Origin of the sequence: Brevibacterium sp. GP-SGM9 (genome assembly GCF_047300845.1) — a bacterium.
Taxonomy (GTDB): Bacteria; Actinomycetota; Actinomycetes; order Actinomycetales; family Brevibacteriaceae; genus Brevibacterium.
Genome location: NZ_CP178563.1, coordinates 1711353 through 1768523, shown reverse-complemented (window position 1 = coordinate 1768523; position 57171 = coordinate 1711353). Strand labels below are relative to the sequence as shown.

General features: G+C 65.3%; 51 protein-coding genes and 1 pseudogene (2 of these 52 running past the window's edge). 26 read left to right on the top strand and 26 right to left on the bottom strand.

Features of this window, described 5'->3' with window-relative positions:
- A protein-coding gene (locus ACH82I_RS08090) for a TetR/AcrR family transcriptional regulator (protein ID WP_230748193.1) crosses the window boundary here: on the bottom strand, nt 1–358 show its 5' portion. The gene continues 287 nt to the left of window position 1, outside the view; only the first 358 of its 645 coding nucleotides appear in the window; its start codon is at nt 356–358; its stop codon lies beyond the left edge, outside the window.
- A 120-nt stretch (nt 359–478) separates the two neighbouring features.
- On the opposite strand from ACH82I_RS08090, the gene ACH82I_RS08085 reads away from it, so the two are divergent.
- Nucleotides 479–1351 carry a CoA transferase gene (locus ACH82I_RS08085; RefSeq protein ID WP_230748191.1) on the top strand — a complete coding sequence of 291 codons (873 nt, stop codon included), beginning with the start codon at nt 479–481 and terminating at the stop codon, nt 1349–1351.
- A complete protein-coding gene (locus tag ACH82I_RS08080) occupies nt 1348–2502 on the top strand; it encodes an acyl-CoA dehydrogenase family protein (RefSeq protein ID WP_230748190.1) in 1155 nt (384 codons plus the stop codon). The genes ACH82I_RS08085 and ACH82I_RS08080 overlap by 4 nt, the downstream gene beginning before the upstream one ends.
- Before the next feature lie 23 nt (nt 2503–2525).
- Here ACH82I_RS08080 and ACH82I_RS08075 read toward each other — a convergent pair whose 3' ends face one another.
- Nucleotides 2526–4349: a sigma-70 family RNA polymerase sigma factor gene (locus ACH82I_RS08075; RefSeq protein ID WP_413336574.1), complete on the bottom strand. Its 1824-nt coding sequence runs from the start codon at nt 4347–4349 to the stop codon at nt 2526–2528.
- Between the two features lie 446 nt (nt 4350–4795).
- Between ACH82I_RS08075 and ACH82I_RS08070 the strand changes: the two genes are divergently transcribed.
- Entirely contained in the window at nt 4796–7939 is a 3144-nt protein-coding gene (locus tag ACH82I_RS08070) for a SpaA isopeptide-forming pilin-related protein (protein WP_230748185.1), read from the top strand.
- 86 nt (nt 7940–8025) lie between these two features.
- On the opposite strand, the gene ACH82I_RS08065 is transcribed toward ACH82I_RS08070, so the two are convergent.
- The 3 genes from ACH82I_RS08065 to ACH82I_RS08055 form a co-directional block, all read right to left on the bottom strand.
- Nucleotides 8026–8697: an NAD(P)H-dependent oxidoreductase gene (locus tag ACH82I_RS08065; protein ID WP_230748183.1), complete on the bottom strand. Its 672-nt coding sequence runs from the start codon at nt 8695–8697 to the stop codon at nt 8026–8028.
- 84 nt (nt 8698–8781) lie between these two features.
- Entirely contained in the window at nt 8782–9303 is a 522-nt protein-coding gene (locus ACH82I_RS08060) for a TetR/AcrR family transcriptional regulator (protein WP_230748182.1), read from the bottom strand.
- A gap of 68 nt (nt 9304–9371) precedes the next feature.
- A complete protein-coding gene (locus tag ACH82I_RS08055; RefSeq protein WP_230748180.1) occupies nt 9372–10109 on the bottom strand; it encodes an SDR family oxidoreductase in 738 nt (245 codons plus the stop codon).
- Between the two features lie 88 nt (nt 10110–10197).
- Here ACH82I_RS08055 and ACH82I_RS08050 point away from each other — a divergent pair, with 88 nt between their 5' ends.
- On the top strand, nt 10198–10788 hold the full coding sequence (locus ACH82I_RS08050) for a TetR/AcrR family transcriptional regulator (protein WP_230748179.1): 591 nt from the start codon (nt 10198–10200) through the stop codon (nt 10786–10788).
- 384 nt (nt 10789–11172) lie between these two features.
- Entirely contained in the window at nt 11173–12378 is a 1206-nt protein-coding gene (locus ACH82I_RS08045) for an NADP-dependent malic enzyme (RefSeq protein WP_230748177.1), read from the top strand.
- A gap of 167 nt (nt 12379–12545) precedes the next feature.
- Here the strand turns inward: ACH82I_RS08045 and ACH82I_RS08040 are convergent, their stop codons facing one another.
- From ACH82I_RS08040 to ACH82I_RS08025, 4 genes are all read right to left on the bottom strand, one after another.
- Complete coding sequence (locus ACH82I_RS08040; RefSeq protein ID WP_230748175.1) at nt 12546–13652, bottom strand: SPFH domain-containing protein; 1107 nt, start codon at nt 13650–13652, stop codon at nt 12546–12548.
- A gap of 267 nt (nt 13653–13919) precedes the next feature.
- Nucleotides 13920–14342, bottom strand: coding sequence for an organic hydroperoxide resistance protein (locus tag ACH82I_RS08035; protein ID WP_413336573.1), 423 nt, complete (start codon nt 14340–14342; stop codon nt 13920–13922).
- Nucleotides 14343–14423: 81 nt separating this feature from the next.
- On the bottom strand, nt 14424–14894 hold the full coding sequence (locus ACH82I_RS08030; RefSeq protein ID WP_284934808.1) for a MarR family winged helix-turn-helix transcriptional regulator: 471 nt from the start codon (nt 14892–14894) through the stop codon (nt 14424–14426).
- Between the two features lie 220 nt (nt 14895–15114).
- Entirely contained in the window at nt 15115–16305 is a 1191-nt protein-coding gene (locus ACH82I_RS08025) for an ATP-binding protein (RefSeq protein WP_230748169.1), read from the bottom strand.
- 179 nt (nt 16306–16484) lie between these two features.
- Here ACH82I_RS08025 and ACH82I_RS08020 point away from each other — a divergent pair, with 179 nt between their 5' ends.
- The 3 genes from ACH82I_RS08020 to ACH82I_RS08010 are packed head-to-tail and all read left to right on the top strand — an operon-like array spanning nt 16485 to nt 19013.
- Entirely contained in the window at nt 16485–17564 is a 1080-nt protein-coding gene (locus ACH82I_RS08020) for a glycosyltransferase family 2 protein (RefSeq protein WP_230748167.1), read from the top strand.
- Nucleotides 17561–18508: a hypothetical protein gene (locus ACH82I_RS08015; RefSeq protein ID WP_230748165.1), complete on the top strand. Its 948-nt coding sequence runs from the start codon at nt 17561–17563 to the stop codon at nt 18506–18508. Before ACH82I_RS08020 ends, ACH82I_RS08015 begins: the two co-directional genes overlap by 4 nt.
- Nucleotides 18509–18551: 43 nt before the next feature.
- Nucleotides 18552–19013: a DUF3151 domain-containing protein gene (locus ACH82I_RS08010; RefSeq protein WP_230748163.1), complete on the top strand. Its 462-nt coding sequence runs from the start codon at nt 18552–18554 to the stop codon at nt 19011–19013.
- 87 nt (nt 19014–19100) lie between these two features.
- On the opposite strand, the gene ACH82I_RS08005 is transcribed toward ACH82I_RS08010, so the two are convergent.
- Nucleotides 19101–19412 (bottom strand): ArsR/SmtB family transcription factor, encoded by a 312-nt coding sequence (locus ACH82I_RS08005; RefSeq protein WP_413336572.1) that lies wholly within the window; start codon nt 19410–19412, stop codon nt 19101–19103.
- 182 nt (nt 19413–19594) lie between these two features.
- Here ACH82I_RS08005 and ACH82I_RS08000 point away from each other — a divergent pair, with 182 nt between their 5' ends.
- Nucleotides 19595–20671: an NADH:flavin oxidoreductase/NADH oxidase gene (locus ACH82I_RS08000; RefSeq protein WP_230748157.1), complete on the top strand. Its 1077-nt coding sequence runs from the start codon at nt 19595–19597 to the stop codon at nt 20669–20671.
- Between the two features lie 60 nt (nt 20672–20731).
- Here ACH82I_RS08000 and ACH82I_RS07995 read toward each other — a convergent pair whose 3' ends face one another.
- The 5 genes from ACH82I_RS07995 to ACH82I_RS07975 all read right to left on the bottom strand — a co-directional run bounded on the left by ACH82I_RS07995 (nt 20732) and on the right by ACH82I_RS07975 (nt 24955).
- Nucleotides 20732–21481, bottom strand: a complete 750-nt coding sequence (locus tag ACH82I_RS07995; RefSeq protein WP_230748156.1) for a glycosyltransferase — start codon at nt 21479–21481, stop codon at nt 20732–20734.
- Complete coding sequence (locus ACH82I_RS07990) at nt 21478–22893, bottom strand: PIG-L family deacetylase (protein WP_230748155.1); 1416 nt, start codon at nt 22891–22893, stop codon at nt 21478–21480. Before ACH82I_RS07990 ends, ACH82I_RS07995 begins: the two co-directional genes overlap by 4 nt.
- Complete coding sequence (locus ACH82I_RS07985) at nt 22890–23942, bottom strand: acyl-CoA dehydrogenase family protein (RefSeq protein ID WP_230748153.1); 1053 nt, start codon at nt 23940–23942, stop codon at nt 22890–22892. Before ACH82I_RS07985 ends, ACH82I_RS07990 begins: the two co-directional genes overlap by 4 nt.
- A 78-nt stretch (nt 23943–24020) precedes the next feature.
- On the bottom strand, nt 24021–24692 hold the full coding sequence (locus ACH82I_RS07980; RefSeq protein WP_230748151.1) for a TetR/AcrR family transcriptional regulator: 672 nt from the start codon (nt 24690–24692) through the stop codon (nt 24021–24023).
- A gap of 128 nt (nt 24693–24820) precedes the next feature.
- Nucleotides 24821–24955, bottom strand: coding sequence for a hypothetical protein (locus ACH82I_RS07975; RefSeq protein ID WP_269067505.1), 135 nt, complete (start codon nt 24953–24955; stop codon nt 24821–24823).
- A gap of 159 nt (nt 24956–25114) precedes the next feature.
- Between ACH82I_RS07975 and ACH82I_RS07970 the strand changes: the two genes are divergently transcribed.
- Both ACH82I_RS07970 and ACH82I_RS07965 read left to right on the top strand, forming a co-directional pair.
- On the top strand, nt 25115–26653 hold the full coding sequence (locus ACH82I_RS07970; RefSeq protein WP_230748150.1) for an alpha,alpha-trehalose-phosphate synthase (UDP-forming): 1539 nt from the start codon (nt 25115–25117) through the stop codon (nt 26651–26653).
- Nucleotides 26650–28173 carry an SDR family oxidoreductase gene (locus tag ACH82I_RS07965; RefSeq protein ID WP_230748148.1) on the top strand — a complete coding sequence of 508 codons (1524 nt, stop codon included), beginning with the start codon at nt 26650–26652 and terminating at the stop codon, nt 28171–28173. The genes ACH82I_RS07970 and ACH82I_RS07965 overlap by 4 nt, the downstream gene beginning before the upstream one ends.
- A gap of 75 nt (nt 28174–28248) precedes the next feature.
- Here ACH82I_RS07965 and crcB read toward each other — a convergent pair whose 3' ends face one another.
- Together crcB and ACH82I_RS07955 are read right to left on the bottom strand one after the other, a co-directional pair.
- Nucleotides 28249–28626: a fluoride efflux transporter CrcB gene (crcB, locus tag ACH82I_RS07960; protein ID WP_230748146.1), complete on the bottom strand. Its 378-nt coding sequence runs from the start codon at nt 28624–28626 to the stop codon at nt 28249–28251.
- The gene (locus tag ACH82I_RS07955) at nt 28623–29102 is read right to left on the bottom strand and encodes a fluoride efflux transporter FluC (protein ID WP_413336571.1); all 480 of its coding nucleotides are present in this window, start codon (nt 29100–29102) and stop codon (nt 28623–28625) included. The genes crcB and ACH82I_RS07955 overlap by 4 nt, the downstream gene beginning before the upstream one ends.
- A gap of 216 nt (nt 29103–29318) precedes the next feature.
- Here ACH82I_RS07955 and ACH82I_RS07950 point away from each other — a divergent pair, with 216 nt between their 5' ends.
- The 5 genes from ACH82I_RS07950 (at nt 29319) to ACH82I_RS07930 (ending at nt 36663) form a co-directional block, all read left to right on the top strand.
- On the top strand, nt 29319–30923 hold the full coding sequence (locus ACH82I_RS07950; RefSeq protein ID WP_230748141.1) for a sensor histidine kinase: 1605 nt from the start codon (nt 29319–29321) through the stop codon (nt 30921–30923).
- A complete protein-coding gene (locus ACH82I_RS07945) occupies nt 30920–31705 on the top strand; it encodes a response regulator transcription factor (RefSeq protein WP_230748139.1) in 786 nt (261 codons plus the stop codon). The genes ACH82I_RS07950 and ACH82I_RS07945 overlap by 4 nt, the downstream gene beginning before the upstream one ends.
- A gap of 129 nt (nt 31706–31834) precedes the next feature.
- Nucleotides 31835–32650, top strand: coding sequence for an ABC transporter ATP-binding protein (locus ACH82I_RS07940; RefSeq protein WP_230748138.1), 816 nt, complete (start codon nt 31835–31837; stop codon nt 32648–32650).
- Nucleotides 32647–35211, top strand: coding sequence for an ABC transporter permease (locus ACH82I_RS07935; protein ID WP_230748136.1), 2565 nt, complete (start codon nt 32647–32649; stop codon nt 35209–35211). The genes ACH82I_RS07940 and ACH82I_RS07935 overlap by 4 nt, the downstream gene beginning before the upstream one ends.
- A gap of 165 nt (nt 35212–35376) precedes the next feature.
- Complete coding sequence (locus tag ACH82I_RS07930) at nt 35377–36663, top strand: adenylosuccinate synthase (protein ID WP_230748134.1); 1287 nt, start codon at nt 35377–35379, stop codon at nt 36661–36663.
- 70 nt (nt 36664–36733) lie between these two features.
- On the opposite strand, the gene ACH82I_RS07925 is transcribed toward ACH82I_RS07930, so the two are convergent.
- The gene (locus tag ACH82I_RS07925; protein WP_413336570.1) at nt 36734–37984 is read right to left on the bottom strand and encodes an MFS transporter; all 1251 of its coding nucleotides are present in this window, start codon (nt 37982–37984) and stop codon (nt 36734–36736) included.
- A gap of 48 nt (nt 37985–38032) precedes the next feature.
- Here ACH82I_RS07925 and ACH82I_RS07920 point away from each other — a divergent pair, with 48 nt between their 5' ends.
- On the top strand, nt 38033–38344 hold the full coding sequence (locus ACH82I_RS07920) for an ArsR/SmtB family transcription factor (protein ID WP_230748130.1): 312 nt from the start codon (nt 38033–38035) through the stop codon (nt 38342–38344).
- Between the two features lie 7 nt (nt 38345–38351).
- Here the strand turns inward: ACH82I_RS07920 and ACH82I_RS07915 are convergent, their stop codons facing one another.
- Nucleotides 38352–38720 (bottom strand): SRPBCC domain-containing protein, encoded by a 369-nt coding sequence (locus tag ACH82I_RS07915; RefSeq protein ID WP_230748277.1) that lies wholly within the window; start codon nt 38718–38720, stop codon nt 38352–38354.
- A gap of 242 nt (nt 38721–38962) precedes the next feature.
- Nucleotides 38963–39184, bottom strand: a pseudogene (locus tag ACH82I_RS07910) (ArsR/SmtB family transcription factor); the annotation flags it as partial.
- A 67-nt stretch (nt 39185–39251) separates the two neighbouring features.
- On the opposite strand from ACH82I_RS07910, the gene ACH82I_RS07905 reads away from it, so the two are divergent.
- The 3 genes from ACH82I_RS07905 to ACH82I_RS07895 all read left to right on the top strand — a co-directional run bounded on the left by ACH82I_RS07905 (nt 39252) and on the right by ACH82I_RS07895 (nt 41789).
- Complete coding sequence (locus ACH82I_RS07905) at nt 39252–40136, top strand: helix-turn-helix domain-containing protein (protein WP_230748128.1); 885 nt, start codon at nt 39252–39254, stop codon at nt 40134–40136.
- 86 nt (nt 40137–40222) lie between these two features.
- Entirely contained in the window at nt 40223–40651 is a 429-nt protein-coding gene (locus ACH82I_RS07900) for a VOC family protein (RefSeq protein WP_230748126.1), read from the top strand.
- 91 nt (nt 40652–40742) lie between these two features.
- The gene (locus ACH82I_RS07895) at nt 40743–41789 is read left to right on the top strand and encodes an NAD(P)-dependent alcohol dehydrogenase (protein WP_413336569.1); all 1047 of its coding nucleotides are present in this window, start codon (nt 40743–40745) and stop codon (nt 41787–41789) included.
- Here ACH82I_RS07895 and ACH82I_RS07890 read toward each other — a convergent pair whose 3' ends face one another.
- Complete coding sequence (locus ACH82I_RS07890) at nt 41790–42959, bottom strand: GAF domain-containing protein (RefSeq protein WP_413336568.1); 1170 nt, start codon at nt 42957–42959, stop codon at nt 41790–41792.
- Between the two features lie 113 nt (nt 42960–43072).
- Here ACH82I_RS07890 and ACH82I_RS07885 point away from each other — a divergent pair, with 113 nt between their 5' ends.
- The gene (locus ACH82I_RS07885; protein ID WP_413336567.1) at nt 43073–44893 is read left to right on the top strand and encodes an NAD(P)/FAD-dependent oxidoreductase; all 1821 of its coding nucleotides are present in this window, start codon (nt 43073–43075) and stop codon (nt 44891–44893) included.
- Nucleotides 44894–45079: 186 nt separating this feature from the next.
- Here ACH82I_RS07885 and ACH82I_RS07880 read toward each other — a convergent pair whose 3' ends face one another.
- Nucleotides 45080–46027 carry a hypothetical protein gene (locus ACH82I_RS07880; RefSeq protein ID WP_413336566.1) on the bottom strand — a complete coding sequence of 316 codons (948 nt, stop codon included), beginning with the start codon at nt 46025–46027 and terminating at the stop codon, nt 45080–45082.
- Between the two features lie 249 nt (nt 46028–46276).
- A complete protein-coding gene (locus tag ACH82I_RS07875) occupies nt 46277–46798 on the bottom strand; it encodes a TetR/AcrR family transcriptional regulator (protein ID WP_413336565.1) in 522 nt (173 codons plus the stop codon).
- A gap of 68 nt (nt 46799–46866) precedes the next feature.
- Between ACH82I_RS07875 and ACH82I_RS07870 the strand changes: the two genes are divergently transcribed.
- Nucleotides 46867–48450, top strand: coding sequence for an MFS transporter (locus tag ACH82I_RS07870; protein ID WP_413336564.1), 1584 nt, complete (start codon nt 46867–46869; stop codon nt 48448–48450).
- Between the two features lie 105 nt (nt 48451–48555).
- Here the strand turns inward: ACH82I_RS07870 and ACH82I_RS07865 are convergent, their stop codons facing one another.
- From ACH82I_RS07865 to ACH82I_RS07855, 3 genes are read right to left on the bottom strand one after another with little or no spacing between them, the layout of a single operon-like run.
- Nucleotides 48556–50094 carry a tripartite tricarboxylate transporter permease gene (locus tag ACH82I_RS07865; protein ID WP_413336563.1) on the bottom strand — a complete coding sequence of 513 codons (1539 nt, stop codon included), beginning with the start codon at nt 50092–50094 and terminating at the stop codon, nt 48556–48558.
- 1 nt (nt 50095) lies between these two features.
- Entirely contained in the window at nt 50096–50773 is a 678-nt protein-coding gene (locus ACH82I_RS07860; protein WP_413336562.1) for a tripartite tricarboxylate transporter TctB family protein, read from the bottom strand.
- Nucleotides 50770–51813, bottom strand: coding sequence for a Bug family tripartite tricarboxylate transporter substrate binding protein (locus ACH82I_RS07855; RefSeq protein ID WP_413336561.1), 1044 nt, complete (start codon nt 51811–51813; stop codon nt 50770–50772). Before ACH82I_RS07855 ends, ACH82I_RS07860 begins: the two co-directional genes overlap by 4 nt.
- A gap of 378 nt (nt 51814–52191) precedes the next feature.
- Here ACH82I_RS07855 and ACH82I_RS07850 point away from each other — a divergent pair, with 378 nt between their 5' ends.
- The 4 genes from ACH82I_RS07850 to ACH82I_RS07835 all read left to right on the top strand — a co-directional run.
- Nucleotides 52192–54561 (top strand): S9 family peptidase, encoded by a 2370-nt coding sequence (locus ACH82I_RS07850; RefSeq protein WP_413336560.1) that lies wholly within the window; start codon nt 52192–52194, stop codon nt 54559–54561.
- 246 nt (nt 54562–54807) lie between these two features.
- Complete coding sequence (locus tag ACH82I_RS07845; RefSeq protein ID WP_413336559.1) at nt 54808–55791, top strand: ABC transporter substrate-binding protein; 984 nt, start codon at nt 54808–54810, stop codon at nt 55789–55791.
- 45 nt (nt 55792–55836) lie between these two features.
- Nucleotides 55837–56811 (top strand): ABC transporter permease, encoded by a 975-nt coding sequence (locus tag ACH82I_RS07840; protein ID WP_413336558.1) that lies wholly within the window; start codon nt 55837–55839, stop codon nt 56809–56811.
- A 5-nt stretch (nt 56812–56816) separates the two neighbouring features.
- On the top strand, nt 56817–57171 hold the start of the coding sequence (locus ACH82I_RS07835) for an ABC transporter ATP-binding protein (protein WP_413336557.1). It continues 437 nt past the right edge of the window; 355 of the gene's 792 nt are visible here — the first part of the coding sequence; its start codon is at nt 56817–56819; its stop codon lies off the right edge, out of view.

The following is a 57171-nucleotide window of genomic DNA, read 5'->3' as shown; positions in this document are numbered from 1 at the left end:
GACGCAGATAGTCGATGACGAGCGGATTGTCCCCAAGCATCCGTGCCACCGCCGCATCTCGGGCACCGGCATCGGCGACCGATTCCTCGGATTCTCGATCGGCCAGGCCGAGGGCCGCTGCGAAGAGCCCGACGATCCACTGCTCGACCGCGTCCCGAGCCCCCTCCTTCGAGCCGAAGTGATGCGAGATGAGGCCGATGGCCACTCCCGCCTCGGCGGTGATGGCCCGCAGAGGCGTGCCCGCGAATCCACGAGTGGCGAACTGGTGGAGGGCGGCGTTGCGGATCCGCGCACGACTCGTGAGGTCCGCGGTCTCACCGGCCGCCTCGAGATCCTCGGCGCTGCTGCTCTCGGTCATCGCCCCCACTCCATCCAACTGTGCCATGACAGATTCTTCCATGACCACCATTGAACAATCTTTCAATATCTTATACGGTCGTTCAAAAGCGGCGAAGCAAGCGAAGGAAGCTGAGTCGGAGTGGACGAATTCTCACCCTTGGACGATGTCACGGTCATCTCCCTGGCCATCAACCTGCCCGGACCGCTGGCCGCGGCCCGACTCGCGGAACTCGGGGCGCGAGTGATTAAGATCGAACCCCCGACAGGCGATCCCCTCGCCCACGCTGTCCCCGACTACTACCGGGAGCTGACCGGCGGACAGGAGATCATCACCCTCGACCTCAAGGACGGCCAAGCCCGCGCGAGACTCGAGGTGCTCGCCGCTGACGCCGACATCCTCCTCACCGCCATGCGCCCGAAGGCCGCGGCCGGGTTGGGAATCCCCGAGCTCGTCGCCGACCACGGACTCGTCCACGTCGAGATCCTCGGCTTCGCCGGTGACCGCGCCGAAGTCCCCGGGCACGATCTCACCTACCAGGCCGCCCACGGCACCCTCATCCCCGGAACCAACCCCACCGTGCCGATCGCCGACATCCTCGGCGGAGAGCGCGCTGTCACCGCCGCCCTCGCCGGACTCCGGGAACGCGAAAGCCTGGCGGAGACCGAGAGCGCAGACCCGCTCGGGATCCGTAAGCGCGTCGTCCTCGACGATTCGGCCGCCTGGGCGGCGGGTCCGGCACGGCACGGGCTGAGCTCTCCGGGCGGCCACCTCGGCGGGCGTTCCCCGTTCTACCGCACCTACGCCACCGCCGACGGACACCTCGCCGTCGCCTGCCTCGAACCGCACTTCGCGAAGGCGCTGGCCACCCGCCTCGGCGCCGACGAAGCCACGCTCGAGGCGGAATTCGCACGCGAACCGACCGAGAGATGGATGCGTTTCGCCGCGGAGAACGACCTGCCGTTCGAGGCGGTCGTCGCTGCCGGAACCCAACCCACAGGAGAACGAGCATGATCCTCGACGGATACCGAGGCACTTGGGAGACCCAGGAAACCGACGACCTGCGCGACCTCACCCGCAGCTTCCTTGCCAAGGAGGTCGTTCCCCACCAGGCACGATGGGCTGAGGAGCACCAGGTCGACCGAGATTTCTGGAACCGGGCCGGAGATGCCGGGCTGCTCTGCATCTCCATCCCGGAAGAGTACGGAGGGGGCGGCGGAACCTTCGCCCACGAGGCCGTCATCCTCCAGGAACAGGGCTTCATCGGCGATTCCGCCTGGGCCAATGCCGTGCATTCGACGATCATCGCCCACTACATCAACGCCTTCGGCACCGAGGAGCAGAAACGTCGGTGGCTGCCGGGCATGGCCACCGGTGAGCTCGTCGCGGCGATCGCGATGACCGAACCCGGGACCGGCTCCGACCTCCAGGGCATCACAACCAGAGCGGTCCGCGACGGCCAGGACTTTGTGATCAACGGGGCCAAGACCTTCATCTCCAACGGCTCCCACGCCGACATCGTCGTCATCGTCGCCCGGACCAGCGAGGCTCCCGGCGGCAAAGGACTCTCGCTCATCGGCGCCGAGGTGAACGACCTTCCCGGATTCTCCCGCGGTCGGCTGCTCGACAAGATCGGCCAACACGGACAGGACACCCGGGAACTGTTCTTCGAGGACATGCGCGTTCCCGTGGACAACCTCCTCGGCGGGGAAGAGGGGCGCGGCTTCGTCCAGCTCATGCAGCAGCTGCCCCAGGAGCGGCTGGCGATCGCCGTCGGCGCGGCGGCGACCGCAGAGGGTGCCGTGCGGGAGGCGATCGGCTATGCGAAGGAACGCGAGGCCTTCGGGCAGCCGATCCTGAAATTCCAGAACACGAAGTTCGTGCTCGCCGAATGCGCCACCGAGGCGTTCGCCGCCCGCACCTTCGTCGACCACCTGACCAGCCAGCACATCGCCGGATCACTCTCGACCGAGCAGGCCTCGGCCGGCAAGTACTGGGCCGCAGACGTGCAGAACAACGTCGTCGACCGGTGCCTGCAGATCTTCGGCGGCTACGGGTACATGCTCGAATACCCGATCGCCCGGATGTACGCCGATGCACGCGTGCAGAAGATCTACGGCGGAACGAACGAGATCATGAAGGAGCTCATCGCTCGCGGGCTATGACAGCCGCAGTGCAATGGGAGAAATCAGTGACAGTATTGCCACCAACCGTAGTCGTGGCAATGCCAGCCGTCATCGTCATCGCTAGCGGCGGTGCCGTCCTCAGCATGTGATCCGTCGGCGTCGTCGGAATCAGCAGCCGCACCGGCTTGTCCCTCGTTGTCGGCAGCGGCATCTGTGCCGTCTGTATCGGCCTGCTCGGAGGATGACGAGTCATTTGCCGCGGAGTCGCTTGTGGTCGGGTCGGTGTCCTGATCGCGGCCCCCGTTCGCCTCGGACGCAGCTTCGGCTTCTTCGCTCGGATTCGCTGCAGTTCCCGAATCGACGTCGGCTTCGCCGGAGGCTTCGGCAGATGTCTCGGACTCTGGCCCGGCCGTCGCCGAAGGCGCAGGAGCCCGAGTCGGCCTCGGACCAGCTGGTGTCGGTTCCTCCGACTCTTCGGTCAGATCGCCTTCGTTGCTTGGTGTCGAGGATTCGACTTCTTCCTCGACCTCTTCCTCGGGCGCAGATTCTGCAACATCATCTTCTGCGGTCCTTGGCTCGGCGGAATCGTCCTCCGGTGCAGTCTCGCGAGCCGGTGACGGCGCAGGCACCTCGACTTTTTGCTGGTCGTGGGTGCTCGGCGAATCGGAAGGGATCTGCGCTGCGCCGCTCGGAGCGGCATCGGGTGACGTGCCTTCGGTCGGTGCGGATGGCTGCTCCAGCGCCCGTGTCGTCGACTGTTCCTGGGCCGAAGCGGGAGGTTGACCGGAACCACCCTGGACATTGATGACGGTGATCGTACCGGCGGCTATGGCCGCAGCTGCGGCCAGGCCGGCGATAGTGGCCTTTAGTGCGAGGGTGGAACCGAAGACGGTAGCAGTTCCACCCACACCGCTGCTCGCACTCCCCGCGGACGTGCTCAGCGATTGCTCACCAGCGGTCTGCGCAGGGGGCTGACCCACGGCAGACTGGGATTGCTCTGCAGAGTCGGCAGTGCTCTGGAGCAGGAAGGTCGCCCCTTCCTCAACTCGACCGAACTCGATAAGAGCTGCGGCGACGGCGGCAGGCGTGATCCAGGCCTGGAACGTCGAGTTGATGCTCCGGAGTCGGAAAGTCTGCAGGCGGCACGAACTGCAATCGCGGAGGTGTTCATTGATGGCGACAGTGCGTTTGGAGCTGAGTTGGCCGCGGACATACCGGGCGAACTCCGAAGTGTATTCGGAGCACTCAGGTCGGGAAGGCTCAACGTGCTGCTGAAGATAGGAGACGCGCAGGCCTTCGCGCGCACGCCGAAGCAGTGAGCTGAACGAGTTCACTGATAGGTTCATCGAGTCGGCCGCAGAGGATGTGGCCGTACCGTCGATGTCGATCATTGTGATGGCTTTCTGCCATCCTTGCGGAAGCGCTTTGAACGCTTTGGCCAGCTGATCTCGTTCCGCTACCTCATCGGCGTGATTGCCCGGCTCGTGTCCCGCGAGAAAGGTCAGGACGTCAGGCTCCACCGCCGCAGTGGCGCGGTTCGTGGCGCTGCGCCTGTACGACTCAGATCGAACTGCCGCCATGAGGTAGGGCTTGAATGCAGTATCCGGCCCTCTTCCATTGGTCCAGGCTCGCCACAACTTCGCAAAGGCCTCTGAGACTGCGTCTTCCGCGCGGCTGCGATCTCGATTGAGACGCAGGGCGAAGTGCAGTGCCGGAGCACGATGTCTGGCATAGAGTTCGCCGAATGCTGCACGGCCGGTGGCCGAGTCGGGACTGTGACGGCGAATCTCCGAGCACAGTTCCGCATCGTCGCGCTCAGATCTCGACCGTGGCAGACCAAAGGGCGAGTGATCGCCGCTGTCTGTCGTCGACCGGGCCTCAGACATCGACGTCTCGGGGCATGAGTGCTAAACGGGCCGAGGGGACAGGCATAACGGGTACCTCAACTGTGATCGTCGGGGAACTGCTCGAGGGGAGGATGGGGAGGTGGTGAAATTCTACCGCATCGGTTGTTCTCCCTTCAAAGCGATTGTGAGGCAGGTGGACTCCCCGCATGACGTCGAGGCTCGCAGACCTGAAGAGGATCGGCTGAAGAATTTTCTGATTCTCGCGAACGAATTCGAGCACTGCTGGGTCTGAGTCTATGGAAGGCCCACCACTGTGGTCCCTCCGTGATCGAGTCGGCAGCGCACGTATGCCTCTCGGTAACCCCTCGGAGTCTCGGACTCACCCCCTTGGGTGGCCCTGCATAATCACGTGACTGCAGGGCCACCTTCGAACCGAACCGCGGCCGCATGCGCGCTGGTGCTGCCGCACCCAAAGGAGTATCCCAATGACCTCACTGCGTCGATTGCTGAAGGCGCCGGCAGCCGCGGCTCTGGCGACTTCCATGCTCGCCTCATTCGCATTTCTCGGTGCCGCGCCTGCACATGCGGCGGTGGCTCCCTTGCCCAATCCGAGCCTCTCAGAAGCGTGCGGCCTTGACATCGGCATCGTGCTCGACCTATCGAACTCGTTGACAGATGAAGATGTCGCGAACTCAAAGGCGGCGGCCAAAGCCGTGGCTAAGGGCCTGAACGGCACACCGAGCCGTGTCTCGGTGAATACCTTCGCCACTTTCGGCCCCGACGGCACGAACTCACCGATTCCCAGCAGATCCGTTGCGACTTCGGAGTCGGTCGATTCGCTGAGTGAGGAAATCGATGCCATTCGGCGTGTGCCCAGCAACTCAGGTGGCACGAACTGGGACCGGGGACTCGGGCAACTCGACGGGACGAATCACGACCTCGTTCTCTTCGTGACCGATGGAAAGCCCACCGCCTATGGGGTGCCGGGAACCGACCCGGGCAATAGTGATCGCGGCACACGCACCGATCAGATCGACATTGACACTGCCGTCGAATCCGCGAATTCTTTGAAATCTCAAGGTTCGAAAGTCGTCGGCCTCGGTGTGGGAAGCGCCATCAACGAGGACAACATCAAACTCGTCTCCGGCCAAACTGAGGGCGATGACTACTACGTGGTCTCCGACTACTCGCAATTGGCCGACCAGCTGCGTGAAATCGCGACTAAAAGCTGCCAGGGCACTCTTAATGTCACTAAGCTCATCGACCCGGGTGCAGGCCAGCATGGAACCGAAACTGATGTTTTTCGGGGAGAGGGCTGGACGATTGCATCGCCGGACTCGACAGACGGGACCGAAAAGGTCACCAACCCTGATGGAACAGTGAGCTTTCGCTTGAAGACTCCGGCCGAAGGCGTACAAGCCACCGAGGTCCAGCAGGCAGGATACCGTCTCCAGCAGCAATCCGGTAAGAATGCGATCTGCACCGTCGACGGCAAAGAGATCGGAACTGAGAACATCGGCGATGGTTTCAAACTGACTGAAACGGTCGGAACTGATGAGATCGTCGCTTGCCAGCTGGTGAACGAACGGAACCCAGGTTCATTGGCTTGGAAGAAGGTCGATGAGAACGGAAACGAACTTGCTGGGGCCGAGTTCACGCTGACAGGACCAGATGGTCAGGACTTCGTCGTATCGGACAACGGCGAGCTCGATGTCAATGATGCGGATGGCCAGTTCGAAGTGACAGATCTGGCGTGGGGTGACTACACAATCAAAGAGACGGCTGCCCCGGATGGCTATGTGCTTTCCGAGGACACCCAGACGGTGACGATCAACGGCGAGGGGCTTGAAGGTTCGTTCGTTGACGTTGTCAACAAGAAGGACGAATCAGGCAATGTGGACGTTGAAGCAGACAATGATGCGTCTACCGACACGACCGCGGAGACAGACTCATCGTCTGATGACGAAGCATCAGCCACGGACAATGCCGGAGCAACCGCTGCTGATGACGCCGAAGCCGATGATAACGTCAATGCCTCGGCGTCCGCGTCGGCGTCGTCGAATGCCGATGACGACAGCAACCCTGCCGCACAGGCTTCTGCTCAAATAGCCGCGAATGAGGATGCCACAAGCACTGCGTCTGCCGCCGCGGACGAGAATGCCGTGGCCGCAGCCGAGGCTGCAGCCACCGAGGATGCTTCCTCGGAGGCGTCAACCGATGCGACTACCGACGAGAACGCTTCGTCGACGGCAGCATCGCAGGCAGCCGCGAATGCGAACAACACGGATGACACCAACGCTGAAGCCTCCGCCGCGGCCGATGCCAACCCGGCAGCAGCCGCATCCGTAGCCTCAAACGCTGACTCCTCGGCCACCGCCTCGGAGAACGCCGCTGCAAATGCAGCAGCCGATCCAGACGCGGCAGCTGATCCAGACGCGGCAGCCGCCGACGACGCGGATGCCAACGTCAACGCTGCGGCTTCGGCATCGGCATCGGCGAATGCTGACGATGACGGCAACCCCGCCGCTCAGGCAGCCGCTCAGGCAGCCGCTGACGAAGATGCCAACAACACGGCATCAGCAGCAGCGAATGAGAACGCCGAAGCAGCAGCCGAATCCGCCGCGAACGAAGAAGCCTCCTCGGAGACCTCGGCAGACGCCACGGATGAGACCAACGCCTCGGCACAGCAGGCAGCCAACGCCGCCGCCAACGCCGACAACACCGACGCCGCCAACGCTGACAACTCGGCAGCGGCCGATGCCAATGCGGCAGCTGCAGCCAGCACCGCCGCGACCGCGGACTCCTCGTCGGAGGCATCTGCCTCAGCAGCTGCTGATGCCGATGATTCCACGGTGTCGGATGCCAGCAATGACACAGCGGCGAATGCGAACGCCTCAGCTTCGGCTTCGGCTTCGGCCACGGCCGATGCTGACGATGACGGCAACCCCGCCGCGCAGGCAGCAGCTCAGGCAGCCGCTGATGAAGATGCCAACAACACGGCATCAGCAGCAGCTGACGAGAACGCCGAAGCAGCAGCAGAATCCGCCGCGAATGAAGAGGCCTCCTCGGAGACTTCGGCAGACGCAACGGATGAGACCAACGCCTCGGCACAGCAGGCAGCTAACGCCGCCGCCAACGCCGACAACACGGATGCTGCCAACGCCCAGGCATCGGCAGCAGCCAATGCCGATGCAGGTGCCGCGGCATCGGCAGCGTCGACGGCTGATTCCTCTTCGGAAGCATCCGCCACGGCAACTGCCGACGGTGCTCAAGCGGATGCCGCCGCTGAAGGTGCAGAGGCGAATGCCTCGGCCGACGGCGACGAGGCCAACGCCTCCGCCTCCGACGACGCGGATCAGGCCTCGGCCTCCGCGGATTCGGACCAGGCGGCTTCGGCCAACGCCGGTAGCTCTTCGGACAGCGGTTCGTCGGCCGACGCCGGTAGCTCTGCGAACGCTTCGGCTGGTTCGAGCACGAATGCCTCGGGCAGCAGCAATGGCGGGGACCTGCCGCGGACGGGTGTTGACGGCGCCCTGACGATGGCTGGCTTCGCAGCCTTGCTCATTGCCGGTGGTGCTGCGGTCGTCTTCGCGACTCGCCGCTATCGCGCCCAGGCGGGCAGGCACTGAAGTTGATTCGGTTCGTTCACTGAGCCGAACGCCGAAGCGGCGGGGTCGGAGCGAAGGCTCCGACCCCGCCGCTCGTCTCCGTCAGTTCAACGGGCCCGGTCGAGCCTCACCTCGAAGTGTTCATTTTTCGCGTCCCGAACTCGCCGATGTGGAGACATGAATTCTTGACCGATCGTTCGAGCTCGCTCAAGGCCGACCTGGCGAGCGTCCGTATTGCCCGGCGCTTCGATGTCGAAGATGAAGTGGGACTCGACGTCCTTGATCCCGCAGTAGGCGAAGACGCCGACGTCGATCTGAGTGCGCATCGCCTCGATGTAGCGATACCTGTCATAGGTTCGCTGCGAGGAACCGCCGACGCCGATCAGGCTCGTCGGCACGCGGGGGAGGAGGCCGTTCAGGGGCTGCGTCCCCCGATCCTCGACCCCCGCGCCGTACTGGTAGGCCCAGCCGCCGGTGAAGACACGATCGATCCAGCCCTTCATCACCGCGGGCATCGACCACCAGTAGACAGGGAATACGAAAGCCAGGCGGTCTGCCGCCTCGACACGGCGGTGCGCCTCAGCAATGCCCGCCGGGATCTCGCCACCCCAGAAGTGGGCGTGGTCGGCCCCGGTGAACCGCGGGTCGAAGCCCTCTGCGTGAAGATCGAGGACGTCGATCATATGACCGTCGGACTCGAAGGGTTCGTGGAAAGCCTCCATTACCCGGCCCGGATAGCTCGTGCGGATCGGATGGGCGAAGATAGTGAGCAGGCGCATGGAAATCCTCCGGTTGGGAGTGGCGGCAGTTGGGGTGACGCGGCGTTCGGTGGGCGTGGACTCTCGCGACGGCCTGATGGCCGCTCAATGGCCATCGCGGACGTGGTCGAGGAGTGAGAGGGCGCCGGCTCTCGCCGAGGTGACCGCCTCGGGGCCGAGATACGATGCCGCCGCGGTCGCACCCTCGACGAGGATGAGCACCTTGACCGCGAGAGCGGGGTCCGAGACGATGCCGGCGATCATGGCCTGCAGGCGCGCTCGGTATTGAGTGACCACCTCGGCGATGGCCGGGTTCCCTCCGGCCTCGCCCTGAGCGCGGAGGAACAGGCAGCCGCGCGAACCCTCGGCGCGGACCCAGTCCTCGAGTCGCGCGAACAGCTCGTCGACGCTGTCGACTTGGCAGCGGTCGAAGAAGCGCGACATTCTGGCCTCAAGAACAGCCACCGTCAGGCCAGTCTTGCTGCCCAGGTGCTTGTAAAGGGTGCGCGAAGAGACCCCTGCGGCCGCGGTCAGGGTATCCATTCCTGAGTTGGCGAAGCCGTGGAGGTCGAAGACGCGTTCAGCGCCTGCGATGATCTGTGTTCTCGGCTCTGCGGAAGCTTTCATGCAATCAGGGTACAACGAACGTTTTACACCGACAAGCGGGCCGTGCTGTCACCTCGGTTCTAAGGTGGTCACGCGGCACCACCGTTGGCGTAGAGGGTCTGGCCGTTGATCCAGCGCGCGGGGCCGGCGAGGAACGCGACCACCTCGGCGATGTCATCGGGTGTACCCAAGCGCTCCATGGGATTCGCCGAGGCGATGCCGTCGATCTGCTCCTGAGTCTTCCCCTCGAAGAACAGGGGAGTGGCGGTCGGGCCGGGAGCGACGGCGTTGACCGTGATGTCGCGTCCCTTGAGCTCACGGGCGAGGATCATCGTGATCGCCTCGACTGCGCCCTTCGATGCTGCATATGCGCCGTAGTCGGGGATCTGCAGGCGCGTGACCGATGTCGAGACATTGATGATCGCCCCGCCCTCGCGCATTCGCTGCGCCGCCAGCTGATCGACGACGAACGTGCCGCGGACATTGGTGCGCTGCACCTGATCGAAGACCTCGAGATCCAGCTGCGCGATCGGTGACAGGGGCATGATGCCCGCCGCGTGCACCAACACATCCACGCCGCCGAACTCGTCCTCGGCGAGGTCGAACAGTGCGGCCATGGCGGTCTCGTCGGCGACGTCGCCTCCGGCGGCAATGGCTCGGCCGCCGCTCGAGACGATGCCCGCGACGGTCTCGTCGGCGCGATCTCTGCCGCCGGCGTAGTGGACGACGACGGCGAGACCGTCCGCGGCGAGGCGTTCGGCAGCGGCTCGCCCGATCCCTCCGGAGCCGCCGGTGATGATGGCAACGCGATTGTGGGTGGTGGTCATGATCTCTCCTGCGATAGATATGAACGTTACGTTCATAAGCGAGCTTAGCACTTTAATGTACGATGTGTTCATAAAAGGAGGGGTACTCGTGGGAGCACCAGAGCAGAGGAAGGGCCGCGGCCGTCGACCCTCGGCCGAGGTTCGATCCGAAGTGCTGAACGCGACCGCACGACTGCTCCTCAACGGGGGAATGCGGGCCGTCACCTTCGAGAGGATCGCGAAGGAGTCCGGAGCGAGCAAGACCACGCTTTACCGGTGGTGGCCCTCGCCCGGTGCGATCGCTGCCGAGGCCTACTTCGCCAGCAGCGAGCCCATGCTCGAATTCCCGGACACCGGCGACCTGCATGCCGATCTCGTCGCTCAGCTCACCGCATTCGTCGACCTCGTCTCGGACGAGAAACGCGGCAGACCGATCACCGAGCTCATCGGCACCGCCCAGATCGACCCCAAGGTGGCCGAGGCGTGGAGTCGCACCTACGCCCTCCCCAGGCGAGAGCTGGCCAGGCAGCGTCTGCAGACCGCCCAGCGAACCGGTCAGCTGGGCGCCGAGGCGGACCTCGACCTCATGGTCGACCAGATGTGGGGAGCCTGCTACCACCGACTCCTCATCCTCAAGGTGCCGCTTAAGGACCTCAACATCGACCGGCTGGTGACCTACTCGCTGCGCGCCGCGGGCTGAACCCCTCATCGGGCGACACCCATTCGCCTCTGTGCAAAGGTCTGCCGAACATGCCGCAGGGACGGCGGGAAACCTCGGTGCGGGCATGGATTTCGAATGACCTTCCGCAGGTCTTCGGCTATGCTGGCCGAGTTGCACAACGCGACCCATGGGGCCCGAAACCTCGCCCCATGCCGGTTGCCGCGTGCCCTGCGCGCCATCGCCGATTCCTTCACAAAGGATGCGATCCACGCACTGCGCAGACGTCACCGGACCATCCTTGCGGTGACTGCACTTCGACTCGACCGCTGCCAGATATGCCCCGTGGTACGGCACCGCGGTTAGACGAACACTGTCGACAGCCTCGGCGAGAAGTCGGCTGTCACACGACCACGAGGATTGAACATGACGACAACGACCGACACTTCAACGACGACTCGGAACCCGCTGCCGCCGATCTCCGACGATGAGATCTTCGCCGGCCATGAGGGCGGCAAGCTCTCCGCCGAGCTCCTCCGACCGCTCGAGACCCAGCGCGACCTCTCGATCGCCTACACCCCGGGTGTGGCAAAGGTGTGCACCGCCATCAAGGACGAGCCGGAACTGGCCCGCACCCACACGTGGACCGGTCGCCTCGTCGCCGTCATCTCCGACGGATCGGCCGTGCTCGGCCTCGGCGATATCGGGGCCAAGGCCTCGCTGCCCGTGATGGAGGGCAAGTGCGCCCTGTTCAAGAGCTTCAGCGGCCTCAACGCCATCCCGGTCGTCCTCGACACGAACGACACCGATGAGATCGTCGAGACCATCGTGCGCATGGCGCCGACGTTCGGCGCGGTCAACCTCGAGGACATCTCGGCACCGCGCTGCTTCGAGATCGAGGACCGCGTCAAGGAAGCCCTCGACATTCCGGTGATGCACGATGACCAGCACGGCACCGCCGTCGTCGTCCTCGCTGCACTGACCAACGCCCTGCGCGTTGTGAACAAGTCCTTCGACTCCATCAAGGTCGTGCTCTCCGGGGCAGGGGCCGCTGGGGTGGCAGTGGCGAAGATCCTCGGCGACGCGGGCGTCAGCGACGTCGTCGTCCTCGACTCCAAGGGCATCATCGAATCCGGTCGCGGAGATCTCACGCCGACGAAGGAATGGCTGGCTGCGAACACGAACCCGCGAGCGGTCTCCGGCGGGATCGATACCGCCCTGGCCGACGCTGATGTGTTCATCGGCGTCTCCGGCGGCACGATCGATGAGAAGCACCTGCCGCAGATGGCCGATGACGCGGTGGTCTTCGCCCTGTCGAATCCGAACCCGGAGATCACCCCGGACATCGCCTCGAAGTACGCCACGGTCGTGGCCACCGGGCGCAGCGACTTCCCGAACCAGATCAACAACGTCCTCGCGTTCCCCGGAATCTTCCGCGGGGCTCTCGACGCCGGTGCCACCGACATCACCGATGACATGAAGCTGGCGGCCGCGCGGGCGATCGCCGACCTCGTCGGTGACGATCTGGCGCCTGACTATGTGGTCCCCGGTGCCCTCGATGCTCGGGTGGCCCCGGCCGTCGCCGAGGCGGTCGAAGCCGTAGCCAATGCCGCGGGAGTTGCGCGCGGCTGAGGTTGGTTTCGGGTCGGGGTCGGCGCTGCAGGTGCCGTTCCGGCCACCGACCTGAGAGGCTCGGCCGTTGAGGCAAGAGATGGGCCGGTCCCGTGTCATGACGACTCGGGACCGGCCCATCTCTGTGTGCGGAGTGCTCCGCGGGCTATCCGCGGATCATTCGCGGGTCAGGAGTCCTCTGCGGAGGATCCGTCCTGCGGGCCATTGCCGGTGTGCCCGGGCGCGTACTGCCCCAGGGTCCGCGGATCCTGGGCGGGTCGCTGCGGGTAGTTCTGTGTCTGCTGTCCCTGCTCCGGGGCGCCGGAGCGGTGGGAAGTGGAGTCCCGGATGCCGCGCGGCGTGGTGTTGTGCGCGCCGTCTTCGGAGGCATTGGCCGCGAACAGGGCGTTCCTGATCTCCTGACCCATCTCGCCGAGCCCGCCCGGGTTCGAGGGCATGAACAGCACGTTCGACCGGCCCTCCTGGGCGACGTTCTGCATCGTGTCGAAGTACTGGGTCATCATCAGAAGCTGTTCGGCGGTCTTGTCGATGCCGACCTCCTGCAGCTTCGCGTACTGCTCGGCGATGCCGGTGGCGATCGCCTTGCGCTGCGCGGCCACACCCTCACCGTGCAGGCGCATCGCCTCGGACTCGGCCTGAGCCTGGGTGACGCGCTTGATCTTGTCGGCCTCGGCCAGAGACTGGGCGGCGACGCGGTCACGCTGGGCGGCGTTGATCGAGTTCATCGAATCGCGGACCTTCGGGTCCGGGGTGATGTCCGTGACCAGGCTGCTCACGATCTTGAAGCCGTAGCGCTTCATCGATTCAGAGAGCCGGCCCTCGACGTTCTCGGCGATGTCGTCCTTGGACTCGAAGGCGGTGTCGAGAGTCAGTCCGGAGAGTGCGGAGCGGACGGTGTCGAAGACGTAGGAGCGGATCTGCTCCTCCGAGTTGGCCAGGCGGTAGTAGGCGTCGGGGACGTTGTCCTCTTCGACGACGTACTGGACGGCGACAGGAACCGTGACGAAGACATTGTCCTTCGTCTTCGACTCGATGTTGACCTCGAGCTGCTGGACTCGCAGGGAGATCGGCTTGCTGGTGGTTTCGATCAGCGGCATCTTGAAGTTGAGGCCCGGTTTTGCGACCCGCTGGAACTTTCCGAACTTCTCGACGATGACGTTCTCTTGGGTCTTGACCGTGAAGAACATGCTGGTTCTCAACTTGCCGAAGAGCAGGACGGCGAGGATGAGGATGACGACGACAATGACGATGACGCTGCCGGTGAAGATTTCCATGGTGTTTCCGTTCGACTGATGGCGATCGCGGTTTCACACAATCCTGGTTGTTCTCCACCCTAGATGTTGTGGTGAACGAGATGCCACTGACGAGGCGAATCGTTAGACGACCGTGGCCGCGCCGGCGCAATAATGTGGTCGACTGATCGACAGCCTGGCGGGCTCGAGTGCCGCGGACGCTGATCGAAGATGACGAGAAGGGGCGCCGGGAGTCTGTGCTCCCGGCGCCCCTTGATCGCCGCGCGCGGCGACCTGTGCTTCCTGCGGTCAGTCGTCGGTGACGGTGATCGTCACATCGATGTTGCCGCGGGTGGCATTGGAATACGGGCAGACCTCATGGGCTCGGTTGGCGAGCTCCTGGGCTTCGTCGGCGCCGAGGTGGGGGAGGGTGACCTCCAGCGTGACGGCCAGCTGGAAGCCGCCTTCGCCGTTGTCGCCGATCCCGACCTGAGCGCCGACCGTGGAGTCATCGACATTGGCTTTGGCCCTGCGGGCGACGAGGCGCAGCGCCGAGTGGAAGCAGGCGGCGTAGCCGACGGCGAAGAGCTGCTCTGGGTTGGTGCCTTCGCCGGACCCGCCCATCTCTGTGGGGGTGGCGAGGTCGACGTCGACCTTTCCGTCGCTCGTGCGACCGTGTCCGTCGCGTCCTTCTCCGGTGGCGAGTGCCTCAGCGGTGTAGATGGCCTTCATAATGTGTCCTTTCATCGGTGGTGCCTGTGGTCAGTTGAGAGTCTGTGTGGTCAGGATGTCGTTCTGTGGTGCTCGACTCGGTCAGGTCCCGGTGGCGGCCGCGGTGGCTTCGTCGGTGCCGCGGAGTCGGTCGGTGAGCGAGTGGAGGGTGTCGACGAGTTCGGCGAGGTCGCCGGGGTCGATCTGCATGAGTTCACCGAGTTCCTGTGGGACGCATTCGGCATGGGCGCGAGCGGCGATACCCTCGGCCGTGGTTCGGACAAAGACCTGACGGGAGTCCTCGGCGGAGCGTTCTCTGCTCACATAGCCGAGAGTCTCGAGGCGGGAGAGCAGAGGGGAGAGCGTTCCCGAATCGAGCTGCAGACGCGTACCGAGGTCCTTGACCGTGATGCCCTCCGCTTCCCGGTTCTGTTCCCACAAGACGAGCATCACCAGGTACTGCGGATACGTGATGCCGAGCTGTTTCAGCAGGCCTCGGTACGTCGCGGTCATGGCACGCGAGGCCGAGTACAGTGCGAAGCACAGCTGCCGGTCCAGTTCGAGCGGGTTCATGTCCATAATGATTGCACACAATTTAATTGCACACAACTAAAATAAACTCCTAGTCGACATGGAATCTCTGATGTTCATCTGTCCAGGGATGGGTAGTGCAGAGCTGACCGTGCGGGTTGGCGCTCGTTGAAAGCCGGAGGCATTTCGCTTGGAATGCGAGGATTGCCAGCTGACTCATCGCCATTCTCGGCAAGACTCACGTCGTGAGCGCCGCGATATTCTACGTGCTGGGTGGCGGAGGGAAGGCACTCCAGCCGTCGCGAAATTCGTCGCCGTCTGGCCCCTGGGGGTCCATTGATCTGATGTAATCCCCCAGATAGGGAAGGGAGAAGGCGACGTATCCTCGTCCATCAGGCTGAACGTAACCGCTGTCGATGAGTCTGTTCTTGTAGATCTGCACATACTGACCGTAGGTACCCATGCGGTCAGCTATATCTGACATCTTGCTACGGCCGCCTTCATCGAGGGCCATTGCGTTGACGAAGTCTCTATCGCGTTCGGACAGATCCTCGTACACTCTGCTGATTACACGTTTCTGGACGGATTTGATTGCCTTATCGTGCGCAACTTGTGCATCAGCGAGTGAAATGGCCGGCGAGTCCGGTGAATTTCTCCATGCATAGTCTCCCGCGAGCTGGATCAAATATGGGTACCCCTGCGCTACTCGTATCAGGAGCTGTAGTGCGTCAAACTCAATCGAACGGCCCGCGATGCGGGCAGTTTCTTCGAGTACATGAGCCGTCTCGCGGGGAGTGAGTCGGCGGAAGTCGAGGTCGCGGGAGCGACGGATGAAAGTCGTGTGATCGTTCTTCACCAATTCATCTAGATCCACCTTGATTCCGGCGAAGGCGATCATGATATTCGCGCCTTCCTCTTTCGCGTGTGCGATTTCGAGAGCGAATCGGGATAGCTCTCGGAGGCGGACTTTTCCGGATGAGACTTCATCGACGGTGATGAGGATGCCTGCGTCTCCGCCCAAGGCGGACGATAGGGCAATGAGGTCGTCGCGAAGTAGTGGCTTCACTGCCCGACTTCGATCGACAAATTCGAAGGATGCCGAGAAGTTCCATAGTCCGACGCTGCTTAATCTCATTCGAGTTGCAGGAGTCAGGCGGTTTATCTCACGAGGAATTGATGACTCGGTGATCCGTGTCATGAGACCCTTGCTGGCATCGTCCGAGAGTACGATCCAGCCTGACCGCCGAGCCGCATCCTGGAGTCGTGAAAGCATCGATGTCTTACCGGAACCACGTAGACCGGAGATCAGCAAGGAATCATTCTCACCGAAATCTAGAGTTTCGAATACGGCGGTGATCTCATGAAGCTCATTTTCGTGGCCCCCGAAGACTAGAGGGGGCTTACTGTAGCCTGGAGTGAACGGGCTCGGTCCACTTTCCGCTCCTTGGGCCATTGCTCCTCCTTGACTCCCCGACCAAAACGTTATTTATTTTATTTACTCTAGCATTTGGGTACGGGCCACCGCGGCTCAACTTTTCAATAACTGGCAGGTGGAAGGCTTCACGTGCGTGGTCTTCTCACCTGTGCGCCCCCTCAAGACCGAGCTCGCGCGCGTATGGAAAGATTGATGGCGTGTCGAACGTTCTCGAAATCCTGACCCCCGAGGGCCTGCCGCCCCTGCAGGAGATGCCCGGCGTCTCCTACATCATGCCGGTGCTCAACGAAGCCGAGCACATCGTCCACGCGATCACGACGATCCTCGCTCAGGACTGCGACGGGGACAAGGAAGTCGTCCTCGCGCTCGGGCCTTCGACGGACGACACGAACCGCATCATCGCCGACATGGCAGCGAAGGATCCGCGGATCCAGACCGTGGACAACCCGGAAGCAGCCACTCCGATCGGACTCAACCTCGCGATCGCCGCCACCCACCACCCGGTGATCATCCGCGTCGACGCCCACTCGGGACTGGGCGCCGAATACACCCGTCAGGCCATCGACACCCTCCGAGAGACCAAGGCGGCCAACTGCGGCGGGCTCATGCTCGCCCGCGGCCGGACCTCGTTCCAGAAGGCCGTTGCCCGGGCCTACATGTCGCCCGTCGGCCTGGGCGGTCCCGCCTATCACTCCGGCGACGAAGCCGGAGAAGCCGAGTCTGCCTACCTCGGCGTCTACCGACGCGAAGTCTTCGACCACCTCGGCGGGTTCGATGAAGGCATCAAACGCGGTCAGGACTGGGAACTCAACCTGCGCATCCGCACCGCGGGCGGACGGATCTGGTTCAACCCCGACATGGAGGTCACCTACTGGCCGCGCGCCTCGTGGTCGAAGATCTCCCAGCAGTTCTGGGCCACCGGAATCTGGCGAGCCGAACTCATCCGCCGCTACGGTTCGAAGAACTCCCTGCGCTACTTCGCCCCACCGCTGCTCGTGCTGGGCATGTCCGCGGCCGTCATCGAAACGCTGCTGCAGCTGAGCGGAACGACGAAGACCTGGCCGAAGTTCCTCCGCCGCTTCACCTCCCTCATCCACGTCCCGAGCTTCGGCTACATCGCCGGCATCCTCGCGACCGCTTCGGCGGCCAAGGACTGCGGGCGACGCGAACGCTTCTGGTTCGGCATCATCCTGCCCACCATGCACCTCAGCTGGGGCGCCGGCTTCCTCAAGGGCCTGGTCACCGGCGCCGGAGCGACGAAGGACGGCAGTCGATGAGCGCGAAGAAGCGCAGGAACCCGGGCAATCGGAACGACAGGACGCAACGGGCGGAGACGCCTGCACAATCCTCGCCGAATCAGCCCTCGCCGGAACAGCCGGAACCGCTCGACAACGAGCGGATCCCCATGCCCGAGCGCCCCGAGCCGAAGAAATTCAACGCACCCCTGTGGGCCGGCGGTATCGTCGTCATCGCCATCCTCGCCGTGCTTGCCTTCAATATCTTCGGCAGCAAAGACCAGCTCACCGTCGACTCGCTCGAGCGGCCCGCCGTCGCCGCCCTCGACGGAGGTTCCGAGGTCTACCCCGCGAACTCGAAGCTCGCCTTTACCGAGAACGTGAAGTTCGGCTACCTGCCGGCACCGACGCTGACCGCACTGAGCGACGGAACGATCATCGCCGCCGATCCCGAAGGCGCGAAGAAGGCCATGGGCCTCGATGACGACCTCGCCTCCCTGGACCGCTCTACTTTCCTCGACCAGACGATCAATCCGCCGCGCAAGGACACTTCTCCGGGCGATCCGATCACCTGGGATCAGCTCGTCGATGATCTCGGCGGGGACACTGTCCTCATGCCCGCCATCGATTCCGCCGAGGTGGCCCGCCCCGCGGTGGACACCATCATCGAGGCGAAGGCCGAGGAAGCGACGATCGTGCGGACCGAGGATCCCGAGGTGGCCAAGGCCGCCGTCCAGGCCGGCATCGCGGTCATGTTCACCGGTGATTACACGAGCACCTCAGCCGAGGACCTGCAGTCGCAGGGCTACGGCATGGTCGCCGTTGCCGCGGACGACGTGAGCGCCTGGACCGATTCGGGGCTCAAGGTCTGGGCCATCGGAGTCAAGGACGAGAAGCAGCTCGGCCAACTGGCCAAGGAGGACGTCTTCGGTGCCCTGAGCACCAACCCGTACAGCATTCAGCCCTCCGACGTGAAGACGGACTGACCAGACACGTCGGACTGACCAGACAAACAGAGAAGGAGACGCCATGACACAGCCCATCGGCAACCCATCGCACATCGGCAACCTCGACGCCGGACAGCTCGGCCCGCAACCGACCTACCTGCCGGACGACCACCCGGATGTCGAGGCGAAGACTCGCCTCGATGCGGGCGAGGAAGCACTCGACGTCGCCGCCGCGCTGCCGGCCTCCTCCCTGGCCTGGGCGATCCTCGCGAATGAGGCGCACCAGGAGGGCCGCCTCGTCGACTCCTACGCCTATGCTCGCGTCGGCTACCACCGCGGACTCGACGCCCTGCGCGCCGCCGGATGGCGCGGCGCCGGACCGATCCCGTGGTCGCACGAGACCAACCGCGGATTCCTCCGCGCCCTCTATGCCCTCGGTCGGGCTTCTGGGGCGATAGGAGAAGGCGAAGAGGCCGCACGCATCGAAGACTTCCTGCGGTCCTCCGATCCGGTCGCGCTCGACGCGATCGGCGCGGGGGAGTAGAGCCGCCGCCCACCGCCCGCGCTTACGAATCCGGGAGCTTGTTCGCCGCCGATGCCTTGACTGCCAAGGCGTCGGCGGCGCTTTTGTCTAACCCGCGGCCGGGGTATTCACGGCCGTCCCGCCCTCGATGCGTTGGGCGGCGAAAACGGCATCGAGGAGTCCCGGGAAGCGAGCGTCGAGATCCTCCTTGCGCAGTGAGTTCATGATCGACGTGCCCTGATACTCCTGGCGGATGACGCCGGCCTCGCGCAGCGTCCGAAAGTGATAGGTCGCCGTCGACTTGGATACCGGAAGCTCGAATGTCACGCAGGCATGGTCGTGGTGGTTCTCATTCAGGCGGCAGGCGATATGCCGACGAATCGGGTCGGCAAGCGCGGCGAGCACGGTGTCGAGCCGCATGTCCGCTCGCTCAGGATGCTTGAGAGTCCGCATCGTTCACCCCTTCGTCATGCGCGTTCACGGACTTTTGATTATACGGGGCTTTTGGTAGTACGGTAAATATCGAAGTACGAGAATACCCGTACTTGGGATCGGGTCAGCCATGTGCGGCTCGAGACCACCACCGACGACCGAGGGGTCTTATGTCCCATTTGCTGTTCGAGCCGCTCACCCTGCGAGGCGTGACATTCCGCAACCGGATCTGGGTGCCGCCGATGTGCCAGTATTCGGCCGAACACCAGGACGGTACGGCGACCCCATGGCACGTCGTCCACTACGGTGGGCTCGCCAGAGGCGGCGCCGGTGCGATCATCGTCGAAGCCACCGGTGTCACGCCGGAGGCTCGTATCTCCGCCCAGGACCTCGGCCTGTGGAATGACGAACAGCGCGACGCTCTCATTCCGGTCGTCGATTTCATGCACTCCCAGGGGGCTGCGGCAGGAATCCAGCTCGCCCATGCCGGCCGCAAGGCCTCGACCTATCCCGAATGGGGCACCGAGCACGAGGGCAGCCTGCCAGAAGGTGAGGGCGGTTGGCGGACCGTGGCTCCCTCAGCACAGGCCTTCCCCGGGCTGGAAGCTCCGCGTGAGCTCACCGAAGCGGAGATCGCCGAGATCGTGGCCGCCTTCGCCGCCTCGACGCGCAGGTCGATCCAGGCCGGGTTCGACTTCGTGGAGATCCACGCCGCACACGGCTATCTACTCCACGAATTCCTCTCGCCTCTGAGCAACACCCGCACCGACGCCTACGGAGGCACCCTGGAGAACCGGTCACGCTTCCTCCTTGAGGTCGTCGATGCCACTCGCGCCGAGGTCGGTGAGAGCGTGCCCGTGCTCGTGCGGCTCTCCGCAACGGACTGGACGGACGATGGTCTGAGTCTGTCCGAGACGGCGGAACTGTCCGTATGGCTGAAGGCCCATGGCGTCGACCTCGTCGACGTCTCCACCGGCGGCAACGTTCTGGCTCAGATCCCGGTCGGTCCTGGCTACCAGACGAATTTCTCCGCCGGAATCCGCGAGCGCGCCGACATTCCGACCGCCGCCGTCGGGCTGATCACCGAGCCCTTCCAAGCCGAGCACATCCTGGCGACGGGCCAGGCCGATGTCGTTCTCCTAGGCCGCGAATCCCTGCGCGATCCGAACTTCGCCATCCGCGCTGCAGCGGCCCTTCGTCACGAGATCGACTACACCCCGGCGCAGTACCAGCGGGCCTACAAGTAGGCCTGCGGGGCCGGTGCTGGAGTCGTCTCACTGTGGGCCGGCGACGGCATCGGCCCAGCGTCAGCCGATGCCGGCGTCGGTGGGCTCCACCAGTCTCTGCAGGTAGGCGCTGAAACCGCGCGTCGTGCGGCTGGTCAGCCTCGCCGAGGTGAGCACTCGACCGGCATCGGTCCGACGTACCTGACCGCCGGCCTCGAGCACCGCAGTGACGATCGCGGCATCCTCACCGCAGGCCAGCGGTGGGACGCCTCCGATCCTTGTGAAGAGGGATCCGCGCAGACCCAGATTCGCCCCGAAGACATAGGGATGGTCATCGCGGAGCTCGTGCGCGTCATGCCACCGGGCGAGGAGGTCCGCGGGCCCGGTCCCGACCCGCGGGGCAACGGTGCCGACCAGGCAGTCGGCATCCGCCTCGGCGTGCTCGAGATGGGTAGAGATCCAGTGCTCAGGAACTCTGCTGTCGGCATCGGTGAACGCCAGCCAGACTTCCTCCGGAGCAGTTGCCACCTGGTCGGAGGGCACCTGCCTGCCAATCGATGAGAGGACGTGGTCACCGGCGGCATTGCGAGCCCTGCCGACATTGGCGAACGTGGTGCTGAGCAGCTCGATGGACGGGTGCACCGCTGCCAACCCGGCGACCGCCTCCGCAGTGGAATCGGTGCAGGCATCCGCGACCACGATCACTCTCTGCCGGATGCGGCGTGCGCAGTCCTCCAGGCGGGCGAAGGAGGCCAGGATGGCCTCAATGCAGCCGATGATTTCGTCCTCTTCGTCACGCGCGGGGACGATGACCGCGATCTCCCCGATCACCAGTCACCGATCGATTCGTCGGGCTCCGAGGTCTTCGTGACCGTGACGATGTCGAGGCGATACCGGGCATCGTGATGGAATTCGATGCGCCGATGCGGCCAGAAGCTCAGGCAGCTGTCATGGACCTCATCTGCGTCGAGCGGCCAGTCCTCGATCTCGCCCCGCAGGTGACAGAGGACCAGGGTGAAACGCGGCGCGGTGCAGGCGTCGATACGCTGCAGAGTCCGGTGCAGCTGATGCCGGGAGAGATAGAATCCCGTCTCCGAGAGCACGACGCAGTCGAAGCTGCCCGCCGGCCACTCGAAGGGGATCGTGCCGTGGACGAAGCGGATGCCCGACCCCTCCGGCACCTGCTGCCCTGCGCGGTCCAAGGCCTTCCGGCTCGCATCGACCGCAGTGACCCAGCGAGCGTGCTCCGCCAGCTTGCGGCTGAGAACGCCGATCGAACACCCGAGCTCGAGGACGTGGGAGTAGTGATCCTGCGGCAGATGACCCAGGAGCATGTCGCGTTTGGCGCGCTCGTATGCAGAGTCGGTGACCGACCACGGATCGTCCCGGTCGGCATGGACGGCATCGAAGACAGCGGCGGCCGTCCGGGCATCGTTGGGGGCAGTCTCCGTCGAACGATCGACCCCATCCGCGTCCCCACTCGCCGAGGCTACTCTGAAGTCAGTGACCGCGAGGATGTCTCCGCCCCGCTGGTGATGGTCGAGGTGCCCCGCATCGAGCACCGGCTCGTCGCCTGGATGGTCCGAGAGCGGTTGCGTCTGCGAGCGATAGTGCTCGCAGACCTCGTGCCGGTCGAGCCCGGCGGGATCGGGCAGAAACGTCCACTGCCGCCACCGCGCATCGTCGGTTGTGGCCCAATGCCAATACCAGATCGGATACTCGAGTACGAGGGATCCGCTGCGCCGTCCGGCTTCCAATGCGGCGCTGCCGAGGGTGTCGTGATCGCCATGCCCGTCGTTATGAAACGGAGCGACGATGGTGACCGGACGGCGCGAGGCCGCAATCTCGGCGAGAACTTCGTTGAGCACCTGCTCGGAGTGGACGGGCAGTTCGGTATCCGGGAACTCGAGGCAGCGGCTCGTCGCCGCCGGGTTGAGCAAACTCAACGCGGAATCGAACTCTTGGAGACGGATCCGCCCGAGCTGCTTGGTCGAATGCGTCGAGGAGTGCGGATGCGACTTCTCTCCGGCGGTGAAGAGTAGGACGGAGACATCTGTCTCCCGGTCGCGGGCCGAGGCCACGACGGCTGCGGCACCCAGCGCTTCGTCGTCGGGATGGGCGGCAAGGATGAGGACGGTGCCCTTACCGGCGACGATGTCTGCTGACACCAGGGGCAGGTCGAGGACTCCGGCCTGACGCCAAGCGTCTTCCGGGGTGCCCGCATCCAGGTGGTCGAAGCTCATCGGCGGGCGGCCTCTTCGGCGATATCTGCGCCCAAAGACTCTTCGTCTCGCGGACCGTGGTGCTGGCTGAGGTAGACGGTGAGATCGGCATCAGCTTTCGCGAATGAGGCGTCACCGGTCAGCGCCGCCGGACCGGCGAGCTCCCGGCTCTGCTGCTGGATGCGCTGACAGCTGCGATAGACGACATTGCGGACGCGCAGAGCCAGAGTCCAGGCCTGCGCCCGTGTGTAATCGCCAGTGTCGGCGGAGCTGTCTGCGGCGGCAGCGGCGTGAGAGAGGATGCTCCGGACGGTGAAGATCTCCGCGTCGAGACAGCCCAGTGCCATATCGCCCAGCGGCGTCGGACCACTGCGAGCCAACTGCCGGCGCGCGGCTCCTCTCGCCAGTGCCAGCGCCCCTCCGAACCAGCAGGCGGCGACACGTATCCCACCCCAGGCGAAGGACGGCCGCTCCAGATACCAGCCAGGAGGACCGACCGCCTCGGCAGGTACCTGGTCGAAGACCACACCTGAGCTCGGAATCTCACGCAGCCCCAGACTCGGCCACGCGGCCGGTTCCGGGCGAACACCCGGATGATCGAGTCGCACGGCGACCGCCTGCGCAGATTCGCCGTGGCGCACGGTGACGATGGCGTGGCTGAGTTCCGCGGCCAGGGAGCACCAGGCCTTCTCCCCGTCGATGAGAATGCCGCCGTTGCCCTCGGTGATCGCGAGCTGCTTTCCGGGTGCCTCTGCTGCGTACACACCCCAGGTCGAGTGCGGATCCGGGGCCTGTATCCCGGCCTCGGCGAGGATGCCGAGCGCGTCGACGTGGGGTTCGAGCATGCGCGCGACGGCAAGATCGAGCGAGGCGACCCGCACCAGGGATTCCCACTGATGACGCTGTGTGGAACGGCCGCTCAGCTCGAAGAATCGCTGCAGAGCGATGATCGTCTTCGGTGCGTCGGCGTCACCCCTGACGAGGGTACTCAACTCGTCATCCTGCTCGTCGGGACCGACCAGCCAGGGAGTCAGCGGTGTGTCGACGAGGTGAGCGACGGTCGTTGGCAAGGTGGCACATCCTTCTGGGAGACGAATGAGTAGTGTTCGGAACCGGGAGCCGACGACGTTGGGACTCCTGGCTGCAGGTTAAGTGTTCATCGCGGTCCGCAGACGTTCGATGAGATCGTCGAGTCCGTCATCGAACTCGCGATCGGAATGATCTGCAGAGAGTCTGCCCCGGAGCTGCTTGACGATCGGATAGTCGTCGAGGTCTTCGATCTCATCGCCATGGTGGTCGCCCTCGCCCTCGGACACAGGCACCGCGTTGACGCCGAGTGCCGAGACCTGGAGGAGCAGGTTGCCGAGCAGAAAACTGGTGAAGGCCTTGTAGGCGTCGACGGCGTGGGAGTCGGTGAAGCCGTAGCTCTTGAGGGAGGACAGGAAGTGATCGACCCACCGGATGCTGCGCAACGGCGGCCGCAGCCAGGGAGCCTCAGGCGGTTGGGTGATCATCAGGGGAAATATCCGTGGGTGACCGAGCGCAAGCTTCCGGGTGGCATTGGCGACGGACTGGAGGTAGCCCTCCCACGACGTTGGCGTCTCCTGCATGAGATCGTCGTCGAAGAGGTCGTCGATGAGTTCGCTGACTGCTGCAGAAATGAGTTCTTCCCGACCGGGAACGTGCCGATACAGGGCCATTGCCTCCACTCCGAGCGAAGAGCCCAGGCGTCTCATCGTCAATGCCTGGACTCCGTATGTGTCGATGTAGGCAATCGCTGCCAGAACGATGTCTCGTCGGTTCAGGTGCCCCCGTGCCATGAAATCCCCTCACGATTCTGATCGGCAGACGCTCGCATGCTGCAGATATCTCTGACCCCATCGTAGTGAATCGTCCGTCGGGGGAGCAGATTCGGTTCGCTGCCGTCAGTCAGACGATGGGGTCGGGCCTATGCAGGATGCGTGTGGCCGACGGTAAAGCCGAGGCTGAGGTTGGGGATGAGACCCATGCAGTGATGCCCTTCTGCGTAAGTGAACGCGGAGCTGCCGAGAACAACGGTCACCGGAACATGCGCTACTGTCATTTAAGGAGTTTACAACGTAATCGATCTTATCAGTTGCGGATTCAGCTGACAATCAAGTTGTGGCCATCGGCATGTGATAGCGTTAAATTCGACCAGTTTACTGTGTAAACATCACGTCGAGTGCGATCTCGCATTCGCTCCACAACGAGGAGGTTCCCGATGTCCGGAGAGGATGGCCGACATTCGTTCGTCGTCGTTGCCAATCGTCTGCCCGTCGACCGGTGCGGCGATTCATGGCACACGTCCCCGGGCGGACTCGTCACTGCGCTCGCCCCGGTGGTCCGGCAGCGTGGGGGTGCGTGGATAGGATGGTCGGGCAGCTGTGACGAGGCCTTCGCCCCCTTCGAAGCCGGGGGCATGTCCTTGGTGCCGGTGGCACTGAGCTCCGAAGAGTTCGGCAGCTACTACGAGGGGTGCTGCAATGCCACGATCTGGCCGCTCTATCACGATCAGGTGGTGGCCCCGCAGTTCCGACGTCCGTGGTGGGACTCGTACCGGCAGATCAACGAGCGATTCGCCGAGGCGGTCGTGACCACCGCGGCCACCGACGCAACCGTGTGGATCCACGACTTCCAACTGCAGCTGGTTCCGCGCCTCGTCCGCGAGCAGCGCCCCGATCTCTCGATCGGCTTCTTCAACCACATCCCCTTTCCCTCGCTCGGACTGTTCTCCCAGCTGCCCTGGCGCGACGACATCCTCAAGGGCCTCCTCGGCGCGGATGTCATCGGCTTCCAGCGCGCCTCCGACGTCGTCAACTTCACCGCCGCGCTCGACCGACTCGCACCATCCCGGAGCACCGCGCTTCCCGCGCGAACCGAAACATCGCCCTTGACCGCCGAAACCGACCCCTCCGCGATCGAAGTCGTGCCGCAGGCGACCGGCACCGGCTCCTCGTCAGCGATGACCGCGCCGAGGATTCGGTGCTATCCGATCTCCATCGATGCCGTGGCGGTGTCTGCCGCGGCCCGGTCCGAGGAGGTCGCGGCCGAGGCGTGCTCCGTTCGCGAGGATCTCGGATCACCGACGACGCTCCTCCTCGGCGTGGATCGCCTCGATCACACGAAGGGGATCCTCGAACGTCTCTTCGCCTACGAGGAGCTGCTCGATGAGGGTGTGCTCGACCCGTTGAGCACACGACTGGTGCAGGTCGCCGTGCCGAGCCGGGAGGGGGTGCCGGCCTACCGGGAGCTGCGCGACGACGTCGAGCATCAGGTGGGTCGGATCAATGGGAAGTTCGCGGCACCGGGCAGCACGGTCGTCCACTATCTCCACCGGTCCTACTCTCTCGCCTCGACGATCGCCCTGTACCTGGCCGCCGACATTCTGCTGGTGACCTCGCTGCGGGACGGCATGAACCTCGTGGCCAAGGAATTCGTCGTCGCCCGGCGCGGACGCGGTGGAGCACTCGTGCTCTCCGAGTTCGCCGGTGCCGCCGATGAGCTCACCGGCGCTCACCTGGTCAACCCGCACGATCGGGCCGGGCTGAAGGCAGCGATCGCGAACGCCGCGACCACGGACGAATCGCTCGCCCGGAGACGTATGGACGCGATGGCCGAGGTCGTCGCCGGCCACGATGTCCATGTATGGGCGTACGATTTCCTCACCGACCTCGAAACCCGGCGTTATGATCGTTCCGAATCCACCGGTACGACAGACGGCGGCTCTCTTGAGACCGCCATGAGTCAGGAGGCGCAGTGACCGAGCCGAACCCGCACGAGGAGACCATCCGCCACAGCCCGAGCCCACGCCGAATCCTCGTCCTGGGAGCCACCGGCTACATCGGCGGTCGGCTCGTCCCCAGGCTTCTCCAGGCCGGCCACGAAGTGCGCGTGGGTGTGCGGTCGCCCGAGAAGCTGCGCGGTGTTCCCTGGGTCGACGATGTCGACGTCCGCACTATCGACCTCGAGACCGGCGAAGGTCTGGCCGACGCGATGGTCGGCATCGACGTTGTGCACTATCTGGTCCACTCGATGGGCTCCGGCGGTGACTTCGAGATTCGCGAATCCCGATCCGCCTCCCGAGCGATCGAAGCCGCAGAAGCCGCAGGCGTCCAACGCATCATCTACCTCGGCGGGCTCCACCCGGACAAGGACTCCCTGTCGAAGCACATGCGCTCACGAGCAGCGGTCGGCCGGATCTTCCTCGACTCGACGGTCGAGGCCATCATCTTCCAAGCCGGCATCATCATCGGATCGGGATCGGCTTCATTCGAGATGATCCGACACCTGGCCACGACCCTGAGGTGGATGCCTGCCCCGAACTGGGTGTCGAACCGGGTCGAACCGCTCTCGGTCCGCGATGTGCTCTACTATCTGCTCTCCGCCGTCGACGTCGAGGACCACGTCAACGGCACCTTCGACATCGGTTCGCGCGACGTCCTCACCTACGCCGAGGTGATGCGGGCCTTCGCACGAATCGCCGGGCTCAAACCCCGCCACGTCATCGCCGTGCCCCTGCCGGCCCCCACGCTCTCGGGCATCTGGGTCGGACTCGTCACCCCGCTGCCATTCTCGCTGACCCTGCCGCTCGTGCAGTCCCTGCAGGAGGACGCCGTCACCGACGATGCCGAGGTCGACGCGATCATCTCCGTGCCCGAGACCGGTCTGCTCACCTATGAGCAGTCCGTGCGCCTGGCACTGCAGCGAGAGACCGAAGGCGCCGTCGACACGAACTGGGATGCCGACTCGGGTCTGTTGGCGCAGTCCGCCAAGCCTCTGCCGAACGATCCGCATTGGGCCGGTCGCCGTGTGTTCAGCGACGACAGGCGATACCGTTTCACCGGCATCGCTGCCGAGGACCTGTGGCAGGTGATCGTCGGCATCGGTGGGGACAACGGCTGGTACTCTCTGCCGATCGCCTGGAAGGTCCGTGGAGTCTGGGACAAGGTCGTCGGCGGAGCCGGACTCAACCGCGGCCGCAGACTGCCTGAGTCTCTGCGCGTCGGAGACCCCGTCGACTGGTGGCGGGCCGAGATCGTCGAGCCGCACTCCCAGCTGCTTCTCCACGCGGAGATGAAGGTCTCCGGGGAAGCCTGGCTCGAATTCACCATCGACGAGACCGCGGACGGCGTCGACTACCGCCAGCGGGCGATCTTCATCCCCCGCGGCATTCGCGGCCGACTCTACTGGGCCTTCGTCTCACCCTTCCACCGCCTCATCTTCCCCGCGATGGCGAAGAACATCGAGAAGGCCGCCCGGAAGAACCGCCGCCGGCGCTGAGCCTCCGGTCCTGGGTGGGCCCACCGACTTGGGTGAGGCTTGGGGTGAGGCTCAGGGCGAGGCCCGGCCTCGGGGTCAGACGAGTCCGGCGATCCACAGTCCCAGCCCCGCCGCGCCGGTCGCGATGACGAGGGTCCCCAGCCCATTGCCGAGGCCGATGAGCCACTTGCGCTCCTGGAGCAGACGCACCGTTTCGACGCTGGCGGTTGAGAACGTCGTATAGCCGCCGAGGAATCCGGTGCCGACGACGAGAAGCCAGGCCTGCGGCAGAATCTGTCCCGCGGCGAGCCCGGTGAGGAATCCGAGTACGAGCGAACCAGAGACGTTGATGATGATCGTCCCCCACGGGGTCGGTCCCGCGATCCGGGACTTGATGAGCCCGTCGAGGAGCATCCGCGCAGCGGCCCCGAATCCGCCGGCCACGGCGAGTCCGATGAAGATCAGCGGAGTCACCTGGCACCTCCGCTCCGGGTATCGGACTCGGCGAGGTCCGCATCCCTCTGCGGCGGCACGGCGGAGCCGCTGCGATGCGTCAGCGTGGCCACCGCGATCCCCGCCCAGGTGGCGGCCGCGCCGATGAGCACGGTGAGCAGCCCGTATCCCAGCCCGGTGCCCACGGCACCCTCACCGAGGAGGGCCGCCGTGTCGACGGCGAGTGCACTGTAGGTGGTGAATCCGCCCATGAACCCGGTGCCGAGCAGGATCCGCGCCGTCCGTCTCAGGCCTTCGTCGGGACCGCGCCGGGCGAGGGCGTCGAGGAGCAGTCCGAGGCAGAAGGCGCCGAGGATGTTGATCGCGAAGATCGCCACCGGGATTCCACTGATCGGCGGGACGATCAAGGTCAGCGCCTCGCGGGCGGCGGTGCCGAAGGTTCCTCCCAGCAATGCGAGACCGAGGTAGGAGAGGCGCAGATGGCTCGGCCGGTTCACTCCTGGCCTCCCTCGGCCAGAGTGGGGGAGTGGTCCATGGGTCTCCTACCTTTCGGGCATACTTCGGCCGGCCGAGGTAGGGACTGTTGTCGGAGAACCGAGGTTGGGTACGGCGAGCCCCACCGCCTTGACGCATCCGCGTCACTGCCATTGTGCCACAGCAGTCATCCCTGGGGATGATGCGTGCCTTTTCGGCTCCGAACTACCATGTTCTCCATGAGCAATCGAGAGTCCGGGAACACAGCCGGCCTGCCCGCACCTCAGCAGTGGGCACCCGACCGAATCGACCGGGCCCGTCGCTTCCTCGCCGCCCGACCCTGGATCCTCGACTCCCTGCTGTGGGCCCTGCCGGTCACTTTCTTCGCCGTCCTCACCGCGACCGCTCAGGCCGAGAGAAGCGAACTCGCACTCGTGCCCGAGCCCATCCAGATCGCCATCGCCCTGCTCCAGACAGTTCCCTTGGCCCTGCGGCGCACCCGGCCGCTGCTGAGCTCCTCGCTCATCGCGCTCGGCTGCCTGCTCGCGGTGGTCACGATGATCGGGCCGACCCTGGGAATCATCGCCGTGCCGCTCACCGTGTATTCGACGACCGCGTGGGGGACTCGCAACCACGGTCGGATCGTTCTCGGTCTCGGTCTGCTCGGGGCATTGTTCCTCGGCGGATGGCTCTATCTCATCTCTCTGCAGGCAACGATCGGGCCGAACCCGCGGCCCCTCGAAGCCGGGGAGTACGCGCTGCTGGCCACTGTCGTGGCACTGTGTGCGGCGATCGTCCTCATAGCCTGGCTGTGGGGCGGTGCCGGGTACCGTCGCCGGCGTGAGATCGAAGGAGTCTGGGAGCGCAACCGCCTGCTCGAACGAGAGCGCGAATCCGAGACGCGACTGGCCGCCGACGCCGAGCGCATGCGCATCGCCCGCGAGATGCACGATGTCATCGCCCATTCGCTCTCCGTCGTCATCGCCCAGGCTGACGGCGGACGCTACGCCGCGAAGACCGATCCGGCGGCCGCGGCGGGTGTGCTCGAGACCATCGCCCACACCGGGCGTGATGCGCTGGCGCAGACAAGGTCGCTGCTCGGGTTCCTCCGCGCCGAGGGCGAGGAGGACCGGCCCTCCGCACCGCTGCCGGGTATCGCCGATATCGACTCGCTCATCGCCGATGTGCGCTCTGCGGGGCTGCCGGTCTCGGTGGCCGGCGTCGGAGGCTTCGATCGGGGGCGACTGCCCGATGGTGCTTCGCTCGCCGTCTACCGCATCGTTCAGGAGGCGCTGACCAATGTCCTCAAACACGCCGGAGGCGGTGCCCGGGCGCATGTCGAGCTGCAGATCGACGGCCAGGAGCTCGTGACCAGGATCAGCGACAACGGCACCGGGCTTTCGGCTGGTTTCGGCACCGGCCGTGCAACTGGTTCCGGCGCCGGTCGTGCTGCGGTTGGCACGGGTGCGGACACCGTCGCGGACGGTGACGATGTCACGCGCGGCCGCGGACACGGCATCCTCGGCATGCAGGAACGCGCCGCACTCTACGGCGGTACGCTCACCGCCCGGCCGATTCGCTCGACGGGCATCAGCGACGGGTCCGATGGGCCCAGCGGTGCGGGCCGTCGCGGCACCGGCAAGCCCGGATTCTCCTCCGGTGCGGTTCCCGGCAGCGCCTTCGGATCGATGACGGGATTCCTCGTCGAGGCCAGGCTGCCGCTGTCCCGCGCCGAGGTGACCGCCTCGTCGGCAGCGCTGGAATCGGCCCCCGCGACCGCCGAGCTCGACGCACCTGAGCCCGAGCAGGCCCGAACCACCGCGACCGAGGAGACCAGCCGATGAGCACGGATGCGAAGACTGAGGGTCCGGTCTCCGGGCTTCTGCGCGTCGTGCTCGTCGACGATCAGGCTCTCGTGCGGGCGGGCTTCGCCATGGTCATCGACTCCCAGGCCGATCTCAGCGTCGTCGGACAGGCGAGCGACGGCGCCGCAGGCCTCGACATCGTCCGACAGGAGCTGCCGGACGTCGTGCTCATGGACGTCCGCATGCCCCGCATCGACGGTATCGCCGCCACCGAGGAGATCCTAGCCCTCGCCGACGAGGGACAGATCCGGACCCCGAAGATCATCGTGCTGACCACCTTCGACGATGACGAATACGCCCTGCGGGCACTGCGGGCCGGTGCCTCCGGCTTTCTCCTCAAGGACACCCTGCCCGAGGTGCTCCTCGACTCGATCCGCACCGTCGTCGACGGCGGAGCGGTCATCGCCCCCACCACCACCCGACGGCTGCTCGACAACCAGCTCCTGCCCCGCCTCGGCGTCGGGGACGGTCCCGGGCCAGACCGCGCCTCGGCGACATCATCCCAGGTCAGTGAGCCCACACCCAGCCGACTCGATGATGCCGATGCCCGCAGGCTCGAGTCCCTGACCCCGCGGGAACGGGAAGTCCTCGTCCTCATCGCCACAGGTCTGAGCAACACCGAGATCGGCGAGCGGCTCTACCTCGCCCAACCGACCGTGAAGACCCACGTCGGACGCATCCTCATGAAGCTCGAGGCCCGCGACCGCGTGCAGGCCGTCGTCCTCGCCTACGAAGCCGGACTCGTCGAACCCGGACGCTGAGCTCCTCACCGGGACGGACGCCCATCATCCTCAGGTATGACAGCCGGGCCACGACCACCTCGGCGGGACCGGTGAAGACCATCCTGAGGTCCGATGTGGTCGGGTGGGGTCGGCGACGAAGCTGGAGTCATGAACTCATCAGCGACGCACACCGACCCCCACCCGTACCCGACCTTCGCCCCCTCCCCGGACTCCGCTCCGGCGCCGAGGCTGGCCATCCAAGCCATCGGACTGCGCAAGACCTACGGCGACGGCGATGCGATGGTCAGGCCGCTCGACGATCTCAGCCTCGACATCGAAGCCGAACGCTTCACCGCGATCATGGGGCCCTCCGGATCGGGCAAATCGACGTTGCTCAACATGCTCGCCGGCCTCGACACCCCGGACTCGGGGGAGGTCTTCATCGGGCAGACGGCGATCTCTCGGCTCAACGATCGCAAGCTCACCGCGCTGCGCCGCGACCGGATCGGATTCGTCTTCCAGTCGTTCAACCTCGTGCCCGCGATGAACGCCGAGGAGAACATCCTGCTGCCCTCGCAGCTGTCGGGGAAGAAACCCGACCGCCGCGTCTTCGAGCGCATGGTCGACCTGCTGGGTCTGCGCGACCGACTCCGCCACCGCCCCCACGAACTCTCCGGCGGGCAGCAGCAGAGGGTCGCCGTCGCCCGGGCACTCGTCTCCCAACCCGACGTGCTCGTCGCCGATGAGCCCACCGGCAACCTCGATTCGAACTCCGGCGAGGAAGTGCTGGGCATCCTCCGCTCCTCGGTCGACGAACTCGGCCAGACCGTCGTCATGGTCACCCACGATCCCCGTGCGGCCGCCCGGGCCGACCGGGTCGTGCTCCTCGCCGACGGACGTCTGGCCGGGGAGCTCGCCCACCCGGACCCCGAGACCGTCGCCTCCTCGCTCATGCGCCTGACCTCCGCAGGGGGTGCCCGATGAACCGCATCGCCTGGTCGAACCTGCGCAGCGCCTCGGGGCGACTGAGCGCGGCGATGATCGCGATCGCCGTGTCCGTGGCCTTCATCGTCGCGGCCCTCCTCTTCTCACAGGCCTTCGGCGACACCCTGCGCAATCAGGTCCGCGCCGAATGGGCCGGCGCCGATGTCGCCGTCACCGCCGAAGAACCCACCGACTCCGTCGCGGCCGCCTCAGGCACGGACGACGAGACTGCCGGCCTGACCGAATCCATGCGAGACACGGCCGCCGAGGTCGACGGCGTCGAGAGCGCCCAACTGATCCAGTCCGGTTTCGTATCCCTGACCGCCGGGTCGACGTCCGTGTCCGCCTCCGTGAGCTCCGTCCCCCAGGGGCAGGACGAGACCGAGTCCGGTGCACCCCCGCAGGGCGGCGATGAGCTCATGCTCCGCGAAGCCGATGCCCAGACCCTCGGGGTCGACGTCGGTGACGAGGTCAGCCTCGCCGAATTCACCGGCCCAGGCGACCCGGGCGCAGACGGGCCCACGTTCACGGTCTCGGGCATCATGCCCGGCTCCTCGTCCTCCGGGCTGACCCTCTACCTCACCGAGTCGGGGCTGGCTAAGGCGCCGACCGAACTCACGCCCGAGGCGATCCGCATCGTCGCCGCCGATGGGACCGACCGTGCCCACCTCGCCGAGGCGGTCGATGACGCACTCGAAATCTCGGATTCCGCGGGGGCGGTGACGGTCAGAACCGTCGACCAGGTCGTCGCCGATCAGCTCAAGCAGCTGTCCGGAGCCTCCGACATGCTCTCGACCGTCGGCATCGCCTTCGGCCTGCTGGCCGCAGGAGTCGCTGCCCTCGTCATCTCGAACACCTTCAATGTGCTCGTCGCATCCCGCACCAGAATCCTCGCCCTGTTCCGTGCGGTCGGAGCATCACGGACTCAGGTGCGCGGAGCCTCGGTGCTCGAGAGCCTCGGACTCGGCGTGGCCGGATCCGCCATCGGTGTGGGCCTCGGCCTCCTCCTCGGCTGGGGACTCGCCGCCGCGGCGCGGGCGTTCTGGATGCCCGAGTTCGCGCAGATGTCCCTGTCTCCGGCGGCTCTGATCGTGGGCCCGGCGGTCGGCATCGTCGTCACCGTCGTCGCCGGTCTCATCCCCGCGATCCGTGCCTCCCGGGTCTCGCCCATCGAGGCGCTGCGACCAGTCGACGTTCCCGCTGCGGCACCTCGCGTGCGCTGGGTGCGGATGACGATCGCTGTGGTCCTCGGGGCCATCGGGATCGGGCTGTGTCTGCTCGGGGTGTCGAGTCAGTCCGTGGTCTTCGGCATCCTCGGCTGCTTCGGTCTCTTCGTGGCCCTGCTCATCGGAGCCCGCGCGTTCGTTCCGCCCTTGGTGGCGCTGCTCGCCCGGCTCGTCTCCCTGGTCACCGGACGCTCGACCACGGTGAAGCTGGCCGGTCGTTCTGCCAGTTCGGCCGGGGGACGCACGGCCTCGACGACGGGTGCCCTGCTCATCGGCGTCACCCTCGTCACCGCGGTCGTCGTCGGCTCGGCGAGCCTGCAGCGCACTCTCGAACTCGCCACCGCCGAGGACACCCCCGTCGACCTGGTGGTCGCCGGCGGAGCAAGCGGCGCAGGTACCGAATCTGGGAACAGTGGGGATGTGAGTTCCGTGCTTGATGACTCACCCATCGTCGAGGACCGGGTGGATGTGGACGCCGCGGCCGCCTCGGTGCGGGTGGACGGAAGCGAGGCCTCCGGGGACCTGAGTCTCACGAGTGCTGCGGGAGCCGAGGACTCCCCGGTCCTGCGCAGCGACGGCTACGACGTGGCCGAGGGGACCGTGCTCCTCGACCCGAGCGCGCTGGGAGTGGACGGAGCGTCCGACGAACTCGACGGCAAAACCGCGAGCATCGACGTGGGCGGAACGACTCTGCAGCTCAAGATCAGCGGATCCTATGACGTCCCCGCGGGGACGGCGCTGGTCAGCGGAGCCGATGCACAGCGCATCGACGAGGCCGCAGGGGATGACCTGGGGGAGCAGACCTGGGTGAAGATCTCCGATGACGCCTCGACCTCGCAGATCGAGGCCCTGAGCTCGGAGCTCGACGGGGTCGGTGCGAGTGCGGATGCGGCGCCGGCGCAGCTGCGCGCCCAGTTCGCCTCGACGTTCCAGGTGGCGCTGACCGTGGTGCTCGGCCTGCTGGCCGCCGCCGTGATCATCGCCGTGATCGGTGTCAGCAATACGCTGACCCTTTCGGTCATCGACCGGCGCAGGGAAGGGGCCCTGCTGCGGGCCTTGGGCTTCACACGCCGGGCGATGTCGCGGATGATCACGATCGAGTCCCTGCTGATGACGGTCATCGCCCTCGTCTTCGGAGCCGGAGTGGGCACCTTCTTCGGCTGGGTGGGAACGGCGTCGATCACCCCGGAGTCGGCAGACCCGGTGCTCTCGGTTCCGCCGATCCAGATCGGGCTCATCGCGCTCGCCGCACTCGTGGCCGCCCTGCTCGCCTCGGCGATCCCGGCCCGGGCGATGTCCCGGATCGCCCCGGCCAAGGGCATGAGCATGGAGTGATGCGGGGTGCGCTCGGCTGGTGATTCAGTCGGGAACGCGCGCTTCGATCGGGCACTGTGTCGGGCGGGAGGGAATTCGGCCTCCCGCCCGCCGTCGTGTCCGTGTGAGCCAGTAGACTGACCGGGTAAAGACACCCCCTCTCTCACTTTGAGGTGAAGTACTCTCATGCCAGCAATCGTTGTCGTCGGCGCTCAATGGGGCGACGAAGGTAAAGGGAAGACGACCGACATCCTCGGAACCAGCGTCGACTACGTGGTCAAGCCCAATGGCGGGAACAACGCAGGGCACACGGTCGTCGTCGGCGGTGAGAAGTACGAGCTCAAACTCCTTCCAGCCGGCATCCTGTCCCCGAACGTCACTCCGGTCATCGGCAACGGCGTCGTCGTCAACCTCGAGGCGCTCTTCGAAGAGATCGACGCGCTCGAATCTCGCGGCGCCGACACCTCGAAGCTGCGGATCTCGGCCAACGCCCACCTCGTCGCGCCCTACCACCAGACCTTGGACAAGGTGACCGAGCGGTTCTTGGGCAAGCGCGCCATCGGCACCACCGGACGCGGCATCGGACCGGCCTACATGGACAAGATCGGGCGTCTAGGCATCCGGGTCCAGGACGTCTTCGACGAGTCGATCCTGCGGCAGAAGATCGAGGGGTCGCTGCGTCAGAAGAACGAACTGCTGGTCAAGGTCTACAATCGTCGCGCGGTCAGCGTCGAGGAGATCGTCGAGTACTTCGAGCCCTTCGTCGAACGGCTGCGCCCCTATGTTGCCGAGACCGAGCTCATGCTCAACGATGCCCTCGATCGTGACGAGGTCATCGTCATGGAGGGCGGGCAGGCGACGATGCTCGACGTCGACCACGGCACCTATCCCTTCGTCACCTCCTCGAACCCGACTGCCGGCGGATCCTGCGTGGGTTCGGGAATCGGACCGACTCGGATCAACCGCGTCGTCGGCATCGTCAAGGCGTACACGACCCGAGTGGGTGCCGGACCGTTCCCGACCGAACTCTTCGATGAGATGGGGGAGTACCTCCAGAAGGCCGGCGGCGAATTCGGTGTCAACACCGGACGTCCCCGTCGCTGCGGCTGGTATGACGCGGTCATCGCCCGCTATGCCGCACGGACCAACGGCTTCACCGACTATGTGCTGACCAAGCTCGACGTGCTCACCGGCATTGAGCGGATCCCGGTCTGCGTGGCCTATGAGGTCGACGGGCAGCGCGAGGACGAGATGCCGGTGTCCCAGACCGAGTTCCACCACGCCAAGCCGATCTTCGAGTACTTCGACGGCTGGAGCGAGGACATCACCGGGGCGCGGACCTTTGAGGATCTGCCGGTCAACGCGCAGAAGTACGTGCTCGCCCTCGAAGAGATCTCCGGCTGCCGGATGTCGGTCATCGGCGTCGGCCCGGACCGTGAGCAGTCGATCGTCAGGCACGATCTGCTGGACTGATGTTGGTCTGAGTTATTGAAGTGGGCGCTGCGGGCAGGATTGCTCGCAGCGCCCTTTCGCATGGTCGGATTCAGCCGCGGGCGCCGAGGGCTCGCAGCACCGTAGCACCCGCGGCGAGCACGACGACGAACGCGCCGTACCAACAGGCCGCGGCGAAGAGGCCGATGAGGGGGACGAGGATTCCGGCGATGACGACCGGGATGCCGAACGACAAGTAGCAGACGACGAAGACTGCAGCCATCACCTCGGCGTTGGTGCCGGGTCTGACCATGGACAATACTGACTGCAGGGCCCCTGGGAAAGTGGTGCCGAAACCGGTGCCGGTGATGACCACCGCGAGATAGTACAGCTCCGGCGACACGAGGGTGAGCGCGATGAGGGTCAGGGCACTGCCGCAGGCAAGGGCGATAGCGCCGAAGAGTGTGGTCGTGCGTGCGGAGCGCTTGCGGAGGACGAAACCGGCGACCGCCCCCGACCCGGCCAGGGCGGTGACAACCAGTCCGCTGACCAGGTGTGAGCTGGTATGGAACTGGGTGGCGACGATGTTCGCGCCCAGGGACAGATAGAGTCCGCCGGTCGCCCAGCCGGCGATGAACGCCGGAGTCGAATAGACGAAGACTCGGCGGATCTCGCGCGGCAGGGAAGCGCGGGGGAGGAGCGAGAGCCAAGCCCCGCGGCGACGTGCTGACGTTTCCGGGATCACCCAGATGAGGACGCCCAGGAGTATGTAGACGCCGGTCAGTGTGCCGAAGACTACGCTCGCGCCTGCGGCCTCGGTGAGGGCGAAGAGTGTGAGCGAGGCGATGAGACCTCCGATCGCCAAGCCGGCCATGGCGGAGATCGAATTCCATGCCGAGGCTGATCCGGGTTTGTCGGTTGGTTCGAGATCGACGACGGTGGCGGACAGGGTGGAGAGCAGAATTCCGCTGGCGATCCCCTGAACTACGCGGGAGAGGATGAGCGCCGTTGCGCTGTCGGCATGCCAGAACAGCACCATGCTCACGGCGAGCACAGCAAACGCGGCCGAGATCATCGGGCGCCGTCCCACATGATCGGACAGCGCCCCGGCGGTGAGCAGTGCAGCGAGAAGAGCAACGGCGTAGGCGGCGAACACGACGGTGATCATCACCGGGGCGAAGCCGAAGGTCTTCTGAATCACCGGATAGAACGGCGAGGGAGCGCTCGCTCCAGCCATCATCGCGGTCGTGGCGATGAGGGCGAGCCGCAGACGCCACCGCTCGCGCGACCACCAGGTCAGGGCGGGCGCAGGTTCGGTGGTGAGGGAGTCCTCCACCGTAGTGTTCGAAAGTTTTGGAACCATTGTCGGATCGTATATCAGCCGCTCAGACGGTTCAACTATTATCGAACTATGGTTGCCAACGAAAGTCTCCCGCACCCGGGACGCGAGGACATCGAGCTCACAGCTGTCCTCTTCGCGCTCAGCGACGAGGCGAGACTCGCTCTTGTCCGACAGCTGCAGGCAGGGCCGCTGGACATGGTCGACTGTTCGGCGCTCGGGCCGGAAGTGCCCAAGTCGACCCGCTCGCATCAGGTCAAGGTGCTGCGCGAAGCAGGCGTCATCGTCAGTGAACTCCATGGCCGGAACCGGCGCCTGACCTTGCGTCGAGAAGACATTGACGCCCGCTTCCCAGGGCTGCTCGAGTCCGTGCTGCCGGAATGAGGTCAGCTCAGCCGACCGCCATGTCCCAGCTTTCGGCGGGCAGTGCCTGACCGGTCTCCAGGTAAGACTTGAGGCCAGCGAGAACCGCGGGCCAGCCTTTCGCGATCCCGGTGCGCAGACCGGAATCCGCGAAGTTCGTGTGCGTCACCGTCAACTTCACGACCTCACCGGACTCCTCGATGAGATATGAGGCGATCGACCTTTCTTGGTCAAGGCTCTGCTCGGCTGATTGGAAGGTGAAGACGAGTTTGTTCGGCGGGTCTGTTTCGAGGACCTTCCCCCACGTGTCAAAGTCACCATCGGGCCCGCCCGCGTGGTGCGCCCACGAGGAGCCGACTTTCCAGTCGGAGACGACGGCGACATCGTTCCAGTACAGGCGGTGATCTCGTGGTCGGTCAGGGCATCCCAGACCTGTTGCGCGGTGGCGTGGATATAGGTGACGTAGACATAGTCGGGAAAATCGTTGTCGGTGTTCATGGCTGACTCCTCAGCGTTGTGTTTGACGGCGTCGATGACGTCGAAGTGCTTGTGCTCGAACTCGCGGGTCCACCGCTGGTGCATTTCGTGGATCGGATGCGGATTGAGATAGTGCCGCCGTTCTCTGCCCCTGCGGGTGACGACGACGAGGTTGGCCTCGACTAGGAGATCGAGGTGCTGTGTCAACGACTGTCGGGCCATCGAAGCGCCTTCGCAGAGTTCGCGCAGCGACTGTCCGTTCTCGAGTCTCAGTGCGTCGAGGATGCCGCGCCGAGTCGGGTCGGCCAGCGCCTTGAACACGGAATCGAGATCGCCGTCGTTTGTCACCTCTTCAATATGCAGGTGATTACCTGCATATGTCATCGATGCAGAGAGAAGTCTGCTGAAAATCGACGGTCGGAGGTCCGGGCACAAGGAATAGACTGCTGGCATGTCCGCGCCGGATGCCGATAACCTCACCCGCCATCCACATCCGCGCCTGCGCGAGTTCGTCGGGGACTACGTCGGCTACGACATCTCTGGCGTCCCCGCGGGGACGCATCTGGGACTGCCCTCGGGTTCGCTGACCTTCATCCTCTCGATCGGCGAATCGCTGCACCAATACATTGAGGCCAGCGATTCCACCGAGTCCTTCGACGTGCTCCTGGCGGGCTTGCACCTGCGCTCGACGCTGATCCGTCATGCCGGATCGATGGCCGGAATCCAGATCAACTTCGGACCGTTCGCGACGCGGGCGATCTTCGGCATCCCGGCCGGCGACTTCGCTCACCGCACCTACGACCTCGAGGAGGTCTCCCGGCCGATCGCTTCCGAGCTGTATGAACGGGTGAATGCCGAACCGACATGGGCCGCCCGGTTCGACGCCATTGATGAGGTTCTTCTCCGGGCCCTCGCCGAGGTGGAGCGCCGATCCGCGTCCAGGCTCAGCCCTGTTGAGCCTCGGGCGGAGCTGATCGAGTCGTGGAGGCAGATCGTGAGGAATTGCGGCGGTGTTCCTGTGGCCGGCATCGCCGAGCAGGTGGGGTGGAGCAGGCGCCACCTCAACGGCCAGTTCACGGCCGAGTTCGGCATCGGTCCCAAGGAAGCGGCGCGAGTGATCAGGTTCGACCGGGCCAGGCGAATGGTTGCAGCCCGGAGGCTGTCGCTGGCTGAGATCTCCGCTGCCTGCGGCTACACCGACCAGGCGCATCTCAATCGCGAGTTCAGGGCGCTGTCGGGCACCAGTCCGGTCCGATGGCTGAACGACGATCCGGTCGTGAGGAAGTCACCACCTGAGGCTGCTGGACCTATCGAGCGGATCTTCATTCGCTCCTGAGCTCCAGTTCCCATTCGTCCAAGACTTCCAGCAGTCGTTGCCACCACAGTGGAGTAAGCAAAGTCAGACGAGAGAAGGGAAGACTCATGTCGAAGACAACTGGAGCTGCCAACATCTGGCCCACATTCCGCTACCGCGATGCGAAGGCGGCGATCACGTTCCTGCAGGAGGCGTTCGGGTTCGAAGTCTCCGCCGAATACACGAACGCCGATGACCCGAACCGCGTCGACCATGCCGAACTCTCCTGGCCCGGTGGTGGGGGAGTGATGCTCGGCTCCGCCCGCGATGACGGTGGAGTGATGACGAAGACCGGTGTGGCGACCGGCTCCGTCTACATCGCCGCCGATGACGTCGAAGCCCTCTACCACCGGGCCATCGCTGCCGGGGCGACCGAAATCATGGGCCTGACCGAACAGGACTACGGTTCGAAGGACTTCAGCGTTCAGGATCCCGAAGGCGTGCTGTGGAGCTTCGGGACGTATCGGGGAGCGCAAGCAGAACAGGGCAGCCTCTGACACATAGGTCAGCATTTATTGATCGCACCTGAGTATGGTGAGGCCTGTGGCACGGATTCGCGCCACGAAGCCCATGAGAGGAGATCATTTCATGCGAGCGATAGTCTTCGAAGACTACAAGACCTTCCCCGTCCTTAAGGATGTCGACAAGCCCAAACCGGGTCCGGGCGAAGTTCTGCTCAAGGTCGCGGGTGCAGGTGCGTGCCACTCGGACGTAGCCGTCTACAACGAATTTGAGAAGGGCGGTCCCGGAGCAGTCCCGCCTCCATTCATCCTCGGCCACGAGAACTCCGGTTGGGTCGAAGAACTGGGCGAGGGCGTCACCGGGTTCACCAAGGGCGATGCCTATCTTGCCTACGGGCCCATCGGCTGTGGAAAGTGCCGCGCGTGCTCACGCGGGCAGGACACCTACTGCGTGAACGCCGCGACAAATCCCTACTTGGCCATCGGCCTCGGCCGTGATGGCGGCATGGCCGAGTACGTCACTGTTCCCGCGCGCAACCTTGTTTCACTCGGCGATGCAGATCCGGTTGCGGCCGCACCGCTGTCAGATGCCGGCCTGACGCCCTATCACGCGATCAAGCAGGCACTGCCGAATCTCAATGGCGGTGGCAAGTTCGCATTGGTCATCGGTCTCGGCGGGTTGGGTCAGATCGCCGTTCAGATCTTGCGCGCGCTCACGGGGGCGACGGTCATCGCCACGGATATGAAGGACGAAGCGATGGCGAAAGCAGCTGATGCTGGTGCCGTCACGGTAGCTGGCGGTGATGGTCAGGCGGAACGTATCCGCGACATCACTGGCGGTAAGGGCGTCGACGCGGCATTCGATTTCGTCGGCGCGAGCGGGACCATCGCAGTGGCCGCACAGTCGATGGGCCTCAAGGGGCGGTGCACCGTCGTCGGAATCGGCGGCGGATCCTATGAGTGGTCCTTCTTCACCAATCCCTACGAATCGACGCTGACCAACACCTATTGGGGCACCATCGAGGACCTTCACGAGGTCGTCGACATGTACAGGGCCGGCCAGATCGTTCCCGAAATCGAGCGTTACAGTCTTGAGGACGGTCTCGACGCGTATAGGAAACTGCAGGCAGGTGAGCTGTCCGGGCGGGCAGTCATCGTTCCGCACGACAGCTGATCAGCTCAGGCTCGCGCTCACTCCATCGGCCCAGCGATAGGGCTGGGTCGAGAGGAGGGCGCCGATCGAGCGGCGCAGGCGGGAGACCTCGGCGCGGACCGTGACCAGGTGGTCGGCATCGCCGTAGAGTCTGCGACTGAGTTCGGCGGCACTGATCCCGGCGTCCCCCGCCGAGGTGACCGCTGAGAGGATCTCCGCACGACGTGGGGTCAGCGGGATCGTCAGAGGCCCAGTGTCCGAGTCGATCTCGAGAGTCGCGGGCGACGTGGAGCAGCGCAGCGTCACCGCCACGGTGCGATCGCCCGCATTGCGTGAGGGCCGCAGCAGCCAGCCGCCTGTCACCCGCTCCGGAGAGCAGAGCCCGGCACCCGGAATGAGGATCGTCCTGTCCTCCCGCGGAGCCTCGATGCGATCCCGCGCCCCGACTCCCTGCTGGTAGGCGACCCAGCCCTCGTCATCGACGACGAGCGCTGGTCCGCGTGTGCCGCGCAACATCGGCGACATCCGATCCCGCAGGCCGTTGAGTGCCTCCTGCTGGATGATGAGCAGCCGCGCCTCGGCGAGTTTGACGGCGGTGGTGACCAGCGACTGCACCGTCGGATGCAGGGTCAGCGCAGGACCGCTGATGTCGACGACGCCGAGCAGCCGACCATCCCCGGGATCATGGACCGGCACCGCACTGCAGTACCAAGGGTGCTGGGCGGATTCGAAATGCTCGGCGGAGAACAGCTGCACCGGAGCCTCTTCGGCCAGGGCCGTGCCGATCGCATTCGTCCCGACCACGGACTCCGACCAGTGAGCGCCCTCGACGAAACCCAGGCCATCGGCCTGACGCCTGGCACCGCTGGCCCCGTCGCGCCACAGGATCACACCTTCGGCATCGGTGACGACGAGGATGAACGTGGCTGCATCCGGGGCGCGCAGGAGCACGGACTTGAGCTCATCGACGATGAGGCGCAGCTTCGAACGATGCCTGCGGGACTCAACATCCGCCTCGGCGGCCACGACCCGACGATTGCCCCCGGACGGGTCGAGACCCAGGCGCAGCATCCGATCCCACGAGCGCGCAACGAGCGCGCGAGGCTGCACCGGCGGCGAACCGCCGGTGATCACGGCATCGTGAATGCGTGTCAGATCCCTGGCGAGATGCGCCAGGTCCGGCTGTGGCATGTTTCGAGTATAGGCACTCCGGTCAACCGTGCCCATGCAACTCTATGCAACCCTTTCCCCGCCCGTGCAGCAGGCATAGCTTGGTGGCACCCAGCTCAACGAAGAGGAGTGACATGACCACCACAATCGATCGACCCCAGCGCACTGCCGATGACATCGCCACCGACTGGTTCACCGCCTTCGAGGAGGCGCTGACCGCCCGCGACATCGCGGCCGCGGCAGGACTGTTCGCCACGACGAGCTACTGGCGGGACCTCGTGTCCTTCACCTGGAACCTCAACACGGTGGAGAACCCCGATGGGGTGAGCGACCTGCTGAGCGCGAACCTCGACCGTGTTTCGCCCTCGGACTTCGAACTCTCCGAACCCGCGGCCACCGCCGACGGGGTCACCGAGGCCTGGTTCACCTTCACCACCTCGGTGGGTCGAGGCAAGGGACTCGTCCGCCTCATCGACGAAGACGGGACGAAGGCCTGGACCATGCTCACCTCCCTCCAGGAGCTGACCGGGCACGAAGAGCCCCGCGGCACCCGACGGATCAAAGGTGCCGAACACGGAGTCGATCCTGAGAGGAAGAGCTGGTCAGACAAGCTCGCCGAGGAGGACGCCGCCTGGGGTACGACCGCCGACCCCTACATCCTCGTCGTCGGCGGGGGACAGGGCGGAATCGCCCTCGGCGCTCGCCTCCGGCAGCTCGGTGTCCCGGCCCTCGTCATCGACCGCTGGGCCAGGCCCGGTGACCAATGGCGCTCCCGCTACAAGTCTCTGTGCCTGCACGATCCGGTCTGGTACGACCACCTGCCGTACCTGAAGTTCCCCGACAATTGGCCGGTCTTCGCTCCCAAGGACAAGATTGCGGACTGGCTGGAGTCCTATACGAAGATCATGGAGATCCCGTACTGGTCCTCGACCACAGCCGCCTCGGCGAGCTTTGATGAGGCGACGAAGACGTGGACGGTCGAGGTCGAGCGTGAGGGGGAGACGATCACGCTGAACCCGACTCACCTCGTCATGGCCACAGGCATGTCGGGCAAACCGAACATCCCGACGTTCCCGGGTTCGGACGTGTTCAAAGGGGAGCAGCAGCACTCCTCCCAGCACCCCGGACCGGATGCCTATGCGGGCAAGAAGGTCGTCGTCATCGGCAGCAACAACTCCGCCTTCGACATCTGCGGGGCACTGTATGAGAACGACGCCGACGTCACCATGGTGCAGCGCTCGAGCACACACATCGTCAAGAGCGATTCACTCGTCGATATCGCGATGGGCGACCTGTACTCCGAACGCGCGCTGGAAGGCGGAGTGACGACGGAGAAGGCCGACCTGATCTTCGCCTCGTTGCCGTACCGGATCATGCACGAATTCCAGATCCCGCTCTATGACCAGATCAAAGAGCGCGACAAGGACTTCTACGCCCGGATGGAGGCAGCCGGTTTCGACCTCGACTTCGGCGATGACGAATCGGGTCTGTTCCTCAAGTACCTCCGTCGCGGATCGGGCTATTACATCGACGTCGGCTCGGCCGAGCTCGTCGCCGACGGCAAGGTCAAGCTCGCCAAAGGGCAGGTCGACCATCTCACGGAAGACTCGGTGGTGCTCAGCGATGGGACGGAACTTCCGGCTGACCTCGTCGTCTATGCCACCGGCTACGGCTCGATGAACGGGTGGGTCGCCGACCTCGTCGACCAGGAGACCGCCGACAAGGTGGGCAAGTGCTGGGGGCTCGGCTCGGAGACAACTAAGGACCCGGGCCCTTGGGAGGGCGAGCAGCGCAACATGTGGAAGCCCACCCAGCAGGAGAACCTGTGGTTCATGGGCGGCAACCTCCACCAGTCACGGCACTATTCGCTCTACCTGGCCCTCCAACTCAAGGCCCGGTATGAGGGGATCGAGACTCCGGTGTACGGGCTTCAGGAGGTCCACCACCTGGGGTGAGGCGCGAACTGTAGGGGAGTTGCGGACGATTCGTGCGGGAGTGGGCCTCGAAAACGAGCACAGATCGTCCGCAACTCGCCGGGTGAGGGCTCGCAGAGGCCATAACTCGCGAGTTCCGGGCTTGCAGTGAACGCAACTTGCCGGCGCCGGGCTTGAAGCGGCCGCATCGCCATCCGCGGAGGACCTTCAAGCGCGTCGCCGTGGTGCCTCCAGCCCCAAATGACGGCGAATGGTCGTCTCGAGCTGCGCGTAGTTGATGCTGCTCGTCACTCGGAGCACGGTCCAGCCTTCGGCACGCAGTGCTTCGTCTCGATTGATGTCGCTCTGCCACTGCCGCTTCGAGCGCAGGTGGTGTTCTCCTTCGTACTCGAGGGCGAGCAGCGCGTCGGGGTAGCCGAGATCGGGTTCGACCACACGTCCGAGCATCCGACTGTAGATCTGGGGATGGACGACCGGTTCGGGCAGCCCGACCGCGATCGCCCAGAGGCGCAGGTCGGTCTCGGGAGGAGAGTCGACCGTGAGGCGAACCATGTCGAGTGCTTCGATGAGGTGTCTGCGCCCACGGACGAACGGGCGATCACGCACGGAGGCTCTGAGGTCATCGAGGCCGATCTGCGGGGATCCGTGCCACTTGCCGACCGCGGCGTCGCCGAGCTTGATGAGGTCGCGGGTGAGCAGGTCGCCGCCGAGGCCGATGAAGACGTCTTCGGGGGAGAGGATCGGCAGACCGAACCATTCTCGAGTCGACATCTGCTTCGCTCGATGCAGAGTGATCTGACGAAGTCTGATCCGAGAATTCGCATTCCTCACCGAGACGTGAAGCTGATCCGTCAGCCAATTGGAGGGAAGCGGCCAGCCATAGAGACGCGCGGCCATGGCGTGGCTGGCCACGACGCCGGGATAGAGGAGGAGCGCTGCGCGCAGCCGCTGAGCATCCCACCGCCAGTCGTTGTCAGCCCACACCGGGACCGGGCGGCGATCGCAGCACTCGAGGTCCATCCTGACTCCGGGGAGCACCTGTCTGTAGCGATCCGAGTGGTAGAGGCCGTGACGGGTGATTCCGCGCGAAACGTACTCCTTGGTCCGGAACAGCTGCGGGAAGTCCAACATCTTCCATCTGTCGTCATTGAACATAGACGACATAATGCATCACTGCAGAACGTAAAAGAATAGTACGAAGAGCGTCTGTGGATGGCGTTTCGCTGTCCACAGCTTTCTACGCGCGAGTGGTGAGCGAGAACCTTCGGAGTTGCGGACGATTCGTGCCGAGAATTCAGGTCCGCTCCCGCACGAATCGTCCGCGACTTCGAGGTGGAGCACGCCGGTTGCCGGAGCTTCGCGCGGTCGAGCCCTCGCCGCCCCGCACTCTCACGGCTCCGCGCCCTACAGCCCCAGGCGGCTGAGCACCTTCTTGACGTGGGCGAGCGCCTCGGCTTGGGAGAGCCCGAAGTTCTGATTGAAGTACATGCCGTCGCCGATGAGCTGGATGGTCATCGCCAAATCAGGATCGCCGAGGTGGTCGTTGAGGGTGTTGAACCAGGCTTCCCGGGTCCTGCGCAGGGCCGCCTTCGCGTCCTCGTTCTCCAGGGCCAGGCAGCCCGCGGCGATGAGGCTGCGGTCGAGGGGAGTGCCCACCTCGGCAGAGGTCTCCAGGTAGTAGAGGTGCAGGCGCTCCCCGGCGGCCTTCATATCCTCGACGTCCTCGGCGACGAGGCGGTCGAGTCGCTTGAGGCTGCCCTTGACGAGTTCGGCCTTCGACCCGTAGTGGTAGAGCAGTCCGCCCTTGGACACTCCCGCCTTCGCCGCGACGGCATCGAGCGTCGCGCCCGAGGTGCCGTGCTCATCGAGGAGGATCTCGAAGGCATCGAGCAGCTTGTCTTTGGTCTCGGAGGAGTTGCGGGCCATGCCTCCGAGCCTAGCGGATGGGTTGCCTGACTTTTCAACTGTACCGTCTAGACGGTACAGTAAATGTCATGTCCACTACACAGACTCCACAGCTGCGCGCCGGCCGGCGCGAATGGGCCGGCCTGGCGGTGCTGATGATCCCCGTTCTGCTCATCTCCATCGACAACACCGTGCTCGGGTTCGCTATCCCGGCCATCAGCACCGGTCTCCACCCGACCGGCACGCAGCTGCTGTGGATCGTCGACATCTACGCCCTCATGCTCGCCGGTCTCCTCGTGGCCATGGGCAGCATCGGTGACCGTGTCGGACGTCGCAAGCTCCTCATCATCGGTGCGGCAGGATTCGGTCTGGCCTCTCTGCTGGCCGCGTTCTCCAGCTCGGCGGAGATGCTCATCATCGCCCGTGCCCTGCTCGGGTTCTTCGGGGCCACGCTCATGCCGTCGACGCTGTCCCTGATCCGCAACATCTTCCTGCATGAGAAGGACCGCCGGGTCGCGATCGCCACCTGGGCGGCCATGTTCTCCGGCGGTGCCGCACTCGGTCCCATCGTCGGCGGCTTCCTCATCGAACACTTCCACTGGAGCTCGATCTTCTTCATCAACCTTCCGCTGATCGCGCTCTTCCTCCCGGCCGCCATGTTGCTTCTGCCGGAATCACGGGACCCAAATCCCGGTCGCATCGACCCGTTTTCGATCGCCCTGTCGATGCTCATGCTCACCCCGCTGGTCTTCGCCATCAAGCACGGCATGGCTGACGGCGTCGACCTGCTGTTCTGGGCGAGCCTGGCCGTCGCCATCGCCTCGGGTGCCGGTTTCGTCGCGCGGCAGCTGGCCATGCCGACTCCGATGCTCGACGTGCGACTCTTCACGAACCGAGTCTTCAGCTCGGCGGTGGCCTCGAACCTGCTCAGCGTCATGGGGCTGGCCGGATTCCTCTACTTCGGCACCCAGCTGCTCCAGCTCGTCCTCGGGCTCTCCCCGATCGAAGCCGCGCTCGTCCTCGTCCCCGGACTCATCACCTCGATCGCGGCGGGCTACCTCGCGGTGCCGATCATCGCCCGGTTCGAACCGCGCGTGGTCGTGCCCTGCGCACTCTTGCTCAATGCGACGGGCATGGGCATCGTCGCCTTCACCCCCGAGCACTCGGTGGCGGGAATGCTGCTGGCCTTCCTCATCCTCGGCATCGGGCTCGGCACCGCCGAGGTCATCACCAACGACCTCATCCTCGGTGCCGTCCCGGCGAACAAGGCCGGTGCCGCCTCGGCGATCTCCGAGACCGCCTACGAGTTCGGCTCGGTGATGGGCACCGCGGTCCTCGGCGGCCTCTCGACGTTCGTCTATGGGTCCACCCTGACCTCGACGATCGGCGACACTGCCGGCGGGTCCGAATTCGAGACCCTGGGCTCGGCCCTCGAACACGCCGCCGAGGTGGGCGGGGCCACCGGTGATCGGATCGCCGAGGCGGCTGTCTCGGCCTTCGACCTCGGCGTGCAGTGGGCCGCCGGTGCCGCCGTCGTCCTCGTCCTCATCGCCGCCGTGCTCACGACCTTCGGGCTCAAGGGCGCCGGACGACTCCTGCCGGGCTCGCAGTCGAAACCCACCGAGGAGGCCGATGGCCACGATGTGAAGACGCAGGGGAGCGTCCTCGGCTGAGGTGGCGGAACCGCCTGCGGTACTGAGCGCGGCAGATGCACGAGGCCCCACCGACGATGCGAATCGTCGGTGGGGCCTCGTGCAGGTCAACAGGTCAGCAGGTGATCAGCTCACCGGCTCCTCCACCTTGGCGGTGGTCGCCGCGGCCTGCCTCCGACGGGCCAGCACCCGGCCGACGCCGGTGTAGACCAGCGCCCCGATGAGGACGATGTAGAGCACGATCGTGATCGGTGAGGTTACGAGCACCGAGGCATCGTTGCCCGAGGCCAGCAGGGCATCGCGCAGGCTCGACTCGGCCAGGGGCCCGAGAACCATGCCGATCATCAGCGGAGCCAAGGGGACACCGTAGCGCTTGAGCACGAAGCTGATGATGCCGATTCCCAGCAGGACGAGCAGCTCGAACGTCGAGGCGGACGTCGCGTAGATGCCCAGCCCGCAGAAGACCGCGATGCCGCCGTAGAGGTAGGGGTCCGGGATCTTCAGCAGCTTCGCCCACAGGGGTGCGAAGGGCAGGTTGATGATGAGCAGGACGATCATCGCGAGGAAGAAGCTGGCCAGCAGACCCCAGACCAGCTCGGGGGAGCGGTCGAAGAGCAGCGGGCCCGGCTGCAGACCGTATTGGCGGAAGGCCGCGAGCATGATCGCCGCGGTCGCCGAGATCGGCAGACCCAGAGCCAGCAGGGCACCCATGGCGATGCCCGTCGTGGCGGATCCGGCCGCCTCGGGCCCGGCCAGACCGCGAATCGCGCCCTTGCCGAACTGCGGGTCCTTGCGCCGGGAGTCGAGCTTGCGCTCGAGGCCGTAGGCCATGAACGTCGGCACATCGGCACCGCCGACGGGGATCACGCCGAACGGAAGTCCGATCGCGGTGCCGCGCAGCCAGGCCGGCAGCGCCTCTCCGAATTCCTTGCGGCTCAGGTAGGGCCGGCCCGAGGCGTTGATCGTGTTGTCGTTGGCCTTGCGCCTGATCCGCGAGGCGATGAAGAACACCTCGCCCAGGGCCAGGATGCCCACCGTCACGGTGACGAGCGAGACGCCGTCGAAAAGCTCCGGGACGCCGAAGGTGAAACGCTCCGTGCCCGAGACCGAGTCGATGCCGATGACCGAGATCCCGACGCCGAGCACGAGTGCCATGAGGCCCTTGAGCACCGAATCGGCGACCACCGAGGAGGTGGCGACGAAGGCGAAGAGTGCGAGGGCGAAGTATTCGGCGGGACCGAAGCTCGTGGAGAGTTCGGCGAGCAGCGGAGCGACGAAGACGACGAGGAAGCAGGAGACGAACCCGCCGATGAACGCCCCGATCGCCGCGGTCGCCAGCGCCTGCGGGGCGCGACCGGCCTTGGCCATCTTGTGGCCCTCGAAGGTCGAGGCGATGGCCGAGGCCTGACCCGGGGTGTTCATGAGGATCGCCATCGTGGAGTCGCCGAAGAGGCCGCCGAAGTAGACGCCGGCGAACATGATGAACGCACCGGTCGGATCGAGCGCGAAGGTCATCGGCAGCAGCAGAGCCACCGCCATCGACGAACCGAGGCCCGGCAGCACGCCGACGGCGGTGCCGAGGAAGCAGCCGACGACGACCCAAAGCAGGTTCATCGGGGTCAGCGCGTGTGTGAAGCCCTCGAAGAGGGACAGTACTGCGTCCATATCAGAAGCCACCTCCCAGGATGCCCGAGGGCAGGTTGAGTCCCAGCATCACCGCGAAGGCGATGTAGACCAGGGACGAGAACGTCAGCGCCACGGTGAGATCGAACAGAGGCTTCTTCGATCCCATGGAACTCGCCACGCACCAGAACAGGAGAGCCGCGGCGATGATCCAGCCGGCGAACTCGAGGATCAGCGCGAAGGCCGCGAAACCACCGGCGCCCCAGGCCAGGGACACGAAGTCCGAATGGGTGCGGTGTTTGGAATCCGCGGCGCGCGCCTCGGCGAGGGCCTGACGATCACGGCTCGGTTCGTCCTCCTCGTGAGGATCCATACGGGACGCCGAGACCGCAGAGGTCACCGGCGTCGAGAACGCCTTCTCCTCCTCCGCCTCGGCGGGCAGCTCATCAGAGACATCGACGGGTTCGGGATTGCGGATATAGGCGATCGTCAGCAGCACGGTGATGGCGTAGCCGACGATCATGATGAGCATCGGGAAGAACTGCGGACCGGGCTGGTCCGCGTCCTCGGCGACCTCCATCGTGAGGATCCCGACAAGCAGATACGTCGAGAAGGCGGCCATGATCACGGGCACGATCAGTCCCGATCGGCCCTCCCACCAGGTCCCGGCGCCGAGGTGGCCCGTCCGGGTTCGTGTGTTCGCTTGCGTCTGTACGCTCACAGTCCCAACTCCTTGAGAAGCTTCTCGACCCGAGAGGTGTCTTCCTTGATGAACTCGGCGAATTCCTCACCGGTCAGCCACACATCGGTCCATTTGTTGCGCTCGAGGGCGTCCTTCCACTCCGCGCTGTCACGGGTCTTCTGAAGGATCTCGAGCAGCTGCGCGGACTCCTCGCCGGTGATGTCCGGTGCCCCGAGCCAGCCGCGCCAGTTCGTCAGCGTCACCTCATAGCCCTGTTCGGACATGGTGGGGACATCCTCGAAACCGGCGACCCGCTCCGGTGCGGCGACGCCGATGGCCTTGACACGGCCGGCCTCGACCTGGTCGGAGACCTCGTTGAACCCGCAGGAGGCGAAGTCCGTTGTGCCCGAGAGCAGGGTCTGGATCGCCTCGCCGCCGCCGGACTTTGGAATGTAGGTGATGTCAGAGGCTGGAATGTCGCCGAGGAGGGCGAGCTGGGCGATCGTGAGATGGTCGACCGAACCGGCCGATCCGCCCGTCCACACGAATCCCTTGGGATCCTTCTTCCAGGCGTCGATGACATCGTCGATCGTGTCATACGGGGAGTCCGCGGAGGCGATGAGCACGTCGTAGTCCTCGGCCACTCGGGCCAGCAGCGTCGTGTTGTCGAAGCCGACCGGGGACTTGTTCAAAGCGATTCCGCCGGTCATCGCGGTGCCGGTGGCCAGCAGGGTGTCGGCCTGACCGTGCATGGTCGAGAACTTGCCGAGGCCGATGGTGCCGCCGGCGCCGGGGATGTTGACGACCTGGGCGTTGTTGGCCAGGCGCGTCACGCGCATCGCCTGCTGGGCCTCGCGGGCGAAGCCGTCCCAGCCGCCGCCGGCTCCCGCAGGAGCGATGAGGGTGAGGTTCGAGGACAGATCGCCCTTCGCCGAGGCGGCCCTGACCGAATAGGTGGTCGCCGTTCCGATCGCGGCCACGGCGATCGCACCATAGGCGATTCGGCCGAACATGCGCCGGGAAGGATGTGAGGTCTTTCCGCCGGAGTCCTCGGACGGAGAGGGAGTGTGGATCGACATTGATCAGACTTTCAGTCAGTGAGTTTGAGAGTTCCCTGAGTAGGCGTCAACTTAGCACAGCAGGACGGCTTCAGGGCGCGATGATTGCTGTGGTGATGGCTTTGCGGGGGTGGGTGCGTGAGCGCGGGCTTCTCCATTGAAGGCAGTCTTCTCCTGTGAAGGCAGTTGTGATCTGTGACTCAGCGTAGAGGTGGGCGAGAAGCGGGGCGCGCTTGTGCTCACTCTGCTCGTTCTGCCCATTGAGCGCGTTGAGTGCATTCTGCTCAATACGGTGTGATCGATGCTGGTTCGGCACGACCTCTCGCCCGGATCGCCCCCGAATCGGGCACGGAGACCTCTTCCCGAGCAGCCGCCGCCCGAGCCGATAGGCTGACGTTCATGAGCGAAACTTCCGGAACGTCCACTCCCGAATCCGCGACCCCCGAGTCGGGGCAGGCACCCGTGGCCAAGAAGATCCCCGTCGAACGCACCCATCACGGGCACACCTTCGTCGATGACTACGAATGGCTGCGCGACAAGGAATCTCCCGAGGTCATTGCCCACCTCGAGGCCGAGAACGAGTGGACCCAGGCGCAGACAGCGCACCTCGAATCCCTGCGCGATTCGATCTTCACCGAGATCAAGACCCGCATCAAGGAGACCGACATGTCCGTGCCGACGCGGCGCGGAGGCTACTGGTACTTCTCCCGCACGAAGGCCGGACTCGACTACGGCATCAGCGTCCGTGTCCCTGTCTCCGGACCCGATGACTGGACGCCGCCCGAGGTTGGCGAGGAGGAGCTGCCCGGCGAAGAGGTGGTCTTCGACTCCAATGTCGCGGCCGATGGGCAGGAGTTCTTCTCACTCGGCAGCTTCTCCCTGACCGATGACGGCCGGTACCTCCTCTTCGGCGTCGACACCACCGGTGACGAGCGCTACACCCTGGGCCTGCGCGACCTGAGCACAGGAGAGGACCTGCCCGATGCTGTCGACGGCACCTTCGCCGGCGCCTCGATCGATCCGAGCGGCCGCTACGTCTTCTACACGACGGTCGACGATGCCTGGCGGCCCGAGAAGGTCTGGCGCCACGTCGTCGGCACCGACAGCGCCGAAGACGTATGCATCTTCCACGAACCCGATGAGCGCTTCTTCGTCGGCTCCGGGTTCTCCCGGTCGGGGAAGTACATGTTCGTCGTCACCGGCTCGAAGACGACCACCGGCTATTGGCGCCTCGACGCCGACGACCTCGAGGCCGCACCGCAGGAGATCTGGCCGCGCGTCGAGGGAGTCGAGTACAACGTCGAACATGCCGTCATCGCCGGTGAGGACAGGTTCCTCATCACCCACAATCTCGACCGTGCCGACTTCGACATCATCGACGTCCCTGTCACCGACCCCGCCGGCCTCCGTCTCGAAAGCGCCGATTCCGCAGACGAGCCCGAGACGGTCGCCGACCCCAAGGCGGTCGGACGCCCGGTGCTCGAGGACGTCGAGGGCCTGCGCATCGAGGATGTCGACGCCTTCGCGGACTTCATCGTCATCAGTTACCGTCGCGGCGGCTTCGCCCGCGTCGGCATCGTGGACTTCGGTCCCGCGAGCCCCGGCCACACTGATTCGCCCTACGGCGGTCTGCGCGAGCTGCCCTTCGAGCGGGAGACCGGCACTCTCGGCCTGGCCGGCAATCCCGAGTTCTCGCAGGCGAGCATTCGCCTCGTCTTCACCTCCCTGTCCACCCCGTCCGTGGTCTATCAGCACAGCGTCGCAGACGGCACTGACACGGTGCTGAAGCGCCAGCCCGTGCTCGGCTCCGTCGACCTCGACTCCTACGGGGAGACGCTGCTCTGGGCGACTGCCGAGGACGGGACACAGATTCCGGTCTCCCTCGTCTATCGCCAGGATCTCGTTCCGCTGACCTCCGGCACCGCCTCGGTGCGGGAGGGGGCTGCCGATCCGACGGGGAACGATGCCACCACCTCGGCGGGGGAAGGGGCGGCTGCGGCAACCGGGGACGACTCCGCCTCGGCGAACGATCCGGCACCCGAACGACCGGCACCGCTCGTCCTCTACGGCTACGGCTCCTACGAAGCGAGCATGGACCCGTACTTCTCGGTCTCGCGACTGTCCCTGCTCGACCGCGGAGTCGTCTTCGCCATCGCCCACGTGCGCGGCGGGGGAGAGATGGGCCGCCACTGGTACGACCAGGGCAAGACGACGACGAAGAAGAACACCTTCACCGACTACATTGCCGTCGCCCGCCACCTCATCGATCAGGAGTGGACCGCTCCGGAGAGCCTCGTGGCGACCGGCGGATCCGCGGGCGGTCTGCTCATGGGCGCCGTGGTCAACATGGCCCCCGAACTCTTCGCCGGAGTCAGCGCCCATGTGCCCTTCGTCGACGCCCTGACCTCGATCCTCATGCCCGAGCTGCCGTTGACCGTCATCGAATGGGAGGAGTGGGGAGACCCGCTCCACGACGAGCATGTCTACGAGTACATGCGCTCCTACTCTCCCTACGAGAACGTCGCCGAGGCGGACCATCCGAAGATCCTGGCCGTGACCTCGCTCAACGACACCCGGGTCCTCTACGTCGAACCCGCGAAGTGGGTGGCCCGTCTGCGCGAGGTCGGCGCCGAGGCGCTGCTCAAGACCGAGATGGTCGCCGGACACGGAGGAGCCTCGGGCCGCTATGACGCGTGGAAGGACACCGCCTTCGACTTCGCCTGGATCCTCGATGTCCTGGGACGCTCGGACCTCGCGATCGAGGCCTGAGCCCGAGGCCTGAATCGAGACCCGAACTCGCGGTCCGAGACGGGACGTTTGGATCGCTGTCGACCGAGGTCAGGGGACGTTTGTCGCAGGACATAACGATAGCGGCACGATTGTCCCCAAAACCCCTCTCCGGGCACCTGCGTCAGTGCCGACCAATAGAGTGGATGCATCAACGGTGATGCCTGCTCCGGCAGGGTCTGCATCGGTTCCCGACAGGCGAACCGACATTTTTCAAAGGGGAGAAGCATGCGTCTGAGGACAGTGACCACCGCAATCGTGGCCGTCGGATCGATCCTGGCGGTCTCGGCCTGCTCAGGCGGTGACGGAAGCGGTGACGGCGGCGAGGGCGACTCCTTCAAGATCGGCATCTCCCAACTCGTGCAGCACCCCGCGCTCGACGCCTCGAGCGCAGGCTTCAAGAAGGCCTTCGACGATGCCGGAGTCGACGTCGAATGGGACGAGCAGAACGCGCAGGGCGAGCAGGCCAACGCCACCTCCATCGCCCAGAACTTCGCGAACGAGGACCTCGACCTCGTCCTCGCCGTCGCCACCCCCGCGGCCCAGGCCGCCGCCCAGGCGATCACGAACATCCCGGTCCTCTTCACCGCCGTCACCGATGCCCAAGAAGCCGGTCTCGTCGACACCAACGACTCACCCGGCGGCAATGTCACCGGCACCTCCGACCTCAACCCCGTCGCCGAGCAGCTCCAACTGGTCAAGGACCTCAAATCCGATGCCAAGACCGTCGGCATCGTCTACAGCTCCGGCGAGGTCAACTCGCAGGTGCAGGTCGACCTGGCGAAGGAGGCCGCGAAAGACCTCGGAGTCGAGATCAAGGAAGCGACCATCGCGAACTCCGGTGAGCTCGCGCAGGCCGTGGACTCCCTCGGCAAGGTCGACGCCTACTACGTGCCCACCGACAACAACGTCGTCTCCGCGGTCTCGACGATGGTCCAGGCAGCCGAGAAGAACAAGGCCCTGCTGGTCGGTTCCGAAGCCGGACAGGTCGAACAGGGCGCGGCGATCACCCGCGGCATCGACTACACGAAGCTCGGCGAGCAGACCGGTCAGATGGCTCTGAAGATCCTGCAGGACGGACAGAAGCCGGCCGAACTGCCGGTCGAGACCAGCTCCGATCTCGAACTCGTCGTCAACCCGAAGGCCGCCGAGGCCCAGGGAGTCGAGATCCCGCAGGACATCATCGACGAAGCCGACAACGTCATCGAGTGAGCTTCGTGAGAGCACACCGCCACACCACCACCTGATCGGAAACACATGTTCGGAGCATTGGAGCTCGGGCTCATCTACGCCGCGATGGCGCTCGGGGTCTATCTGACCTTCAAGGTCCTCAACTTCCCCGACCTCACCGTCGACGGCAGCTTCACCACCGGCGGGGCCACCGCGGCCTCGCTCATCATCGCCGGGGTCAATCCGTTCCTGGCCACGGCCGCCGCGATCGGGGCGGGTCTCATCGCCGGGTTCATCACGGGTCTGCTCCACACCAAGGGCGGAATCGACGGTCTGCTCGCCGGCATCCTCACGATGATCGGCCTGTGGTCGATCAATCTGCGGATCATGGGCAAGGCGAACCTGCCGCTGCTGCGAGAGGAGACCGTATTCACCCCGCTGCGGGAGAACATGTGGCTGGGCACCTGGGTGTCGATCGTCATCCTCATCCTCTTCACCCTGGTGCTCAAGTTCACGATCGACTGGTTCCTCACCACCGATCTCGGACTGGCCATCCAAGCCACCGGCAACAACCGGGAGATGATCCGCAGCCTCGGCGTGAATACAGACAACACGACGATACTCACGCTCGCCCTGTCCAACGGCTTCGTCGCCCTCTGCGGTGCGCTCGTCGCCCAGTACCAGGGGTTCTCCGACATCAGCATGGGCATCGGCCTCATCCTCGTCGGCCTCGCCTCGGTCATCCTCGGCCAAGCGGTCTTCGGCAGCCGCAACATCTTCATGGCCAGCCTCGGCGCACTGCTCGGCTCGGTGATCTACCGGCTGATCATCTTCCTGGCCCTGCGCGCCGGACTCGACACCAACGATATGAAGCTGACGACCGCGCTCCTCGTCGTCCTCGCCCTGCTGCTGCCCAGATGGGGCATCCTCAAACGGATCCCCTCACTGCGCGGACGCGGAAACAAGGCGCCCGCCGCGGTGCCGAGCGGGACGACGGATATGAAGGACCCGGCCGAGATCACCGAAGTGCCCAGCGTCGGATCCGAAACCACGAAGGGCTGAGGCAGATGCTCAAGATCGACACCATCGGCAAGACCTTCTTCCCGGGCACGGTCAACGAACGCAAGGCGTTGCAGGGGCTCTCGCTCGAACTCGCGGAGTCCGACTTCGTCACGGTGATCGGGTCGAATGGAGCGGGCAAATCGACGCTGCTCAACACGATCTCCGGACGTCTGCCCATCGACACGGGCTCGATCATGATCGACCGTGCCGAGGTCTCCCGGATGCCCGAGCACAAGCGGGCGAAGTACCTCGGACGCGTCTTCCAGGACCCCATGGCCGGCAGCGCACCCGACCTCACGATCGAACAGAACCTGTCCCTGGCTCTGCGGCGCGGCAAGCCTCGCGGGCTGGGACGCGGGA

Coding starts and splice junctions, on each gene's coding strand:
- ACH82I_RS08080 (WP_230748190.1), top strand. CDS start 1,348: ATGATCCTCGACGGATACCGAGGCACTTGGGAGACCCAGGAAACCGAC.
- ACH82I_RS08075 (WP_413336574.1), bottom strand. CDS start 4,349: ATGTCTGAGGCCCGGTCGACGACAGACAGCGGCGATCACTCGCCCTTT.
- ACH82I_RS08070 (WP_230748185.1), top strand. CDS start 4,796: ATGACCTCACTGCGTCGATTGCTGAAGGCGCCGGCAGCCGCGGCTCTG.
- ACH82I_RS08065 (WP_230748183.1), bottom strand. CDS start 8,697: ATGCGCCTGCTCACTATCTTCGCCCATCCGATCCGCACGAGCTATCCG.
- ACH82I_RS08060 (WP_230748182.1), bottom strand. CDS start 9,303: ATGAAAGCTTCCGCAGAGCCGAGAACACAGATCATCGCAGGCGCTGAA.
- ACH82I_RS08055 (WP_230748180.1), bottom strand. CDS start 10,109: ATGACCACCACCCACAATCGCGTTGCCATCATCACCGGCGGCTCCGGA.
- ACH82I_RS08045 (WP_230748177.1), top strand. CDS start 11,173: ATGACGACAACGACCGACACTTCAACGACGACTCGGAACCCGCTGCCG.
- ACH82I_RS08040 (WP_230748175.1), bottom strand. CDS start 13,652: ATGGAAATCTTCACCGGCAGCGTCATCGTCATTGTCGTCGTCATCCTC.
- ACH82I_RS08035 (WP_413336573.1), bottom strand. CDS start 14,342: ATGAAGGCCATCTACACCGCTGAGGCACTCGCCACCGGAGAAGGACGC.
- ACH82I_RS08030 (WP_284934808.1), bottom strand. CDS start 14,894: ATGAACCCGCTCGAACTGGACCGGCAGCTGTGCTTCGCACTGTACTCG.
- ACH82I_RS08025 (WP_230748169.1), bottom strand. CDS start 16,305: ATGGCCCAAGGAGCGGAAAGTGGACCGAGCCCGTTCACTCCAGGCTAC.
- ACH82I_RS08015 (WP_230748165.1), top strand. CDS start 17,561: ATGAGCGCGAAGAAGCGCAGGAACCCGGGCAATCGGAACGACAGGACG.
- ACH82I_RS08010 (WP_230748163.1), top strand. CDS start 18,552: ATGACACAGCCCATCGGCAACCCATCGCACATCGGCAACCTCGACGCC.
- ACH82I_RS08005 (WP_413336572.1), bottom strand. CDS start 19,412: ATGCGGCTCGACACCGTGCTCGCCGCGCTTGCCGACCCGATTCGTCGG.
- ACH82I_RS08000 (WP_230748157.1), top strand. CDS start 19,595: ATGTCCCATTTGCTGTTCGAGCCGCTCACCCTGCGAGGCGTGACATTC.
- ACH82I_RS07990 (WP_230748155.1), bottom strand. CDS start 22,893: ATGAGCTTCGACCACCTGGATGCGGGCACCCCGGAAGACGCTTGGCGT.
- ACH82I_RS07980 (WP_230748151.1), bottom strand. CDS start 24,692: ATGGCACGGGGGCACCTGAACCGACGAGACATCGTTCTGGCAGCGATT.
- ACH82I_RS07975 (WP_269067505.1), bottom strand. CDS start 24,955: ATGACAGTAGCGCATGTTCCGGTGACCGTTGTTCTCGGCAGCTCCGCG.
- ACH82I_RS07970 (WP_230748150.1), top strand. CDS start 25,115: ATGTCCGGAGAGGATGGCCGACATTCGTTCGTCGTCGTTGCCAATCGT.
- ACH82I_RS07950 (WP_230748141.1), top strand. CDS start 29,319: ATGAGCAATCGAGAGTCCGGGAACACAGCCGGCCTGCCCGCACCTCAG.
- ACH82I_RS07945 (WP_230748139.1), top strand. CDS start 30,920: ATGAGCACGGATGCGAAGACTGAGGGTCCGGTCTCCGGGCTTCTGCGC.
- ACH82I_RS07940 (WP_230748138.1), top strand. CDS start 31,835: ATGAACTCATCAGCGACGCACACCGACCCCCACCCGTACCCGACCTTC.
- ACH82I_RS07935 (WP_230748136.1), top strand. CDS start 32,647: ATGAACCGCATCGCCTGGTCGAACCTGCGCAGCGCCTCGGGGCGACTG.
- ACH82I_RS07930 (WP_230748134.1), top strand. CDS start 35,377: ATGCCAGCAATCGTTGTCGTCGGCGCTCAATGGGGCGACGAAGGTAAA.
- ACH82I_RS07925 (WP_413336570.1), bottom strand. CDS start 37,984: ATGGTTCCAAAACTTTCGAACACTACGGTGGAGGACTCCCTCACCACC.
- ACH82I_RS07920 (WP_230748130.1), top strand. CDS start 38,033: ATGGTTGCCAACGAAAGTCTCCCGCACCCGGGACGCGAGGACATCGAG.
- ACH82I_RS07905 (WP_230748128.1), top strand. CDS start 39,252: ATGTCCGCGCCGGATGCCGATAACCTCACCCGCCATCCACATCCGCGC.
- ACH82I_RS07900 (WP_230748126.1), top strand. CDS start 40,223: ATGTCGAAGACAACTGGAGCTGCCAACATCTGGCCCACATTCCGCTAC.
- ACH82I_RS07895 (WP_413336569.1), top strand. CDS start 40,743: ATGCGAGCGATAGTCTTCGAAGACTACAAGACCTTCCCCGTCCTTAAG.
- ACH82I_RS07890 (WP_413336568.1), bottom strand. CDS start 42,959: ATGCCACAGCCGGACCTGGCGCATCTCGCCAGGGATCTGACACGCATT.
- ACH82I_RS07885 (WP_413336567.1), top strand. CDS start 43,073: ATGACCACCACAATCGATCGACCCCAGCGCACTGCCGATGACATCGCC.
- ACH82I_RS07880 (WP_413336566.1), bottom strand. CDS start 46,027: ATGTTCAATGACGACAGATGGAAGATGTTGGACTTCCCGCAGCTGTTC.
- ACH82I_RS07875 (WP_413336565.1), bottom strand. CDS start 46,798: ATGGCCCGCAACTCCTCCGAGACCAAAGACAAGCTGCTCGATGCCTTC.
- ACH82I_RS07870 (WP_413336564.1), top strand. CDS start 46,867: ATGTCCACTACACAGACTCCACAGCTGCGCGCCGGCCGGCGCGAATGG.
- ACH82I_RS07865 (WP_413336563.1), bottom strand. CDS start 50,094: ATGGACGCAGTACTGTCCCTCTTCGAGGGCTTCACACACGCGCTGACC.
- ACH82I_RS07855 (WP_413336561.1), bottom strand. CDS start 51,813: ATGTCGATCCACACTCCCTCTCCGTCCGAGGACTCCGGCGGAAAGACC.
- ACH82I_RS07850 (WP_413336560.1), top strand. CDS start 52,192: ATGAGCGAAACTTCCGGAACGTCCACTCCCGAATCCGCGACCCCCGAG.
- ACH82I_RS07845 (WP_413336559.1), top strand. CDS start 54,808: ATGCGTCTGAGGACAGTGACCACCGCAATCGTGGCCGTCGGATCGATC.
- ACH82I_RS07840 (WP_413336558.1), top strand. CDS start 55,837: ATGTTCGGAGCATTGGAGCTCGGGCTCATCTACGCCGCGATGGCGCTC.